Genomic DNA, 57,671 nt, shown 5'->3' with positions numbered 1-57,671 from the left:
ATGGCCGAGACGCGACCACGCAAGGTGATCTCGCCAGTCATCGCCACATCGGCGCGGATCGGCACCTTGGTCAACACCGACACCAGCGAGGTCACCATCGCGATACCGGCGCTCGGGCCATCCTTCGGCGTCGCACCATCGGGCACGTGCACATGCACGTCCTGTTTCTGCAGGAAATCCACATCGATGCCCAGTCGCTCGGCGCGCGAACGCACCACCGACAATGCCGCCGATGCCGATTCCTTCATGACGTTGCCGAGCTGACCGGTGAGGATCAGATTGCCCTTGCCCGGCACCAGCGTGGACTCGACCTGCAGCAACTCGCCACCGACCTCGGTCCAGGCCAGACCGGTGACCAGACCGATTTCGTTTTCTTCCTCGGCGCGACCGAAGTCGAAGCGACGCACGCCCAGGTACTTGTCCAGATTCTTCGAACCGACGGTCACCAATGCCTTGGGCTTGACCTTCCTGGCGACCACCTTCTTTGCAACCGGCTGCGGGCCGGCAAGCGCGATTTCCTTGACCACCTTGCGGCAGATCTTGGCGATCTCGCGCTCGAGGTTACGCACGCCCGATTCACGCGTGTAGTAACGCACGATGTCCTGGATGGCATCGCTGCCGATCTCGATTTCCTCCGGCTTCAAACCGTTGGCCTTGATCTGCTTGGGCACCAGGTAACGCATGGCGATGTTGAGCTTCTCGTCCTCGGTGTAACCGGGGATGCGGATGACTTCCATGCGGTCCAGCAACGGGCCCGGGATGTTGAGCGAGTTGGAGGTGGCGACGAACATCACCTCCGACAGGTCCAGGTCCACTTCCAGGTAATGGTCGTTGAAGGAGTTGTTCTGCTCGGGATCGAGCACTTCCAGCAATGCCGACGACGGGTCGCCGCGGAAGTCCATCGACATCTTGTCGATCTCGTCCAGCAGGAACAGCGGATTCTTGCTGCCGACCTTATTGAGGTTCTGCACCAGACGACCCGGCATCGACCCGACGTAGGTCCGGCGATGGCCGCGGATCTCGGCCTCGTCGCGGATGCCGCCCAGGCTCATGCGCACGAACTTGCGGTTGGTCGCCTTGGCGATCGACTGACCGAGCGAGGTCTTGCCCACGCCGGGCGGGCCGACCAGGCACAGGATCGGCCCCTTCATCTGCTTCACGCGCGACTGCACTGCCAAGTACTCAAGGATGCGCTCCTTGACCTTGTCCAGGCCGTAGTGATCGGCATCCAGCGTGTCCTCTGCGGCCTTGAGATCCTTGCGGACCTTGGTGCGCTTCTTCCACGGCACGCCCAACAGCCAGTCCAGATAGTTACGCACCACTGCGGCTTCGGCAGACATCGGCGACATCTGCTTGAGCTTGTTGAGCTCGGCCTTGGCCTTGGTCTCGACTGGCTTGGGCATGCCGGCCTCGGCGATCTTGCGCGCCAGTTCTTCCAGCTCGCCCGGCGCGTCGTCCAGATCGCCCAGCTCCTTCTGGATCGCCTTCATCTGTTCGTTGAGGTAGTACTCGCGCTGGCTCTTCTCCATCTGCGACTTGACGCGGCCGCGGATGCGCTTTTCCAGCTGCTGCACGTCGATCTCGCCGTCCACCAGACCCACCAGCAGTTCCAGCCGCTCGCCGATCTCGGTGATTTCCAACAGGCGCTGCTTGTCGGCCAGACGCACGCCGATGTGCGCGGCGATGGTATCGGCCAGACGGCCTGGCTCGTCGATGCCGGCCAGGGTCTGCAACAACTCCGGCGGCAGCTTGCGATTGGTCTTGACGTACTGCTCGAACAGCGACATCAGCGAGCGGGCGATCGCTTCCACCTCGCGCGGCTCGCGCGCGTCGCTGGCTTCGACCTCGACACCCTGGCCCTGCAGCGCGCCATCGAGCTCGACGACCTTGTCCACGGTGACCCGCGACAACCCTTCGACCAGCACCTTGATGGTGCCATCGGGCAGTTTGAGCAGCTGCAGCACCTGCGCCAGCGTACCGACGGTATACAGATCATTGGCGGCCGGGTCGTCGGTCTCGGCCGACTTCTGCGCCACCAGCAGGATGCGCTTGTCCGCCTCCATGGCCTTTTCCAGCGCACGCATCGACTTGTCACGGCCGACGAACAGCGGAATCACCATGTGCGGAAACACCACCACGTCGCGCAGCGGCAACACCGGCAGATCAAGAACTTCTGGTTGGGACTGGGCCATGGGGCGCTCCGCAGGAATGGGGATTTTGAGGCGTAAAAAAAGCCGATGGCCCCGTTATGGGGCCATCGGCGAGGTGTTGCAAGTAGCGCTTGGATCCCCTTTAACCGCGAGCCGGGCCGGGGCCTGGCTCCACGGCGACAGGGCTCAGTCGCCGGACGCGGCCTTGGCCGGGGCCGGTTGCGCCTGGTAGATCAGATACGGCTCGGATTTGTGCTCGATGACCGACTCGTCCACCACCACCTTGCTGACGTTTTCCTGCGAGGGCAGCTCATACATCGTATCCAGCAGCACCGATTCGACGATGGTGCGCAGACCACGCGCGCCGGTCTTGCGCTTGAGCGCCTTCTTGGCGATCGCAGACAAGGCGTCCGGGCGGAACTCCAGTTCCACGCCTTCCATATCGAACAGCTTCTTGAACTGCTTGGTGATGGCGTTCTTGGGCTCGGTCAGGATCTTGATCAGCGCCGGCTCGTCGAGTTCCTCAAGCGTGGCGACCACCGGCAGGCGGCCGACGAACTCGGGAATCAGGCCGAACTTGATCAGATCTTCCGGCTCGACCTCGGCCAGGATCTTGCCGACTTCCTGCTTGCGCTCGCTGCTCTTGACCTTCGCACCGAAGCCGATGCCGCCGGCGTCGTTGGAACGCGCCTGGATCACCTTGTCCAGCCCGGCGAACGCGCCGCCACAGATGAACAGGATGTTCTTGGTATCGACCTGCAGGAATTCCTGCTGCGGATGCTTGCGACCGCCCTGCGGCGGCACCGACGCCACCGTGCCTTCGATCAGCTTCAGCAGCGCCTGCTGCACGCCTTCGCCGGACACGTCGCGGGTGATCGACGGGTTCTCGCTCTTGCGCGAGATCTTGTCGATTTCGTCGATATAGACGATGCCCTGCTGGGCCTTTTCGACGTCGTAATCGCACTTCTGCAGCAACTTCTGGATGATGTTTTCCACGTCCTCGCCGACATAGCCGGCTTCGGTCAGCGTGGTGGCATCGGCGATCGTGAACGGCACGTTGAGCAGGCGCGCCAGCGTTTCGGCCAGCAGCGTCTTGCCCGAGCCGGTCGGGCCGACCAGCAGGATATTGGACTTCGCCAGCTCGACTTCGTCGTTCTTGCTACGGCTCTCGATCCGCTTGTAGTGGTTGTACACCGCCACGGCGAGCGTGCGCTTGGCGCGCAACTGCCCGATCACGTATTGATCCAGCACCTCAAGAATCTCGCGCGGCTTGGGCAGGCTGGACCGTGCCGACTGCGCCTTTTCTTCGAGTTCTTCGCGGATGATGTCGTTGCACAGCTCAACGCACTCATCGCAGATGAATACGCTGGGACCGGCAATCAGCTTGCGGACTTCATGCTGACTCTTACCGCAGAACGAGCAGTAGAGAATCTTGTTGCTGTCGCCGGAACGACCTTGGCGGTCTTCGCTCATGCTTCTGTTACCCAGTTACCCCACCCGATGCACGGGGGTTCGATTTCGAGAATAGCACAGGGTCGGGAGGACATTCGCCCAGCCCGACCCTGCCGGTTTTTCCTGCAATTTCAGCGATCTGGCGATCAAGACGGCTGAATCGACTCTTCCGGACGGCGTTCCAGCACCTGATCGACCAGGCCATAGGCCTGCGCGTCGACCGCGCTCTTGAAATTGTCGCGCTCGGTGTCGCGCGCGATCGTCTCCAGCGACTGGCCGGTGTGCTTGGCCAGGATCTCGTTCAGGCGCGAGCGCAGGGTCAGGATCTCGCGCGCGTGGATGTCGATATCGGTCGCCTGGCCCTGGAAGCCGCCCAGCGGCTGATGGATCATCACGCGCGAATTCGGCAGCGCATAACGCTTGCCCGCCGCACCCGAGGCCAGCAGCAGCGCGCCCATCGAGGCGGCTTGGCCGACACAGATGGTGCTCACGTCTGGCTTGATGTACTGCATGGTGTCGTAGATCGCCATGCCGGCCGTGACCACGCCGCCGGGCGAGTTGATGTAGATGCTGATGTCCTTTTCCGGGTTGTCCGCTTCCAGGAACAGCAACTGGGCCACGATGACGTTGGCCATGTGGTCGTCGATCGGACCGACCAGGAAGATCAGACGCTCCTTCAGCAGACGCGAGTAGATGTCATACGCACGCTCGCCGCGGCTGGTCTGTTCGACCACCATCGGCACCAGGTTCAGGGCTTTGGTCACAATGCTCATCAGTCTTCCCGTTGTGGCAGCGGCCTGTGCCGCTGCCCGTGTTCGACATCCACGCCCTCGATCCTGCAGGGCGCAGTCCTTCTCTTGCTACCGCATCAGACGCGAATGGCGTCCTGGAACGACAGCGGCTGCTCGGTGTGCTGGGCGCGCTCGGCGATCCAGTCGATCACCTGCTCTTCCATCACACGGCTCTGCAGTCCATTCATCAGTTGGGGGTCGTTGCGGTACATCTCAATGACCTGTTCCGGCTCTTCGTAGGTCGAGGCGATCAGACGCAGCGTTTCGCTGACGCGCTTGGATTCCAGGCGCAGCTCGTTGCGACGGGCCACTTCGCCGACCAGCAGACCGACCAGCACGCGCTTGGCGGCGGCTTCCATGAAGCCCTGGTGTGCGTCGTCCGGCACCTGGCCAGGGTCGCGACCGCTGCGGCGCATCTGTTCGACCTGCTGGGCCAGCATCGAGCGGGCTTCGTTCTCGACCAGACGCGGCGGCATTTCGACGTGCGCATAGGCGGCGATCAGCTGTTCGCCCACTTCGCGACGCAGGCGATTCATCAGCGCACCCTTGAGCTCGCGCTCCAGGTTGGTGCGGATGTCGGCGCGGAACTGCTCGGCATCGCCACTCTTCACGCCAAAGCTCTTGATGAACTCCTTGTCCACCACCGGCAACACCGGCTCGGACACCTCGACCGCCTTGACGTGCACCTGCACGGTCTTGCCGGCCAGCTGCGGCACGCGCCATTCGGCCGGGAAGTCGACGGTCAGGGTCTTCTCTTGCCCCTTGGTCAGACCTTCCAGACCCTTTTCGATCTGGTCGAACATCACGCCCGAGCCCAGCACGCTGCTGCCGGTTTCCACACCTTCGGCGGGCAGGCGCTCGTCGCCGGCCTGCGACCAGGTCTCCAACGCCACCAGGTCGCCGACCTGCGCGCCGCGCTCGACCGGGTTCCAGGTGCGGCGCTGCAGGCGCAGGTTTTCGATCATCTGGTCGATGTCGGCGTCGGTCACCTCGGCGGTATGACGCACCACCGACAGCTTGGCCACGTCGATATCGCCGAAATCCGGCACCACTTCGAAGGTGGCGACGAAGTCGAAATCGCTTTCGCCCTGATCGATGCGCGGGTTGCCGGCCAGGCGCAGCGAATGCTCGCGCACCGCCGAGTCGAAGGTTTCACGCAGCAAGCCTTCCATCGCCTCGGCCCGCACCTGCTGACCGAAGCGCTGCTCGATGACCTTGGTCGGCACCTTGCCTGGACGGAAGCCCTTGATGCGCGTGGTCCGCGCAAGCTCGCGCAGGCGGCCACCGACGTGGGTCTCCAGGCGCTCCTGCGGCAGGGTGAAGGTCAGGCGGCGTTCCAGATTGCCGGTGGATTCGATCGATGCTTGCATGTTGACTCCTGCCACCGACTGCACAAGCGTCGGCACGAGATGGAAGATGCGGGTTGACGGATGGCGAGAAAGCCGCCGAGCCTTGTAGTTTCGCCGATAACGGCGGCCGCTGCCAGCGAAACGCGCACAGTCGGTGCCGCTTGCCTGGAGATGACCTGGTTTATGAACGTCGCAGCGGCCGGAATATGCACGACCGCAGGGCATTGGTGCGAAAGGGGGGACTCGAACCCCCACGCCTTGCGGCGTCAGAACCTAAATCTGGTGCGTCTACCAATTCCGCCACTTTCGCAATGCCGCGCGTACCGGGGCATTGTTGCAGGGATGCCGGGAAAGAAAAAGCATTGCGAGACAGAGCCAGGCCACCAACGCACATCCACTCCGTCCTGCGCCCGAAACAGCCCGGTGGGATTTTGCGACCGCCAAAGCGCTGCCTTTTCGAGGTGAACCTGTTCACCATCCGATAGATGCGCGCCCCTGCATGGTGCCCCACCAGCGTCAGGCAACTCTTGTATTCGCTAAAATTACGTTAAACCCGACTGCGCGTGGCGCTGCCGCGATGAGGGATCGGCAGATCGCCGCTGTCCCGCGAAAGTTTCAAGAAGATCGACCTCGACGGGCGAATCATGGCGATCAACGCCAACGGCGTAGCGGATCGGGCGCCAGTCATACGGAAGATAGAGAGGTTGCCTTGCACGTACGTGATGCGTCCCTCGTCGCGCCGCTCAACCGGCATCGGCCACTGGAGAAAGCTGCGACCATCCAAGCCAGGCAAGCACCGCGCAGACACCACCTGCCCACAGCCCGAATGGCAACAGGCCCAGAATAAAAGCGCGATCGGACACCATCGACCAGCCACCGATGATCGCCAGCAACAGCACCACCATCCCGCCCGACAACAGCCCACTCAGCGCACCGATGCCGGTGTGGACCAATACGGGGGGCCGACGCCCGCGATACAGCCAAGCGCAGGCTCGCGCGCATATCCATCCGGCAACCGCGCACGCAATCATCGGCAACACCAGTCCATAGGACCAGACGATGATCGACAGCGCAGCCGAGACATCGAGGCGAACCCAGCGCGCCGCGCTCAGCAAGCCGCCGACCGCAGGACCGGCCAGTGCAAAGATGGCCACATGGCCCACGATCGAACGCCGCATTGACTCAGACACATCGCGCCTCATTTGCGCTCACCAGCCGTGGCTGGAGCAGCCAGCCGCAATCACGCTCCCGATGCACAACCCGATGTGCAGGGCTGCCGAAGCATTGAGCGTATCCCCGATGTCGGGCGCAGCGACAGAAGCGTAAATCGCCCCGACGCCCCATCTTTCCAGGCGACAAAAAGAAAAGCACCTAGGCATCGCCTAAGTGCTTTTATTTGGTGGGCCGTCAAGGATTCGAACCTTGGACCTATTGATTAAGAGTCAACTGCTCTACCAACTGAGCTAACGGCCCTGAAACTGGTCGCACATTGTATGTGCATTTTTGCTTCGTTGCAACACCCCGCGATGCATCGGGTCCAACGTTCCAGCAATCAGTGGGGTGGCTGAGGGGACTCGAACCCCCGACATCTGGAATCACAATCCAGTACTCTAACCAGCTGAGCTACAGCCACCACTGAAAACCTACTTCCTACCGTACCGCCGATGGCGCGCCCGACAGGACTCGAACCTGTAACCGCCGGCTTAGAAGGCCGGTGCTCTATCCGGTTGAGCTACGGGCGCCCGGACCGAACTTCGCATTCCCACGCCGTCAAGAGCATCGGAATGGTCGGGGTAGAGGGATTCGAACCCCCGACATCCTGCTCCCAAAGCAGGCGCGCTACCAGACTGCGCTATACCCCGGCGGGACCTTCCGATCCCGAAGGCTCGAAAGGTCGGCTATTTTGGGAACGATTGGCCCTGCTGTCAATCACTGCGTGTCAATTCGCCAATCCGGTATCCTCGCAACACTGCTCGCCAAGTCGGCAGGCATCTATATTTCATGGAGAACACGCATGCGTAGCGGCAATCCTGCCCTTCGGGAATCCACGTTCCTCGACCTTGGCTCCGGCGCGGTGGTCACCCGCGACGGTCAAGCGATGACGCTCAACGGCACTGTCAACAAGACCGGCGCGCTGTTGCTGATGGCGCTTGTCACCGCCGCTTTCGCCTGGAACCAGTCGATCGGCATCGATGGCAAGCCGCTGCCGGTTGCCAGCGTGTACATGATCGGCGGCGCCATCGGCGGCCTGGTGCTGGCGTTTGCCACCATCTTCAAGCCGACCTGGGCACCGGTCAGCGCACCGCTGTACGCGCTGGTGGAGGGGTTTTTCCTCGGTGCGATTTCGGCGGTGTACGAAGCACGTTTCAACGGCATCGTCTTCCAGGCGGTGCTGCTGACGTTCGGCACGCTGTTTGCGTTGCTGTTCGCCTACCGCAGTGGATTGATCAAGGCGACCGAGAACTTCAAGCTCGGCGTGGTTGCCGCCACCGGCGGTATCGCCCTGGTCTATCTGGCCTCGTTCGTGCTGAGCTTCTTCGGCATCAGGGTGCCGATGATCCACGACTCCGGCTGGCTGGGTATCGCCTTCAGCCTGTTCGTGGTGGTGGTCGCTGCATTGAATCTGGTGCTGGACTTCGACTTCATCGAAAGCGGCGTGGAGCACGGCGCGCCCAAGCACATGGAGTGGTACGGCGCGTTTGGCCTGATGGTCACGCTGGTGTGGCTGTATCTGGAGTTCCTGCGTTTGCTGTCCAAGTTGCAGTCGCGCAACTGAGCCGGGAATTGGGGAATCGGGATTGGGGAATCGTAAGAGCCGATTCCCTGCGCATCCTGCGTTTCGAGCAAAAAGAAAGGGCGCCGTTGGGCGCCCTTTCTTTCTTGAGTCGCCGCGTCGCTTAGAGGCGGCTGGCGATGGCTTTCGCAAAGCCCATGGTGTTGCCGGTGCCGCCCAGGTCGGGGGTCAGCGAATCCTTGGCTTCCAAGGTGGCGACGATCGCCTCGCGCAGGCGCTCGGCGTTCTGCGGCTGACCGATGTGGTCCAGCATCTGCGCGGCGCCCAGCAGCAGTGCGCACGGGTTGGCCTTGCCCTGCCCCGCGATGTCCGGCGCCGAGCCGTGCACGGCTTCGAAGATCGCCGCATCGACGCCGATGTTGGCGCCCGGAGCCAGGCCCAGGCCGCCGACCAGACCGGCGCACAGGTCGGAGATGATGTCGCCGAACAGGTTGGTGGTCACGATGATGTCGAACTGTTCCGGACGCATCACCAGCTGCATGCAGGTGTTGTCGACGATCATTTCCTGGAATTCGATTTCCGGGTATTGCGCGGCCACGTCGCGGGCCACCTTCAGGAACAGGCCCGAGGTCGACTTGATGATGTTGGCCTTGTGCACGGCGGTGACCTTCTTGCGGCCGGTGGCGCGCGCCAGGTCGAAGGCATAGCGCACGATGCGCTCGGAGCCCTTGCGGGTGACGCGGGCGCCGGAGATGGCGACTTCGCCATCGGCCGAGACTTCCTGGCCTTCGCTCAGGTAGGCGCCTTCGGTGTTTTCACGCACCGTGATCAGGTCCACGCCATCGGCAAAACGCGACTTGGTGTTGGGGAACGACTTGGCCGGACGCACGTTGGCGTACAGGTCGAACTTGCGACGCATGGCGACATTGATCGAGCTGAAACCCTCGCCCACCGGCGTGGTCAGCGGGCTTTTCAGCGCGACCTTGTTTTTGGTGATCGAGGCCAGGGTGGACTCGGGCAGCAGGTCGCCGTGCTTTTCCAGTGCGACCAGGCCGGCATCGGCGTACTCGTAGGTCAGGCCAGCTTGCAGCGCGTCGAGCACGAACAGCGTGGCATCCATGATCTCCGGGCCAATACCGTCGCCGCGGATGACCGTGATTGTCTGCGTCATAACGTTGGGTTTCCGAACTTGAAGGGGGGAGCGCCAGCCGGAACCCCGGCAGATCGGCGCAAGGAGGTTTCACCGGCAATTATGCCCGATGCCGGTGAAGGCGCCCAAACCGACCTTGGTCTAAGAGCGAGCGCGATGCCCGCTGCGGGAGCCGGTGAAGCGCGATGGCGCAGGATGCCGACGTGCGGCCATCGCACGTCGGCAGACCGAACGCCAACGCAGGCAGATACCGTAGGGACGTATCTGCCCATGCCTGGCCGTCAGAAAACCAGACCACCCAAACGCAACGTGCCGCCTCGAATGGCGGCACGCGCTGTCATGCCTCTAAAGAATCCCGAATCACCAATCCCGACGCGCGCGCGCAGACGTTCCGGCTGTCATCCATCAGCCGCGCGTCAGCCGTGCGCGTGCTGCGCCGGCGCCGGCGCGCCGCCTTCGAGCTGGTCGAGGAAATCCACCGCGCGGCGCAGGTGCGGAATGACGATGGAACCGCCGACCACCAGGCCGACCGAGAAGGTTTCGAAGAATTCCTCGCGGGTCACGCCGGCCTCCTTGCATTGGGCGACGTGATAGCTGATGCAGTCGTCGCAGCGCAGCACCATCGAGGCGACCAGGCCGAGCAGCTCCTTGGTTTTGGCGTCCAGCGCGCCGGCCTGGTAGGTCTGGGTGTCCAGTGCGAAGAAGCGGCGGACCACCCGGTTCGGCTCGGCCAGGATGCGCTGGTTCATGCGCTGGCGGAATTCGGTGAACTCGCGCAGACGATCGTCGGTGTCGTGATCGCCCCCACTCATGCCTGACCGCCCGTGGCGCCGGCCAGCAACGGTTCGAGTTTGCCGGCGCGGTGCATGGCCATCATGTCGTCGTAGCCGCCGACATGCACGTCGCCGACGAAGATCTGCGGCACGCTGGTGCGCTTGGCCAGGGCGACCATCCTGTCGCGCTCGGCCGGGTCCAGGTCGATGCGCACCTCGGTCCAGGTTTGGCCCTTGCTTTTGAGGAAATTCTTGGCCGCCACGCAATACGGGCAGATCGCGGAGGAATACAGGGTGATCTGCGGGCCAGTAGCTGCCTGCACGGTATCGTCTTGGCTCACGGGAAACTCCGTGGTTGGTCTGAAGGTCTGACACATGGTACCGGGCGACTGGAATTTCCATGTCGTCACCGCAACACTGTGGATCATGCCAACTGTCGGACCGTGGCAACCGGGCGTCAGGGTGCGCGGATGGAGGACAGGCGCAGCAGCAAGGGTGGCACCTGGTGCGCGCCCGCCAACTGTAGCGCCCGTCTGGTCAACGCCGCAGCCGTGCTTGATAGTCGCCCTTAATTGCCGATTCACGCCATTGCGCCGCGCTGCCTGCATGCTCCGCGCACCACCTGGGAGTTTCACTTGCGCCTGCTACCGCTCGCCACCGCCCTCACGTTGGCCATTGCCGTGGGTGTGGCACCTGCGCAGGAAAGCCGCCTGCCCGACATCGGCTCGTCTGCCGGCGAGTTGCTGACCCCGGCGCGCCAGGCCGAATACGGCAAGATGATGCTGGCCGAGTTGCGCAACTACGACTATGTGCTGGACGATCCGCTGATCACCGATTGGCTGCAGACCATGGGCACCCGGTTGGGTGCCAACAGCGACCAGCCGCAGCAGCCGTTTACGTTCTTCATGCTGCGCGACCGCCAGATCAATGCCTTCGCCACCCTGGGCGGCTATATCGCGGTCAATGCGGGACTGGTGCTGACCGCCGAGCGCGAGGACGAGGTGGCCGCGGTGCTGTCGCACGAAATCGCCCATGTCACCCAGCAGCATGTGCTGCGTGGAGTGGAGCGCGCGCAACGCGATCAGATCCCGATCCTGCTCGGCATGCTGGCGGCGGTGGTCGCCGCGCAGCAGGCCGGCGGCAACTCCAAGGGCGATGCCACCATGGCCGGCATCACCAGCGCGATGGGGCTGATGCAGCAGCGCCAGATCGACTTCACCCGCTCCAACGAATCCGAAGCCGACCGCCTGGGCATCCGCACGCTGGTCCGCAGCGGCTACGACGCCGATGCGATGGCCGGCTTCTTTGAACGCATGTCGGTGGCGATGCGCGCCAACGAAGGCGGCTACAGCGCGCCGGATTTCCTGCAGACCCACCCGGTCACCGTCACCCGCATCAGCGAGGCCAAGGCGCGCGCCGAGCAGATGAAGAAGAACACCGTGGTGCTGACCACCTCGGTACCGGGCGGGACGCGCCAGGAGCGGGTGAACCCCTCCGATCCGTCGCTGTCCGAACCGCTGAGCCGCAACGGCAACGCGCTGCTTCCATATGCGCTGCGGCTGCCGGTGGACGCACTGAGCCGGGGTGGCGACCAACAGGGCTTCGACTGGGCAAAGGAGCGCCTGCGGGTGCTCAGCGCCGCCACGCCGAGTGCCGCCATCCGCGAATACGACACCCTGCGTCGCGGCACCAAGCACGGCCTGACCGACGCCCAGCGTTACGGGCTGGCGCTGGCGCAGTTACGCAACAGCGGCGGTCGCCCAAGCGAACCGATCGCCGAGTTGAGCAGCCTGCTGGAAGCGCATCCGGACAATCTTTGGCTCACCCTGGGCCTGAGCGAGGCGCAGGCACGGGTGGGCCAGCGCGAGGCGGCCAACGCGCGCTTCGATGCACTAATCAAACAATTGCCGAACAACCGCGCAGTGGTGCTGACCTATGCCGGCGCGCTCAACGAGCAGTCCAGCAAGGACTCCGGCCAGCGCGCGCGTCAGGTGCTGGAACCGCTGCTGCATCGCAGTGGCGACGACGCGTTGCTGCAGCAGACCTACGCCCGCGCCTGCGAATTGGCCGGCGACCACCTGCGTGCCAGCGAGGCGTATGCCGAGTCGGCATATTTGAACGGCCGCCCAGAGCAGGCCCTGATCCAGCTGGAAGCACTGAAAAAGAAGGACCTCGACTATGTGACACGGGCGCGTGTGGATGCGCGCATCGCGGCGATCACCCCGACCGTGCTCGAATTGCGCCGCCAGGGGATTCGCGACCCGGATCTCTCCAGGGATTGATGCGCCACCCGGCCGCGTCCCGCACACCGAGCGACGACAGCACATCGCCATAGCCGTCAGCTTCCAGGAACAGTTCGCTTCGGAATGTGTCAGCGCGCTGAGGATTCGCCAGCCATGTCACATTAGAGTCACAAAACCGTAGTCTACTGGCGACCAACCAAAGCCAGACGGTACGCCCCGCGTGCAAAAACGCATTCTGATCGTCGATGACGAACCCGCGATCCGCGACATGGTGGCGTTCGCGCTGCGCAAAGGCGAGTTCGAGCCCATCCATGCTGGCGACGCACGCGAGGCGCAGACCGCCATTGCCGACCGTGTGCCCGACCTGATCCTGCTGGACTGGATGTTGCCAGGCACCAGCGGGCTGGATCTTGCACGGCGTTGGCGCAAGGAATCGCTGACCCGCGAGATCCCGATCATCATGCTGACCGCGCGCGGCGAGGAAAACGACCGAGTCGGCGGCCTGGAGGCCGGGGTCGACGACTACGTGGTCAAGCCGTTCTCGGCGCGCGAGTTGCTGGCACGCATCCGTGCGGTGATGCGCCGCACCCGCGACGACGACGAGGACGGCAGCGTGGCGGTGGGTCGCCTGCGCATCGACGGCGCCGCGCACCGGGTATTCGCCGGCGACGCGCCGGTGCCGATCGGCCCGACCGAGTACCGCCTGCTGCATTTCTTCATGACCCATCCGGAGCGGGTGTACACCCGTACCCAGTTGCTGGACCATGTCTGGGGCGGCAGCGTCTACGTGGAAGAGCGCACCATCGACGTGCATATCCGCCGCCTGCGCAAGACGCTGGAGCCCTTCGGCCTGGAAAACATGGTGCAGACCGTGCGGGGCTCGGGCTACCGTTTCTCTTCGGCAACGTAGTGGTTGTCGCAAAGGCCGCGCAAACTGGCCGGGTCGCACGCCTACCTGACGCTTTGTGGTAACGCCTTCCATGCCCCGACATATCCGTTCCGCCTGGCTCAAGACGCTCGGCACCCTTGCCCTGCTGCTGGGCGCTGCCGTGCTGGTCGGCATCCTGATCGAGCATATCTGGATGGCGCTGACGTTGACCGCGCTGGGCGTGCTGGCGTGGCACTACTGGCGACTGCGCCAGGTGCTGCGCCGCCTGACCGCGCGCCAGCGCGCCGAGCCGGCCGCCGGTGTCGGTGCGTGGAACGAACTGGATCGGCTGCTCTACCGCAGCCAGGCCGAAATGCGCGCGCGCAAGCGCCGTTTGATCGACATGCTGCGGACCTACCGCGCCGCGGCGCAGGCATTGCCCGACGCGGTGGTGGTGGTGGATCGCAACAGCCAGCGCGTGCAGTGGTTCAACAAGGCCGCCGGCGGACTGCTGGGCCTGCATCATCCTGGCGACATGGGCGTGTCGGTGGTGGAGCGGCTGCAGCCGCTGCCGCTGGCGCATTGGCTGGCGGCCGGCCGCAATGCCGAACCCATGCTCGATGCGGCCTCGCCGGTGGACCCGGACCTGCGTTTGAATCTGCGCCTGATCCCCTACTCGGACGATTACTGGCTGCTGGTGGCCCGCGATGTCAGCAAGCTGCTGCGGCTGGAGCAGGTACGCCGCGACTTCGTGGCCAACGTCTCGCACGAACTGCGCACACCACTGACGGTGGTGCACGGCTATCTGGACATGCTCGACCCAGAGGACTTTCCCGACTCCGGCCCGATGCTGGCCGAGATGCGCAAGCAGTCGCAGCGCATGGCGCAACTGGTCGAAGACCTGCTGACCCTGTCGCGGCTGGAATCGCAGGAAGAGCTCGGCGAAGAACACGTGGCGATGGCGCCGATGCTTTCGACCCTGCGCCGCGAGGCCGAAGCGCACAGCCAGGGCCGGCACACGGTGGAAGTGATCGATGAAGCCGGCGTGGACCTGCTCGGTTCCAACAAGGAATTGCACAGCGCGTTTTCCAACCTGGTGACCAATGCGGTGCGCTATACCCCCGGCGGCGGCATGGTGACGATCCGCTTCGTGCGCGAAGGCGATGGCGCCGCACTGGCCGTGCGCGACACCGGCTACGGCATTCCCGCCTCGCATCTGCCGCGCATTACCGAACGCTTTTACCGCGTGTCCAGTAGCCGCTCGCGCGAAAGCGGCGGCACCGGGCTGGGGCTGTCGATCGTCAAGCACATCCTGGGGCTGCACCAGGCGCGGCTGGAAATCGAAAGCGAAGTCGGACGCGGCAGCGAATTTTCATGCCATTTCGGTGCGGCACGCGTCGCGCAACGCGAACAGTCGGTGCCACTGTCACGCTTGGCGTGATATGTAGAGAGCACGTGCCGCAGCGCGGCGCGATGCAGCCGCGCAACGCGCGCTGCATTGCCTGCGCCGCAGCTTGCGCGCTGTAACACCGCACACCATCTCCGTCTTGATGACCGACTCCATGGGCCACGCCAAAAACTTGCACGACACCACACCTTCCGAAGACATCGCCACCGATCCGTTACGCGATCCGGCGCTGTACATCAACCGGGAACTGTCGCAGCTGGATTTCAATTTCCGGGTGCTGGCGCAGGCGCTGGACGAGCAGGTGCCGCTACTGGAACGGCTGCGCTTTCTGTGTATCTCCTGCACCAATCTGGATGAGTTCTTCGAGATCCGTGCCGCCACCGTGCGGCATGCGCAGGAGTTCGGACTGCCGCCTTCGCCGGACGGCCTGAGTCCGACCGCCATCCTCAATGCCGTGCACGATCGTGCCGCCAAGCTGGTCGAGCAGCAGTACCACGCGTGGAATGAAGTGCTGCGCCCGGCGATGGAGTCGGCCGGCGTTGCCGTGCTCGGCCGCGCGACGTGGACCTCGCGCCAGAAACGCTGGCTGCGCGCCTACTTCCGCAACGAGATCATGCCGGTGCTGTCGCCGTTGGGCCTGGACCCGGCGCATCCGTTCCCGAAGATTCTCAACAAGACCTTGAACATCGTGGTGGTGCTGGAAGGCCAGGACGCATTCGGCCGCGCCGGCCACCTGGCCATCGTGCGTGCGCCGCGTTCGTTGCCGCGCATCATCCAGTTGCCGGCCAGCCTGTCGCCGGAGGGGACGCAGAGCTTCGTGTTCCTGTCCTCGGTGTTGTCGGAATTCGTGGACGAACTGTTCCCGGGCATGCAGGTCCAGGGCTCCTATCAGTTCCGCGTCACCCGCAATTCCGAGCTGGTGGTGGACGAGGAAGAAGTCGAGAACCTGGCGTTGGCCTTGCGCGACGAACTGGTCACGCGCGGCTACCGGCCGGCGGTGCGCCTGGAGATCGCACACGACTGCCCGGCGCCGATCATGCGCACCCTGCTGCAGAATTTCGGTTTGAACGAAAACGCGGTGTATCGCATCGTCGGGCCGGTCAATCTGAGCCGCGTCACCCAGGTCTACGACCTGGTGCAGCGCCCGGAGCTCAAGTATCCGCAGTTCAATCCGCGCACCTTGCGCGACAACGACGGTATTTTCCAGATCGTCAGCAAGGGCGATGTGTTGCTGCATCATCCCTTCGATGCGTTCACTGCGGTGCTGGATGTGATCCGCCAGGCCGCCGTCGACCCGAACGTGCTGGCGATCAAGCAGACGCTGTACCGCACCGGCAAGGATTCGCTGATCGTCGATGCATTGATCCTGGCCGCACGCAACGGCAAGGACGTCACCGTGGTGGTGGAATTGCGCGCGCGCTTCGACGAAGAAGCCAACCTGGGCCTGGCCGACAAGCTGCAGGAAGCCGGCGTGCAGGTGGTCTACGGCGTGGTCGGTTTCAAGACCCACGCCAAGATGCTGCTGATCGTGCGGCGCGAAGGACGCAAGCTCAAACGCTACGTGCATCTGGGTACCGGCAACTACCACAGCGGCACCGCACGTGCGTACACCGACATCAGCCTGATCACCGCCGATGTGGATATCGGCAACGACGTGCACATGCTGTTCCAGCAATTGTCCGGGCTTGCACCGCGCCTGAAACTGGATCAGTTGCTGCAATCGCCATTTACGCTGCATGCCGGCGTGTTGAAGCGGATCGAGCGCGAAACACGGCTGGCCCGCAATGGCCGGCCAGGCCGCATCATCGCCAAGATGAACGCGCTCAACGAGCCGCAGGTGGTGCGTGCGTTGTATACCGCCTCGCAAGCCGGCGTGCAGATCGATCTGATCGTGCGTGGCGCCTGCACGCTGCGCCCCGGCGTACCAGGCGTGTCGGACAACATCCGGGTACGTTCGATCGTGGGGCGCTTCCTGGAACACAGCCGCGTGTACTGGTTCGGCAACGATGGAGCAGCGGAGCTGTATTGCGCCAGCGCCGACTGGCTGGAGCGCAACTTGCTGCGGCGTGTGGAAACCTGCTTCCCGATCCTGGACCCGGACCTGGCCAAGCGCGTCTATCGCGAAGGGCTGCAGAACTATCTGGACGACAACGTCAGCGCGTGGGAACTGGATGCCGAAGGTGTCTACCACAAGCGCACGCCGGGCCCCGGCGAGCCGCCACATTCGGCGCAAATGACCTTGCTCGATCGGGTCTGAGCACGGCTGACCCCACCTGGCGAGCGCACGTCGGGTGGCTGCGGCGACGCAGTGGCCGCGTGATCCCGGCCGCACCGAGCATCCGCACCGAGCATCGATCGCGCCTGCCGGGCAACGCGCGCAGGCGTTTAGCGAGTTGCTCTCACGGGGCCAACGGCCCATCGGCTACCATTCGGCCATGCCAATGCCCTCCCCCACGATACCGCCCCTGCGCGATGGCGATTATCTTGCCGCCATCGACCTAGGGTCCAACAGCTTCCATATGGTCATTGCGCGCTACCTGATGGGTCAGCTGCGCGTGGTCGATCGCCTACGCGAAACCGTGCGCATGGCCGACGGCCTCGATGGCAAGGGCGGTTTGTCCAACGACGCGCGCCAGCGCGCGCTCGAATGCCTGGCGCGGTTTGGCCAACGCATTCGCGACGTGCCCTCGCTGCGCGTGCGCGCGCTGGCCACCAACACGGTGCGTCAACTACGCTCTCCGCAGACGTTCCTGATGCCGGCAGAGACCGCGCTCGGGCATGCAATCGAAGTGGTCAGCGGGCGCGAGGAAGCGCGCCTGATCTATCTGGGCGTTGCGCATGCACAGCCCCCCAAGCACGATCAACGCCGGTTGGTGATCGACATCGGTGGCGGCTCGACCGAGTTCATCATCGGCCGCGGTTTCCAGACGCTGGAACGCGAAAGCCTGCAGGCCGGCTGCATTGCCAGCACGCGGCGCTTCTTTCCCGGCGGCAAGCTGTCGAAGAAGAAATGGAAGGATGCGCTGACCGAGATCGGCGCCGAGTTCCAGCAGTTCGCCAATCAGTACAAGGCGCTGGGCTGGCATGAGGCGATCGGCTCGTCCGGCACGCACAAGGCCATTGGCGAGATCTGTGCGGCGATGAAGCTGACCAAGGGCGCGATCACCGCCGAGGCGCTGCCCGCGCTGCGCGACGAATTGCTCAAGGCCAAGCGCATCGAAGACATCCAACTGCCCGGCCTGGCCGCCGAACGGCGACCGATCATCGCCGGCGGCATCCTGGTGCTGGAAGCGGCATTCCAGGCCCTGGGACTGGAGAAGCTGATGGTCAGCAAGGCGGCGATGCGCGAAGGCATCCTGTACGACATGCTCGGCCGTGGCGGCGAAAACGACCCGCGCGACAGTTCGGTGGCTTCGCTGGTGCAGCGCTACGGCATCGACGAAGTACAGGCCCAGCGCGTGGAAGCCACTGCGTGCCGCCTGTTCGATCAGATCTGCGAATCCTGGCAACTGGACGGCGACGATGCGCAGGTGTTGCGCCGCGCCGCACGCCTGCACGAGCTGGGGCTGATCATTGCCCACAGCCAGTATCACGTGCACGGCAGCTACATCCTGGAGCATTCGGATATCGCCGGTTTTTCGCGGCAGGAACAGCAGGTACTGGCGTCGCTGGTGCGCACGCATCGACGCAATGTGCCCAAGACCGCATTCGACGCATTGCCCGATCGCCTGCTGCTGCCGACCCGTCGCAAGGCCGCACTGTTGCGGTTGGCGGTATTGCTGCATCGCGCGCACGAGTCCGACCCTATTCCGACGCTGGAACTCAGCGCCGACGACACGCGGCTGTCATTGATCCTGTCGCAAAGCTGGATCGACTCGCGCCCGCTGCTGCGCGCCGACCTGATCGGCGAAGTCGAAAGCATGGCCGGGCTGGGGATCGAGTTCAAACCGTTTGTGACCTGAGGCCGCAGCGGAAATCGGGAATAGGGATTCGGGAATAGTCGATTACTGGGCTCTGAGACGTTTCTGACTGGTGGCGATTGCGTTGAACGAATGCAGCACGCTGCTTTTGCGATTCCCCATTCCCCATTCCCCATTCCCGGCTCCACTGTCACCGCTGCGTCTTGTCGGCGCAACATCAATGCCATGGCCTTCCCTGAAGCTAGCGAAAACGGGAGTCCGGGCATGCGCTACGCGATCGTTACCGAAACCTATCCCCCCGAAGTCAACGGCGTCGCACTGACCGTGCACGGGCTGGAAACCGGCCTGCGCGCGCGCGGGCACCAGGTGGACGTGGTCCGCCCACGGCAAACCGACGAGAGCGAGCCAACCACGGCGCTGCTGGTACGCGGCGCATCGCTACCGCGCTATCCGGGACTGAAATTCGGCCTGCCTGCCACCCAACGCCTCATCCGCCATTGGCGCGCCACGCAACCGGATGCGATCTACGTGGCCACCGAAGGCCCCCTGGGTTGGTCGGCCATGCGTGCCGCACGCCGGCTCGGCATCCCGGTCGCCACCGGCTTCCATACGCGCTTTGACGAATACCTGCCCGACTACGGTGCGGCCTGGCTGCAAGGCACCGCATTACGCTGGATGCGGCGTTTCCACAACCAGGCCGAGGCCACGCTGGTGCCCACGCGCGAGCTGCAGCAGTTTCTGCGCGAGGGCGGCTTCGAGCGCGTGCAGTTGCTGGCCCGCGCGGTGGACAGCCAGCAGTTCGACCCGGTGCGCCGCGATCCCGCCTTGCGCGCCGAATGGGGCATCGAAGGCGAAGGCTTCGCCGCAATCTATGTGGGACGCATCGCCAACGAAAAGAATCTGCCGCTGGCCGTGCGCGCGTTTCGCAAGCTGCAGCAGATCCGCCCGAAGGCGCGCTTCGTCTGGGTCGGCGATGGACCGGCGCGCGAAAAGATCGCGCACGAAAATCCCGACTTCATTTTCTGCGGCGTGCAGCGCGGCGAGGCGCTGGCGCGTCACTTCGCCAGCGGCGATCTATTCCTGTTCCCCAGCCGCAGCGAGACCTTCGGCAACGTGACCCTGGAGGCGATGGCCAGCGGCGTGACCACCATCGCCTTCGACTACGGCGCGGCCCGCGAGTACCTGCGCAGCGGCCAGAGCGGCGAGGCCGTCGAGACCGACGAGGCCTTCATCCAGGCCGCCGTCGCCCTGACCGAAGACGATGCACTGCGCCAGCGCATGGGCGCGGCAGCGGCGCAGGCGATGAAGAAATTGCATCCGGACAATGTGGTGTCCGATTTCGAAGCCCTGCTGTTGGGCATCACCGCTGCACGGGGGCGTTATGTCGACAACGCGGCTTGAGGTTCTACGCGGTCACGAAGCACGCTGGTGCCGGCGCGCCAATCACTGGTGCCGGCGTCATGCGGTACGCCGCGTCTTCGCCACCATCAGCCGCCTGGGCGATGGGATGTTCTGGTACGGGCTGATGGCGTTGCTGGTGGTGCTGGACGGCATGGACGGCGTACGCGCATCGGCGCATATGGCCGCCACCGGCGTGCTCGCGCTGACGCTGTACAAGTCGCTCAAGCGCTGGACGCGTCGGCCGCGCCCGTACGCGGCCGACGTGCGCATCCGCGCCTGGGTCGCCCCCCTGGACGAGTTCAGTTTCCCGTCCGGCCACACCTTGCATGCGGTCTCCTTCAGCATCGTGGCACTGGCCTACTACCCGTGGCTGGCGCCCTTGCTGGTGCCGTTTTCGGCCGGCGTGGCGCTGTCGCGGGTGGTGCTGGGCCTGCATTATCCCAGCGATGTGCTGGCTGCCACGGCGATCGGCGTGGTGCTGGCCAGTCTCTCGCTGTGGGGGCTGCCGCTGTTGTTGGGGTGACAGGTGAGGCAACTGCCGGGCTGACGGTCTGACCTTCAAGCAACAGCCCCGCGCCTTTCTCCCGTCGGGAAAAGGTGCCACGTAGGGGCGGATGAACGTACCAACAAAGCCGTGCGCATTCGGCAGAGAAGATCTTCTACGGAGTTTGAAAAAACGCCGGCGCGAATCGATTGCGGCTACCGCTTCCTTACCCTCACCCCAACCCCTCTCCCGCACGCGGGAGAGGGGCTATGCGCATCGATCTACGTCCCCTCTGCCGCACGCGGGAGTGGGGCTTTGCGCATCGGTCTACGTCCCTTCTGCCGCACGCGCGAGTGGGGCTCTGCGCGTCGGCCTACGTCCCCTCTGCCGCACGCGGGAGAGGGGCTATGCGCATCGGTCTACGTCCCTTCTGCCGCACGCGGGAGCGGGCCACTGCGCATCGAATCCAGAGGCCTTCGCCCGCAAGCGGGAGCGGGCCACTGCGCAGTCGATCCATGTCCCTTCTCCCGCATGCGGGGGAAGGTGCCCGCAGGGCGGATGGGGGAGGGGTCGCCGGCAGCCACTCACGCCGGTTGCTCTTCCGCCACAGGCGAGGCGACGTCCGCCCCGACGGTTGTGCTGGCAACGGACAGCATCTGCAGACTGCTAACGCCTGTGCCGCCAGACATCGCGTGACCGCCCGGGTGTGCACCTTGGCTGTTTATCACTGCTCGTCGCCGTAGAGAGCACGACCACCCGCACGGCAGTTGCCATGCCGATGCGACGCTTCGCCGAATCCCCGAGCCCCGGTTCCCGTCCCGCGCTGCCGCCGTACAATGGCGTAATGACGACACTGTTCATTTCCGACCTGCATCTGGATCCGGCCCGGCCGGCAATCACCGAGTTGTTTCTGGACTTCCTGCGCACGCAGGTCCCCGGTAGCGACGCGCTCTACATCCTCGGCGATCTGTTCGAAGCCTGGATCGGCGATGACACCCCATCGACCGCCGCCGACACCGTCGCGGTGGCGCTACACGCGGTGGCCGATGCCGGCGTGCCGGTATTCTTCATGCCGGGCAATCGCGATTTTCTGGTCGGCGACGACTACGCGCAGCGCGCCGGTTTTCGCATCCTGCCCGACCCTACCGTCATCGATCTGTACGCACACCCGACGTTGCTGATGCACGGCGATCTGCTGTGCACCGACGACACCGCGTACCAGGCGTTCCGTGCGCAAACCCGCGACCCGGTGTTTCAGGCGCAGTTTCTGGCACAGCCACTGGAAGCACGGGTGGCATTCGCGCAACAGGCGCGTGCGGCCAGCCAGGCGCGCCATACCGAACTCAAGCAAGGCGACCAGTCGCGTTTTGAAACGGTCACCGACGTCACGCCAGCCGAAGTGGAAGCGACCTTCGTGCGTTACGGACTGGATCGCCTGATCCACGGGCATACCCATCGCCCGGCCATCCACACCCTGCAAGCCGGTGGCCAGACCTGCACACGCATCGTGTTGGGCGACTGGTACGAACAAGGCTCGGTGTTGCGCGTGGATGCCGATGGCGTCGTGCTGGAGCAATTGACTCCATAGGCATTGCCAGCTGTCGCATGTCGCCGCCCAACGCGGCGACAGCTGCATGCAGAAGTGGCTGCCACATCCACCACATGCACCGCCGGGCGACATCGAGCTGGTGCCGCGCTTATGGCGTGGACCAGCGGCCCGATGGGCCTGGGCGAGCCGCCGACCTCACCCGACAAACAGTGCTCCACGCTTGTGCCAGCCATACCAGGGCATGTAGCCGACCAACGCAGCACCGTCGGCGTGGACGACAGCCGGACGCGATGGGGCTTCATCGATCAAGCCCCATCGCACGCACGCGCCCGAACGACTGCACCGGGCTCTGCGATCGCAGTCCATCACTGCGGCGCGCGCGCATGCTCGGCGTAGTCGACGAAATCGGCATTGACCACGTCGTACCACAGCACCTTGCCATCGGCCTGCACGCGGAAACGATCGCGCACCGGGCTGGTCTGCGGGTCGCCGGGGCAGCCGTTGCCATGGCGCTCGTGTACCGCAAAATCCAAGGCACCGGGACTGCCGGCGTCAGCCTCCTCGGACAGGATGCTGATGCAGTTGTCCGGATAGAACTGGTCGCCCTGCAACCTGGCTTCCAGCAGATGCAGCGCGCGTGCCCTGGCATCGCGTTCGGTGACCGGCGCGGGAGTCGCAATCGCCGGCTTGGGCTGCGACGCAGTGGGTTCGGCAGGTTGCTGCTTGCATCCGGCAACCGTCAGCGCGGCGAGGCACAGGGCCGCATAACGCAGGGACGTGGACATGAGGGCTCCGCTCGACAAGACATGGCCGGCCACTGCCGGCGGTGGGTCTAGTCTGCGCGATGATCGCGCGCGGGTGTAGCGTCACTTCCCGGCACACGCGGTGCCGGGAAGTGAGCAGGTCATCCTCACACCATCAACGGAACCCCGCAATGGTGGCCTTGGTGTTGACCAGCACGCGCTGATTGTCGGCGGTGCTGGCATTGCCCATCGGCACACCGTTGTAGTTGATGTTGGGGTTGGACCAGTAGTTCAACCGCGGGCAACCGCCGGTGCAGTCGTAGGCCATGATGGTGCGCCAGCTGTTGCCGTAGCGATAGCCGTGCCCGTAGGCGTACGGCGAGGTGCTCGGATCGTTGGCACTGTCGTGGCGGGCGCTCTGCAAATGCCCGATTTCATGCGCGAAACTGTAGTAACCGGTGGCGCAATCCCAGTACACCGATGCGAATGCGCTCGCTGCGGTGGAGCCGATGCCCGAGGCCAGGCCGCAGTAACTGTTGTTGTTCAACACGATCACGCCCACGTCGGCGGTGTAGGTGTTGCGGCTGCTGTGGATGCTGTCCATGTAACCGTCGTTGGTGACGCGGAAGCGCTGCAGGTCAGTGGTGTAGTTGCCGCTCTCGCTGTAACTGGTGGTTTCGTAGCGGGCCAGCTGCAAGGTGATGCCGACATTGCTGTTGATGTAGCCCTGGTTGGCCTCGGCCACGGCCAGCTGCACCAGCGACTGCATGTTGCCGCCGTACGCGGCGACCGCCTGATTGGTGGCCACGACCAGCACCCGGATGGTGGCCGGGCTGCCAGACGATGCGGCAGCGGCGGTGACGCGGCCGTCGCTGGGCATGTCGATGGTCGGCAACAGGGAGTAGTCGGCCGGATGCTCCTGCGGCATGCGGCTTTCTTCCACCTGCACCAGCACATGACGGCCATCGGCGAGCGGGCGCAGGCGATACAGCTTGCCGGCATAGCGGATGGTGCCGGTGACGGTGTCGCCGCTGCGCACCAGGATGGCCGAATTCAGCGGATCCACGCCCGACAGCGTGCGTGCACGGGTGCCCGCGCGCGGGCCCAGGTTTCCGTACCACACGCTATCGCCGCCCTCCAGGGCATCGACCTTGGCCTGGGTGGCGGTGACGGTCTGCCCATCGAGCTGCAGTTCCAGCAGTTTTTCCGACGCGGCAACCGCGTCGGCATCGAGCTGGACCACCTGCGCGTTGGCCGTGGACGGTGCACTCAGCAAGCGCTGCAATGAGGGTTCGGCATTGGCCGTGGCGGTCGCACTGCGACTCAGCGCAGGGCCGGATTGATACAGCGGTTTGCCGGCAGCAGCGGCCGACCCGGCCAGACACATGGCGATCAGACCCACCGTGGTGCACATCGACTTCGACTTCGACTTCATCGTCTCTCTCTCCTTAAGACATGGAAGTAACGGATGTGAAACGCCGGGCCCCTGCCCCCGGGACGCCATTAGGGCGCGCCGGACTGCATCCAATGCAAGGTGTTACACCAGGAAAGTACGGTTCTGTGATGTTTATCTGTGAATGGATGCGATTCCGGCGGCCATGCGATCGGAACCAGCGCACAGTCGGGCGGCGGGAGGCACTCAAGACGGGGCGGATATCGAGTGCAACGCCCGCCGACCGCGCAGAAGCAAGCAATCGCTGCCGCCATTTGGAGACGCGACCGGAATCGGAGCTGCATCGGCACACGGTGCATGAGCGACCCGCGTTGGACGCAGCGCTGCATCGGCGCATGCCGGCCGCAGCAGATCGGCGGCGCAGTCCTTGCGCGCGATGATGCGTCACAGCGCCCACGCGCCCTTGCCGCTCTCAGCCGGCCTGCTCCACCAGGCTGGCGAGTTCGTCTTCATCGAAGCCGGCGAGCAGCCGCGCCTGGATATTGAATGGCCCGTGCAGATAGCCGCCCGCGTATTCGCGCAGCAACTGCTTGAAACGCGCGCGCGGCTCGATGCCGGCCTGCGCGCAATACCAGCGATACCAGCGCGAACCAGCGGCCACATGCGCCACCTCTTCGCGCAGGATGGTGTCCAGCACGTCGGCGGTGGCGCTATCGCCGAGCGAGCGTAGTTTGACGATCATTCCCGGTGTCACATCCAGGCCGCGCGCTTCGAGCACGCGCGGCACCAGCGCCATGCGCGCCAGTCCGTCGTGCGCGGTTTTCTCGCACATTTCCCACAGGCCGTTGTGCGCAGGGAAGTCGCCATAGGCGTGATCGTGTGCGTGCAATCGCGCGCGCAGCAGCATGAAGTGACGCGATTCGTCGTCGGCCACCGCCACCCAGTCGGCATAAAACGCCTCGGGCAGGCCACGGAACCGGTAGACCGCATCCCAGGCCAGATCGATGGCGTTGAGTTCGATATGCGCGATGGCATGGATGAAGGCCGCACGCCCTTCCGGCGTGCCCAGGCCGCGTCGTGGCAGCTCGCGCGGATGCACCAATACCGGCGTTGCGGGCCGGCCCGGCATGCGGATCGGGCACGGCGCCGGCGCATCGGCATCGCGCCTCAGCGCGCCATCGCGCCAGGCGGCGGCGTAGCGCTGGGTCAGCGCCACCTTGTGCAGCGGGTCGGCCTCGTCCAGGCAAGCGCGCGCGGCCTGGTACAGGTCGCCGTTCACGACACTGCCGGCGCGCGCGGCGGCGCCTGGCGCATGTCCAGCCAGGCGCGCGCGGCCTGCTCGCAACGGTTGCCAGCCACCTTGAGCTCGCAATCCACGCGATGCGCGCAGGCCAGGGCGAACGCGCGGCGGCGGTCGGTGATGGTCGGTTCGGCAATGTCCGCCACGGGTGCGCGCGAGGGCCAGCCGGCATCGACGCCGATGCCGGCGGCGAGCAGACGATCCGTGCCGTCCCGGCAGTCAACCGCATAGCCCCACTGCAGCGCATCGGCGCGTACGTCATCGGAGGAGCGCTGCGCGCGCAGTCGCAACATGAGTAGATCCTGGCCGATCCGGTAGCCGCCGACAATCGCCAGCGGTGCGCTGTAGCCGGGCTGCAGCACCGCCAACTGGTCCGGGGCCATGGACAGTTGCAGCGCGGTCAACTGCGCGCTTGGCACGCTGCCATCGCGCAGACGCGGGTCGTCCACGCTGTGGACCGCTACCGGATCGCGGCCGATGCAGCCGACCAGCATCAACGCGGCAAGCACGGCAGCCGCACTGGCCCGCCGGCTACGTCGCACCAGCGACTCAGGCGCGACGACGCTTCTTGGCATCGTCCGAGCGCAACTGCTGGATGCGTTCGAAATAGCCCGGCTCGATGCCGGTGATGTACTCGCCGTTGAAGCACGAGGAATCGAACTGCTGGATGTCCGGATTGCCTTCGCGCACCGCCACTTCCAGGTCTTCCAGATCCTGGTAGATCAGCCAGTCGCAGCCCAGGAACTCCTGGATTTCCAGCTCGCTGCGGCCATGCGCGATCAGCTCTTCGGCCGCCGGCATGTCGATGCCGTAGATGTTGGGGTAACGCACCGGCGGCGCGGCCGAGGCCAGATACACCTTGCGCGCGCCGGCGTCGCGCGCCATCTGCACGATCTGCCGGCTGGTGGTGCCGCGCACGATCGAATCGTCCACCAGCAGCACCACGCGATTACGGAATTCCAGGTGGATCGGGTTGAGCTTGCGACGCACCGATTTCTGCCGCTCGCCCTGCCCCGGCATGATGAAGGTGCGGCCCACGTAGCGATTCTTGACGAAGCCCTCGCGGTACTTCACCCCGAGCACGTTGGACATCTCCAGCGCCACGTCGCGCGAGGTGTCGGGGATCGGAATGATGGTGTCGATATCGTGATCCGGGCGCAGGCGCAGGATCTTCTCGCCCAGCTTCAGGCCCATGCGCATGCGCGCCTTGTGCACCGAGATGTTGTCGATCATCGAATCGGGACGCGCGAAGTACACATATTCGAAGATGCACGGCGCATTGGTGGTCGGCGCGGCGCAAACCTCCGAAAACAACTCGCCACGTGCGGTGATCACCAAGGCTTCGCCCGGGCGCACATCGCGCACGCGCTGATAGCCCAGGATGTCCAGCGCCGCCGATTCGGAGGACACGATGTATTCGATGCCTTCGGCGTGCTCGCGCTTGCCCAGCACCAGCGGACGGATGCCGTGCGGGTCGCGGAATGCCACCAGGCCCAAACCCAGCACCACGCTGACCACCGCGTAGCCGCCCTTGCAGCGGCGGTGCACGCCGGCCACCGCGCGGATCGCCGCCTCGGGGGTGAGCATGCGCTGTGCGTCCAGCTCGTAGGCGAACACGTTCAGCAGCACTTCGCTGTCCGAATCGGTATTGATGTTGCGGCGGTCGGCCTCGAACACCTGCTGGCGCAAGGCCTCGGTGTTGATCAGGTTGCCGTTGTGCGCCAGCGCGATGCCGTAGGGCGAGTTGACGTAGAACGGCTGCGCCTCGTCCATGCCTTCCGAGCCTGCGGTCGGATAGCGGCAATGCGCGATGCCGACACGGCCTTCCAGCACCGCCATCTTCTTTTCGTCGAAGACATCGCGCACCAGCCCGTTGGCCTTTTGCACGCGCAGGCGCGTGCCGTCTGCGGTGGCGATGCCTGCGGCGTCCTGCCCTCGATGCTGCAGGACGGTCAGGCCGTCATACAGCTGCCCGGCAACGTTCTGGTTGCCGACAATACCGACGATGCCACACATGGTGCGCGTTCTCCGCTACGGCTTGCGCCGTTACTGTGAAGGGGGCCGTGCCTGGCCTTGGGACTCGACCCGAGCCGGGTCACTTTCTCCGCCGCGAACCTGCGCCGGATCGATATTGGCCGGCATCGCCTGCGTCGGACCGCGTCCGTCGCTGGCGGCTTTACCGGGTTGCCCAAGCGCACGCGTGAAGGTGTCGCTCAGACCGGACCCGGACAGCGCCTTGCCCAGGTCGGTATTATCGCCTGTTGAGGGCAACTTCCCCAACTCCGTTTGCAGGTTGCCCAGTTCCATCGATGGCATGTCCATCGACGGCATCCGCCAGGCCGGCAGTTGCGCGCGCATCCAGCCCGCCCCTGGCGACAGCACCGGCAGCAACACCGACTGGCGCCACGACGGCTCGCGCGGCAGCGGCGTAAAGCCCATCAGCAGCACCAGCACGCTGGCCAGAAACCCGCCGCGCACCACGCCCAGGCCAAACCCGAGCATGCGGTCCATGCCGCCCAGCCGCACCGCATCGACGCCTGCGCGGATCACCATGCCGATCACCGCCACGGTGATCAGCACGCCGACGAATACCATTGCGTAGCCGCCGAACGACTCGGTCGCCGACGGATGCTTGCCATCGGCAAGCCAGCGCGCGGCCGAGCCGCCGAACTGAAAGGTGGCCCAGCCGGCCAGCAGCCACGACAGCGTGCCGACCACGATCGCGACAAAGCCGCGCAGCAAACCCAACAGGGCCGAGACCAGAATGATGACGCCCAACACCATGTCGATCATCGCCAACCTCTCCGCGCGGCGCGCGCGCCGTTGCTGCAACGTGACTCGGTGTTCATTGCCCTCCCCTCCGTGGGTGTGAGGCGATCCAAGCGCTGACCGCAGCCGATCGCATGGCATCGGCGGCAATCCGATAGCGGCCGACGGCGTGCGACACCCACAGTGTACGAGGGGTCATGCCGATGACCAGGTGCTGCATCGACTGCGCTCACCCGACGGTGGCGCGATCGACTTACGGATGCGGACGCACCATGCCGGAAATACCGACCTTGGCCGCCACTTGTGCACGCAATTGCTCGGCATCGCCACGATTGGCCACCGGACCGACGCGCACGCGGTTGAGCGCGCCCTTATCGGTGCGCACCTGCTCGACAAATGCACTGAAACCGGCGGCGCGCACACGATCGCGCAATGCGTTGGCGTCTTCTGTGCGACCGAAGGCGCCCAATTGCACGGCAAAGCCGACCGAACTGGCGGCCGGTGCAGCCGGCGCAGTTGCTGCCGGCTTGGAAGGTTCGGGCTTGGCCGGCTCAGCCTTGGCCACGTCCGGTTTGGCCGGCGCAGGCTTGGGGGCTTCGGCCGGCTTGGGCGCGGCGGCGACCGGCTTGGCCGGCTCAGGCGGCGGGCTTTCGGTCTTGGTCGCAGCGGCACTGCTGGCGGCGGCCACGCTGCTGCTCGGCTTTGCCACCGGTGCAGGCGTCGAGGCCACAGCGGCGGCCGGCGCGGCGGCGGCGTTGGCATCCAGCGTCACCACCTGGGCGTTGACGTCGCTGCGCACCTTCACCGCCTGCAGGCGGGCCGACTCGGCTTGCGCCCGATCGACATACGGCCCTACGCGCACGCGCCAGGCCGGGCGGCCGTTGATCTGGGTCTTTTCGCTGAAGCCGGGCAGCTGCGCCTGCTTGAGTCGCGCCAATACCGCGTCGGCATCGGCGCTGGTGGCATAGGCGCCGAAGTTGACTGCGTAGTTGCCGGCCGCCACCTCAGGCGCGGATGGCGCACTGGCTGGGTTGGCCAGATCGGCCGCATCGGGGTTGTCCTGCACCGCTGCCGGCGCGCTCGCGGCACCGCGCATGCCCAGCGCGCCACCGGCCGGCGCATCACCCGGGGTGACCAGCGGCAGCTCGCGGGTTTCGAACTCGCCATTGGCCGGTGCGGCAGGTGCCTCCAGCGGCACATCGGCCACGCCGCTCGAAGGCGCGGGGCCCTTGACCAGCATCGGCAGGAAGATCACGGCAAGCGCCACCAGAACGATGGCGCCAATCAGTCGCTGTTTCAGAGCAGTATCCACGTGATAGAGACAGGAGGCGGCGTGGCGGGGTGCCGCAGCGATTATAAGGCCGCCGCCCGGCTACCGACCCGGATGGGCTGAATGAAGTACCTGCACTGCGTCGGCCACGGTGTGAAACGAACCGAACACCAGCACGCGATCGCCGGGCTTGGCCTGCGCCAGCACCGCGCGCAGGGCGCTCGCCACATCGACGTGACAGGCCGCCTGCGCGGCGGCACTGCCATGCAGACGGGCCAGCAAGGCCTGCGCCGACTGCCCGCGCGCGCCTTCCAGCCCGGCCAGCGCCCAGTGGTCGACCTGCGCGGCCACCGCCTCCACCACGCCCAGCACATCCTTGTCCGCCAATGCGGCATAGATCGCGTGCGTGCTGCCGGCGTGCGCGTGCGCGCCGAGCGCGTCGGCCAGCGCGCGCGCGGCCTGCGGGTTGTGGCCGACATCCAGCAACACCTGCACGCCATCGGCATCGATACGCTGCAGGCGCCCGGCCACCTGCGCGTTGGCGATGCCCTGCGCCCAGGCGGCATGGGGTACCTCGACCGGCAATGCCTGCACCGCGGCGATCGCGGCGGCGGCGTTGGCCAGTTGCACGGGTGCGTGCAGGGCCGGCATCGGTAGTTCCAGGGTCACTGCAACATCGCGCCAGCGCCAATGCTGCACGTCCGCGTGCGGTGCGTCGATCCGCTCGAAGAAATAATCGCTGCCGGCGCGGATCGCATTGGCGCCCAGCTGATAGGCGCGCCGCAACACGCTCGATGGCGGATCGATCTCGCCCAGCACCACCGGTTTCCAGGCGCGGATGATGCCGGCCTTCTCGGTACCGATCGCCTCGCGGTCTTCGCCCAGCCAATCGGTGTGGTCGATATCCACGGTGGTGATCACAGCAACATCGGAATCGATGATGTTCACCGCATCCAGCCGCCCGCCCAGGCCGATTTCCAGCACCGCCAGGTCCAGCCCGGAGTGCTGCAACAGCCATAGCGCGGCCAGCGTGCCGTACTCGAAATAGGTCAGTGCGGTCTGGCCGCGCGCCGCTTCGACGGCTGCGAATGCGTCCACCAGTTGCGCATCGCTCGCTTCGCTGCCATCGAGACGCACGCGCTCGTTGTAGCGCAGCAGATGCGGCGAGGTATAAGCACCCACCTTCCAGCCGGCCGCGCGCCCGATCGCCTCGATAAAGGCCACGGTGGAGCCTTTGCCATTGGTGCCGCCAACCACGACGACGTGTTTGGCCGGCGCCACCAATTGCAACTGCGTAGCGACCTCGCGCACGCGCTCCAGGCCCATGGCGATGTTCTGCGGATGCTGCTGCTCGATATAGGCGAGCCAGTCGGAGAGTGTGTTGGGGGTGGTCACTGTGCTACCTGACGTCTTGCGGGCAGCGCGCATTATCGCGGTTGCCCGGGTCCTGGACTACCAGCAGTAGCAGTTTTCCACCGTTGAATCGCAGACGCTCGGTGCCTGCCATCCGTGAGCACTTGGCAACGCGCTGAATGTGGGACGACATCTATTCGGCCAACACGACAATAATCGAGTGGTGCGTCATTGCGGACCGTAGATTTCGACGATGTGTGTCCCCAATCGTGAGCGCTGCCCTCTCAATATCACTGCGACCTGCTGCTGTGGATAGCGGTGATACAGCTCCTCGTGGATGCAGAGGTAATCTGGAAACCCATGTTCCATTGGCCCACCCCGCAGCCGATATTCACAGGTGCTTCGACTCGATTGATGGTCCGTCTGCATGACATACGCTTCTTCGAATGACCCGCCAATGGCCCAGGTCAGCAACCAGGGTACCGTTTTTGCCAGCAACAACCACGACACAAAGGCCAGCATTACGGGTGTTGCGAAGAACATGAAGACACTGAAAATACGCCCGTGTCCGTCCAGGTCCGTTGGGCGACCTAGACGCCGGTTGTGCTTGCGTAGCCACACTGTCAGCACGATACCAACCGCTAAACATGGCCATTTTAAATTGCGTCCCTGCAGGAAATCTGCAGGAACAAAATCGGCAAACAGACCTAAGACAAGCAGTCCCATCAAGACAAAAAATGTTCCGATCTTCATCCATGCGAACAACTTTAACTTCACTGGACCGCCCTTGTAATCGCTCGTTACACCACACACTCATGAGCAGTGCGACGAGGGCTAAAACATCGTCTTATACAACCAAAAAAAAGCAAAGCATTCATTGCACTCACTCCTGGCTCATACAGCACATCAGCATGGCTAGGGCGACGTTACCTGCGGTGCGGTGGGATAGTAATCATGCACAGTGGAGCCCAGTGATGAACGCTTGCCTTGGATGACCGCACTAACCGCAACTTTCGGGAAGCTCATTACCTCGTGCTCGCGAACGCAAAGCCGCATAGGTGCGCCATGAGGCAATGGGTAGATCAGGAGTGCGTTAGGGCACATCAGGCTTTTAGGCCCTGGGTGTATGAGCACTTGCTCTGAATACATGCTGCCGAACGCCTCGGTCCATGCCCAGGGCACAATTCTGACAACAAGCGCCCACGCAACCAGCCCGATCACCATCGTCGACATCAGCCACCGAAAGACACAGCGTTCGATACCTATCCGCTGCGACTGACGTTGGAGCCTGCCAGTCGCATTGGCCCAGAAAAGCGTACCGAACAGGGCCATCGCAGCGAGACTGAAGACCACAAGGGTGAGGTCGATTGAAGCGTTGACAGGCGGAAGAAATTTGAAAGAATTAGCAAAGAAAAGCAACGCCGTCGGCGTTAAAAACAAAATAGCTAAACGTATATGACGCGGCCTATGCATTCGTTGGACACCCGACAAAAGTAGACACAGTCCTTCCTTGTGCGCCTCACCTACCCGTGACTGCTACAGCGCCCGATGCTTGGCTTCGCCGAAGAACGGCGTGTGATGCGCGCAGTCGTTCAGACGCACCACGTCCAGGTGATCCACATCCTCGCCCTCGAGCAGGTTGAGCGTGGTCGGTGCCTGGCGGAAGCTCCATAGCCTGGACAGCGGCAGGCCCAGGATCTTGCACAGGATCACGCGGTTGACCGCATCGTGCGCCACCACCAGCAAGATATCGTCAGCGCCCAGCCCATCGGCGGCGCGAACCAAGCCGCGCCAGCTGCGGTCCAGCACCTGGCGCAAGGATTCGCCGCCGGGCATCAGCACGGTGTCTGGTTCTTCGCGCCAGGCACGCAGACGTGCAGGATCCTTGTCGTTGATCTCGCTGGCCAGCAGGCCTTCCCATTCGCCGTGCGCGATTTCCTGCAGGTCCACATCGGTCTGCAACAAACTCTCACGAGCGCTGCCCAGTGCCAGCTTGGCAGTGGCCTGCGCACGCGACAGCGGCGATGCCACCGCGCGGGTGATCTCCAGCGACTGCAGACGCGCGCCAAGGGCGGCCGCCTGGCCTTCGCCGACCGGCGACAGCGGGATATCGATCTGGCCCTGGTAGCGGCCTTCGGCGTTCCACGGCGTCTCGCCGTGACGAGCAAGCAGGATGCGCATGCGCGAGAGATTCCTTGGGGAAGAGGCCGGCTCGCCGCAGCGAAACGGGAGCGCATCATAACCCCTCCTGCCCCCCGTGCCGGCCGCCTGCGTCAGCGCACGCCGAGTTCCTTCAACAGCTGCGGCGCCGGTGCCACTTCGGACATGATCCAGCGCAGATAGCGGCTGTCTACGGCGATCATGCGGGTCATCGCCGGATCGAAGATCCAGTTGCTGCTCACCGACTCCCAGTTGCCGTCGAAGGCCAGGCCGACCAGCCTGCCCTGCGCGTCCATCACCGGCGAGCCGGAGTTGCCGCCGGTGATGTCCAGGTCAGACAGGAAGTTGACCGGCACCGAGCCCAGGCGCTTGTCGTCGAGGCCAGCATAGCGCTTGGCCTTGACCGCATCCAACAGGGCCTTTGGCGAATCGAACGGATCGGCGCCGGTTTCTTTCGCTGCCACGCCTTCCAGCGTGGTGAACGGGGTGTACGCCACGCCATCCTTGGGGGTGTAGCCCTTGACGTTGCCGAAGGTGATGCGCAGCGACAGGTTGGCGTCCGGATACACCGCCTCGCCCTTGCTCTTCTTGTAGTCGGCCAGGGCCTGCAGATACACCGGCCGCGCCTTGAGCTGCTCGCCGGTCTGCTGCTTGTCGTCGCGTTCGATCTGCAACAGCGACGGGGTCACCGCCACGGCGTACTGGATCGCCGGATCGGTGCTGGCCTCGAACGCGGCGCGATCGGCCGTGAGCCATTTCAAACGTGCGTCGGTGCTGCCCAGCGTGGTGGCATCGAGCTTGCCCAACGCCGCCTGCACGGCGGCCGCGTCGTTGCCGCCCAGCCATTGGTCCAGCGCTGCAACGCGCTGGTTGGCCGGCAGCTTCAGATACTGACCGAGCCAGTACTGCTGAAGTTGACGATCCATCGCCGGCACATAGCGACGTTCCATCTGCTTCATCGCCCCCTCGATGGCCGGCAGGTCGCGGTCCTGGTACCCGGATTCGCGTTGCGCATTGGGCTTGGCGCGTTCCAGCGCCAACCGGTACAGCGTCACCGCCGCACCCACCGTGCCGGTGTTGTCGAACTGACGCAGCACCATATCGCGCTGCTGGGTGGCCTGGGCGCGCTTGACCAGCGTGACCAGCGTGTCATGCGCCTTGAGCGCTTCGCGCCCGGACGCGCCCTGGCGTTTGAGCCAGGCCAGCACCGCGGCTTCGTCGGCCTGCTTGGTGGCCTGCGCATCGATGCGCTTGAAGCCTTCCAGTTGCCCGTCGAAGTTCTTTGCGGAGTTATTGAGACCGGCAACGGTGCTTGCGTACTTCACCTGGATGTCGGGGTTCTGCTTGCCGGCCTGTTCGATCAGGCCGATCACGTCCTTGTAGTACTGGCCGACCACCGGATAGGTCCAGGTGGCGGTGTTGTTGAATTCGGCTACCAGCGCATAGCGGTTGGTGCGGCCCGGATAGCCGGCCACCATCACAAAGTCGCCCGCGTCCAGCGGTTGGTCGGCAACCTTCAGGAAGTGCTTGGGCTGATAAGGCACGTTGTCCTTGGCATAGGCGGCCGGCTTGCCGTCCTTGCCCACGTAGGCACGGTAGAAGGAAAAATCGCCGGTATGGCGCGGCCACATCCAGTTGTCGATATCGCCACCGAACTTGCCCACGCTGCCTGGCGGCGCATAGGCCAGGCGCACGTCCTTGATTTCCAGGTTCTTGAACAAGCGGTAGGTGTTGCCGCCGGCAAAGCTGAAGAACTGGCAGCGATAGCCTGGTTGCGCCTCGCAGGCGGCGATCTGCTGCTTGCTGAAATCCTCCAGGGCCAGGGTGCGCTTGAGCGGATCCTCACCGGCCGTCGCCATCGCCGCCTTGGCCGGCGCGGTCACGTCGGTGATGGCATCGAGCACGTAGATACGCGCGTTGGGCCCGGCGCTGAGTTCGTCGGCAGGTCTGGCGGCGGTGAAGCCGTCCTTGATCAGATTCTTCTGCGCGGTGGAATTGAGCTGGATCGCACCGTAGGCGCAATGGTGATTGGTCACCACCAGGCCTTGCGGCGAAACGAAGCTGGCGGTGCAGCCGCCCAGCGCGACCACCGCACCCATCGGATCGCCGGTCAGGTCGGCCAGTTGTTGCGGCGACAGGCGCAGGCCGGCCTGCTTCAATGGCCCGGCAATATCGGGCAATTGCTGCGGCACCCACATCCCTTCGGCTGCCTGCGCGGAAGAGGCGACTGCCAAGGAGGACAGCAGGGAAATGACAAGCAGGTTCGGACGCATCGCACAGCCCCGGATTCGTGAGCGTTACAGTGTAACCCTCGCACCTGCGACTGCTCCCATGACTAACGGCAGGGTCGACGCCTCACTCCAGGACGCTTGCCGATGCGTTCGCCCCCCGTATTTCCGGGTAGCGAGGGTGGCATCCGCAAGGCGGGTGATCGGACGATCCGCTCAGGCGCGCCCGAACGCCGGGTCGCTACGGCTGGGCTTGCCGGTTTCCAGATGCCCGGCCAGACGTCGGCGGAATGCCGCACCCGGCTGCTCGACGACAAGGTCGTACCAATGGTCGCTTGCCGCAAGCGACAGCCGGATGGTCTCGCGCTGACCCGCGCCCACCTGCAGCGTTCGCGCCACCGGGCTCGCATAGTCCAGCGCGCGCAGTTGCAGCGTGCAGGCCTGCTGGCCGGCATTGCCGATCTCCAGCACCAGCATGTCGCCGTCCTGCCGCGCTTCCAACCACGGCGCTGCCGATGGCGTACCGGCGACAGCAAGTGCGCCAGCGAATTCGCGCAGAAAGCCATTCGGTCCATGCACGCTCAGCGCATACGCACCGTTGTGCGCAGCGCCGAGCGGCACATCGTCGAGCTGGGTGCCTGGCAACACGGTGTAGTACCACGGGCCACCGCTTGCAGCGCTGGTGTAGACGTTGAACGCAGCCGCAGCGGCGCCACTGTTGACGAACTGCAACTGCACGCCGCGCTCGTCCTGTACGCGTGCGTGCACCTGCAAGGCATAGGGCAGCGCACGCGCGGGCCGTTGCCCGGGTTCCTGCCGCGGCATGACGGCCTTCGTCGGCGGCACCGGGATCGGTTTGTCGCGCACGGCTGCGGTGCGCGCGCGATAGTCGTCGATCGTCGGCAACGCGCTCACTGCGGAATCGTCCGGGTTGCGGAAATCGAACACGCTGGTCAGATCGCCACTCACCGCGCGACGCCATGGGCTGATGTTCGGTTCGGCCACACCGAAACGACGCTCCAGCAAGCGCAGTACCGAGGTGTGATCGAACACCTGCGAATTGACCCAGCCACCGCGCGTCCACGGCGAGATCACCAGCATCGGCACGCGAATGCCCAGGCCCATCGGAACGCCTTCATAGACTTCGCCACGCGTATCGACGTTGCTACGCCCCATCCGCGCGTCCAGCGCCGGCAAGGGCGCCGGCACGTGATCGAAGAAGCCATCGTTCTCGTCGTAGTTGATGATCAGCGCGGTCTTCGCCCACACCTGCGGATTGGCGGTGAGCACATCGATCAAACGCGCCACCAGCGATTCGCCGTATGCCGGCGGCGCTTCCGGGTGTTCGCAATACGCGGTCGGCGGAATGATCCACGACACCTGCGGCAAGCGATTGGCCTGCACATCGGCGGCGATGGCGGCGACCAGATGATCGGCCTGCGTGGTGGCGGCATTGTCCGCAGTGGAACCGGGCACGCATGCACGGGCGCGCCGATAGCGTTCGTCGCCGGGTTGCAGATCACGATAGTGCGAAAAATAGGCCAGCGAGTTGCAGCCGAAGTTGTCGTATTCCTGATAGACGCGCCAATCCACGCCTGCAGCCTGCAGGCGCTGTGCGTAGGTGGTCCAGTCCATTGCCGCATAACCGGGCTTGTCGCGCGCCATGTCGGCGGTCCAGTTGCCGTCGTCGGCATTGGTCACCGCTTGCGCGCCGACATTGCCCACGCTCGGGCCGCTGGTGCCGGTGAACAGATACATGCGATTGGGATTGGTCGGCCCGTGCAACGAACAGAAATAGCCGTCGCAAATGGTGAACGCATCGGCGAGTGCGTGGTAGTACGGAATGTCGTTGCGCTGGAAATACCCCATCGTCAACTCGCCCTTGTACGGCACCCAGGCGTCGTATTCGCCCCACCGGGCAGGATCCTGCCCGTGACCGGCTTTCCAGGAATGATCCAGGCTCTTGATCAACGGCGCGCAGGTGTTTTGCGAATCGAAGGCGAACGGCAGCAGGCGACGACCATCCGCCGCCGGCTGGCTCCACACCGGATGGCCGTCGCGCAGCTGCAACGGACGCGGATCGCCAAACCCACGCACGCCACGCAGCGCACCGAAGTAGTGATCGAAGGAGCGGTTTTCCTGCATCAGGATCACCACGTGTTCGATGTCGCGCAGCGTGCCGGTGCGCGAATTGGCAGGTAGCGCGAGTGCGCGGCCGATCGAGGACGGCAAGGCGCCTGCAGCGGTGAGCGCGGCGACGCGCTTGAGAAAGTCACGGCGCGAGGAGGAAGACGTCATAAATGCAGGTCCTGCCAATACGGATACGACGCCGCACGTGGCGGCTGGACACGACACGTATAGCGGGCAAGCACGACAGTTTTGCGACAGCCGTGGTCATCAATGTTTCATACGTCGTTGACACCCTGCGTCGCGAAACGCCGGTGTTTCACCGTGCGTCCGATCTCAGCCGTGCCCGCACAGGACTCCCCCATGACTTCCGCTCGTCGCTTTCATGTCACACCGCTGGCGCTCGCCCTGGCAGCGCTGCTTCCGGGCGTTGCGTACGCCATCACACCGGTTGCCGACCCAGTCGCAGACACACCGGCAGCCGATACATCCGCAGCCGTGGCCGGTGCCGCCAACAACGCCACCCAGCTGGATGCGATCAACGTGGTGTCGCAAGGCAGCACGCGGCAGGTGCAGCGCATCAGCCGGCAGGACATCGAGCAGCTGGCACCGGGCAGCAGCGCCTTCAAGGCGGTGGAAAAACTGCCGGGCGTGCAGTTCCAATCGGCCGACCCGTTCGGCACCTACGAATGGTCCGCACAGGTGACCCTGCACGGCTTCGATCAGAGCCGCCTGGGTTACACGCTCGACGGGATCCCGCTCGGCAACATGAGCTACGGCGTCACCAACGGCCTGCATATCACCCGCGCCATCATTTCGGAAAACCTCGGTTCGGTGGAGATCGCGCAAGGCGCCGGTGCGCTCGGTACTGCGTCCAACACCAACCTCGGCGGCACGATGCAGTTCTATTCGGCCGATCCGCAATCCACGCCGGGCCTGCGGCTGGTGCAGACGGTCGGCAGCGATGCGACGCGTCGCACCTTCGTGCGTGGCGACACCGGCGATCGCAATGGCTTGTCGGCGTATCTGTCCTATGCCAACGCCAGTACCGACAAGTGGAAAGGCTTCGGCGACCAGCAGTCCGAGCAGGCCAACCTCAAGACCGTGTACCAGTGGGGCGACGGCAATCGCCTGAGCCTGTTCGTGGATACCTCGCGGCGCAAGGAATACGACTATATGGATCTGTCGTTGACCAGCCAGCGCGTGCTGGGCTGGGACTACGACTATCTGCAGCCGGATTGGGCCACCGCCGTGCAGATGGCGCGCGCCTACCAGACCACCGGCGCGACCAGTGGCGTGGCCAACGGCTATCCGCAATCGCTGGCCGGGCTGCCCAGCGATTACAGCTGGCTCGATGCCAGCTACTACGCCGGCGGCGGTCTGCGCCGCGACAATCTGGCCGGTTTGTCGGGCACGTTCGTGTTCGGCGATGCAACGCTCGACGCCACCGGCTATTACCATGGCAATCGTGGCGAAGGTCAGTGGGTGACGCCGTATGTGCCGACGTCTGCGCAGGTGCCGGTGTCGATGCGCACCACCGACTACGGCCTGGATCGTTTCGGCGGCACCAGCGCGCTGAAATGGTCGTGGGGCAACCATGATCTGGAAGCCGGTGTCTGGGGAGAAAACGCACGTACCACGCAGGAGCGCAACTATTTCGCACTCGGTGCCGACGGGTACACCTCGTTGTACAACGTGTACGCAGCGCAGACCCCGTTCCGTCGCGATTTCCTGCAGCGCTACACCACCCAGACCCGCATGCTGTATCTGCAGGACACCGTGCGTCTGCTCGACGACCGCCTGACGCTGAACTACGGCGCAAAGGCGCTCAGCACCACCACACGCGCACAGTCGCTGGTGCCGACCAACTCGCTGGCGCAGGGCCGCATCCGCGCCGAAGACAACTTCCTGCCGCAGGTCGGCGTGAACTACAAGCTGGACGAGCGCCAGGACCTCTATGCGTCCTACAGCAAGAACATCGCCGCGTTCGGCTTCACCCCGTTCGGCACCTCGCAGGCCGCCTTCGACCGTAGCCGCTCCACGCTGGAGCCGGAAGAATCGCAGACCGTGCAGGTGGGCTATCGCGTGCAGGACGCGCAATTCCAGCTCTCGGCCGACGCCTACTTCACCAAGTTCTCCAACCGCCTGCTGACCACCTCGCCGTGCAGCGCGGTGCAGACCTGTGCGGCAATCCTGAGCAACGTCGGCGCCGTCCACAGCGCCGGTGCCGACCTGGCCCTGATGTGGCGCCCGACCGAAGGTCTGAGCTGGTTGAACTCGCTGTCGTGGAACCGCTCGCGCTATCAGGACGATTACCTCAACAACGGCGTGGTCGCGACATCCGGTAAGGACGTTGTGGGCATCCCGGCGTTGATGTTCTCCTCCAGCGCCAGCTACCAGATCGGCAACCTGCGCCTGGATCTGGACGGCAAATACGTCGACAAGCGCTACATCAGCTTCCTCAACGATTCGCAGGTACCCTCGTACTGGCTGTTCAATGCAGGTGCGCGCTACGACTTCGGCCGTGTCGGCGGCGTGGCCGATGTGGCGTTGGCCCTCAACATCACCAACCTCACCGACAAGCGCTATTTCGCCAGCACCGGCACCAACGGTTATGTCGCCTCCGACCCGGATGGCTACAACCAGACGATGGTGGTCGGCGCACCGCGCCAGTACTTCATGAGTCTGGACGTGAAGTTTTAAGCAGCTCTGCACCACTTGAAGCGCCCTCATCCGGCGCTACGCGCCACCTTCTCCCGCGTGCGGGAGAAGGTGCATGCCGACGGTGCCCCGACGCCTCAAGCCGGTCCGCCGATTCCCTTCCCAGCCTTCATGCTTGCTCGGCGCATCCGCATCCCGGCTTTACCTGCTTCCTGTCTCCCTGCCTTCCTGCGTTTCCTTTCTGCCTTCCCTGCGTGGTGGCCTCCTTGCGTGGTGGCCTCCTTACGTGGTGGCCTCCTTGCGTAGTTGCTTCCCTAGCTTGTTGGCTTGCCTGTTTCTCGACGTCCCTGCCCTTCCCCCGCCTGCGGGGGAAGGTGCCCGAAGGGCGGATGGGGGCACCCGCCCGGCAACAGACGCATGCTGTCTGCCAAGCAACCCAGCGCCACCGTCGCCCCCACCCGGACTGCAAGCACCAGCGCAGACCATGGTTCTTGCACCGCCACGTGGCAGCCACCTCGCCCCGCATATAATTGGCGCCTTACTTTCCACTCAGCAGGCCCGCCAGATGGCGCAGACAATGAAGGCGCTGGTCAAGCGCGAAGCGAACAAAGGCATCTGGCTGGAACAGGTTCCCGTGCCCGCGCCCGGCCCCAACGAGGTATTGATCAAGCTGGAAAAGACCGCAATTTGCGGTACCGACCTGCACATCTACCTGTGGGACGAGTGGAGCCAGCGCACCATCAAGCCCGGCCTGACCATCGGCCATGAGTTCGTCGGCCGCGTGGCCGAGCTCGGTTCTGCGGTGACTGGCTACCAGGTCGGTCAACGCGTCTCTGCCGAAGGCCACATCGTCTGCGGGCATTGCCGCAACTGCCGCGGTGGCCGCCCGCACCTGTGCCCCAACACGGTCGGCATCGGCGTCAACGTCAACGGCGCATTCGCCGAGTACATGGTGATGCCGGCATCCAACCTGTGGCCGATCCCCGACCAGATCCCGTCCGAGCTGGCCGCGTTCTTCGACCCATACGGCAACGCCGCGCATTGCGCGCTGGAATTCGATGTGATCGGCGAAGACGTGCTGATCACCGGCGCCGGCCCGATCGGCATCATTGCCGCCGGCATCTGCAAGCACATCGGTGCGCGCAACGTGGTGGTCACCGACGTCAACGATTTCCGCCTCAAGCTGGCCGCCGACATGGGCGCAACCCGTGTGGTCAACGTCTCCAAGACCTCGCTCAAGGACGTCATGGCCGACCTGCACATGGAAGGCTTCGACGTCGGCCTGGAAATGAGCGGCAACCCGCGCGCCTTCAACGACATGCTCGATTGCATGTATCACGGCGGCAAGATCGCCATGCTCGGCATCATGCCGCGCGGTGCCGGCTGCGACTGGGACAAGATCATCTTCAAGGGCCTCACCGTGCAGGGCATCTACGGCCGCAAGATGTACGAGACCTGGTACAAGATGACGCAACTGGTGTTGTCAGGCTTTCCGTTGCACAAGGTGCTGACCCATCAGATGCCGATCGACGATTTCCAGAAAGGCTTCGACCTGATGGAAGAAGGCAAGGCCGGCAAGGTCGTGTTGAGCTGGAACTGATCGGCGCATACGCTTCAACGCAAAAGGCGCCGCTCGGCGCCTTTTGCATGTCCATCTTCAGAAATGCCGACAAACGCGGCAAGCACTCCTGGTGCGGACGGAGCACTTCAGGAAACGCATGGTCTGCGAGGATGCAGAAAGGCTCTCAATGGGTCGAGGGCGCGATGCCCTCAGCGCTCGCGGGACACGCCGCAAGTACGTCCTTGCAGGCTAGATGGCGGTATCCATGCCGCCAACGTTCCCGCAAGCGGCGAGGACATCAGATAGGTTTGGTGACCGCGTAAGAAAGCGCTTCTGGCTCGACCTATAGTGGATGTTGAGCCTGTGCATCATGGTCGAACAGCCCGCATCGCGCACTGCTTGCACCATGCCCACCGACCATCTCCGATGGCCCTTGTCCGCCCACCGTCGCGGGACCTTATGCGGCATGGATGCCGCATAAGAGCCTAAAAGGACGTACTTGCGGCGTGTCCTGCGATGGTGGGCGGGCAAGGGCCCTGCAGCCAAGCAGCAGATCAACCGCTCGACAAGCGATCCATCCGCACGATGCAATCATTCAAAGACAAACCAATCGAGATTTAGAGCCCTAACGTCGTCCAGATATAAGGCGAACAATCCGAGCATCGATTCTTCCCGCCCCACCACTACACAACCAGGGCGTCAGAACCACTGCTCAGGCGCTGCACTCACGGCCAAGTGACCGTGGCAGTGGCCACCAGATGGTTCTGCGAATTCTGCCGCCCGAAACCGAATTCGGCCGCCTTGCTGGTGTCGTAATAGCCCACGCTCAAGCCCAGCGGGCCGAACGCCTTGCCAACGTTCACGCCGAAATCGTTGTAGTCGTGATCCACCTGGCTGAGCGACGAGGTGTAGATGCTGTGCCCCGCATGCGCGCCGAACGTGAAGTCGTACGGCAACGACCAGTTGGCATCCACTGCGTAGTAGTAGCCGTCGGTATCGGAGCCGTACAAGTCGTTGGTGTAGGCGATGGTGACGCTATAGGTCTTCAGAAACGTGGTCTTGGTGATCAGTTCTGCGTAATTGGAGGCGCCCGCTCCCAGGTATTGGTAGCGATTGAGCAGCACATCGACATTCCAGTTGCTGCCCAGGTCGGTGTTGTAGCCGACAAAGCCGTCCACTTCCCAATCCGGGTCGCCGGCGCCGTAGTCCACATTGGAGGTCCAGGTGCCGAAATACAGGCCCAACGGCGTCTTATAGGTCAGCCCGGCCTGGAAGGCAGGCGCTTCATTGGTCTGCGAGATGCCGCGAAACAGATAGTCGCTGGTGACCGCGAAGGTGCCACTGAACGGCGACGCGGGCACGTCTTCATCCTGCGCCTGTGCCAACGGCACCACACTGAGCATCAGCAACGACAGGCAACACGCGAGCGAGGACGGCTTCATGGACATCTCCTGAAACAAGGGACGATTGGATATGCGATGCAGTACCGCACTGACGTTATTAGTCCAACCGTCATTGCAGTGCAACATAAAAGTCGGGTTCGCTTGACCCAGCGCACAACCTGGAGCGCCGATGGCGTTGATCTGGGTGCTATCTCATCGACCGATAACACAGCATCTTGATGCATCCCCCCCGGAATTGGCGGGGGATTAGGGACTGGTGACAGCCAAGGCGCACGGCGCATGCAGTGCGATTCGCTGTTCCTGTTTCCTCACCCCGCGCGCAAGACCAGACGCAGCCGGCGCTGCATCACGCCGGAAACACCCCGTACTGCCGCGCGGCCAGGCGCAATTGCTGCCCTGGCTGAAAGCTGCCCGCCGAGGCCGGCAGCTCCACTTCCACTTCGTTGCCTGCAGGCTCCAAGGTTGCGCGCAGGCGCAGGCGCGCACCGCTGCGCTGCGACCATGCCACCGTGGCCGGCCAGCCGGCATCGTCCGGCACCAGATCTTCCGGTCGCACATAGACCTCGACCGGGCCGGCCGCCAGCGCGGAGTCCGACGCTGGCAACGCATGCCCGGCGACCTGGATCTGCCCCTGCGCCAGCACGCCGGGAAGACGGTTTACCGCACCCACGAACGAATACACGAAGGGCGAGGCCGGCTTGTCGTAGATCATTGCCGGCGTATCGAGCTGCTCGATGCGCCCACGATTGAGGATCGCCACGCGGTCGGCCAGTTCCAGCGCCTCTTCCTGATCGTGGGTCACGAACACCGTGGTCAGACCAGTGCGTTCGTGCAACTCGCGCAACCAGCGGCGCAGGTCACGGCGCACCTGCGCGTCCAGCGCGCCGAAGGGTTCGTCCAGCAGCAGCACGCGCGGCTCGATCGCCAGCGCACGCGCCAGCGCCACACGTTGCCGTTGGCCACCGGACAACTGGGTCGGATAGCGCTGTTCCAGGCCCTGCAACTGCACCAGCGACAGCAATTCTTCCACCCGCGCGCGAATACGCGCTTCGGCCCAGCGCTGCTTGCCACGCCGCACCCGCAAGCCGAAGGCGATGTTCTCGAACACGTCCATATGCTTGAACAGCGCGTAGTGCTGAAACACGAAGCCGACCCGGCGCGATTGCACGCTCATGCGGGTGGCATCTTCGTCGCCGAACAGCACCTGCCCGCCATCGGCGTGCTCCAGACCGGCCATGATCCGCAGCAGGGTGGTCTTGCCCGAGCCGGACGGCCCCAGCAACGCCAGCAACTCGCCCTGGCGCACGTCCAGGGTGATGTCGTCCAGCGCGGTGAACGTCTCGAACTGCTTGCGCAGGCGGTGGATGCGGATGCCCATGTTCACCTCAGTGTCGGTGGTTGGCGGCGAGCGAATCGCCGTGCCGCCATTCCAGATACGTCTTCAGCGCCAGCGTCAGCAGCGCGGTCAATGCCAGCAGCGACGCGCACGCGAATGCGGCGCTGTAGGCGTATTCGTTGTAGAGAATTTCCACATGCAGCGGCAGCGTATTGGTGCGCCCACGGATATGCCCGGACACCACCGACACCGCACCGAACTCGCCCATCGCGCGGGCCGCGCACAGCAACACGCCGTACATCAGCCCCCAACGGATATTGGGCAGGGTCACCCGCCAGAACATCTGCCACCCGCTCGCACCCAGACTCAATGCGGCCAGTTCCTCGTCGCTGCCTTGCTGCTCCATCAGCGGCATCAGCTCGCGCGCGATGAACGGGAAAGTGACGAAGGTCGTCGCCAGCACGATGCCGGGCAACGCAAACACGATGCGCGGCAGCTGGATCAGCATGTCGCCAAAAAACGGCAACTGCACGCGCCAACCGTCGTCGATCAACGGCCACGCCCAACCGCCGCGACCGAAGATCAGCACGAAGATCAAACCCGCCACCACCGGCGACACCGAGAACGGCAGGTCGATCAGACTGACCAGCAACCGCTTGCCGGGAAACCGATGTTTGCTCACCGCCCACGCCGCCGCCACGCCGAACACCAGATTCAACGGCAGCACGATGGCGGTCACGATCAGGGTCAGCTTGATCGCCGACAACGCATCCGGGTCGACGATCGCGCGCAGGAAGGTGTCCCAACCGCCGCGCAGCGCTTCGGCAAACACCAGCACCAGCGGCAACAGCAGGAACGCCAGCAGGAATACCAGGGCGCCCAGGATCATCAACCATTGCACCCAACGCGGCTCGTTGGTGGCCGACTCGGTGATGCGGCGGGCCCGATCTGACACGACGCGCGAGGGCAGCACCGAAGGCGATGACGAACCGGCATCGTTCATGCGGGTTTCCGTTGATAGCGCAGCAGGCGCGCCTGCAATGTGTTGACCACCAGCAGGATCACGAACGACAGCAGCAGCATGGCCGCGGCAATTGCAGTGGCGCCGGCATAGTCGAATTCTTCCAGCCGGATGGTGATCAGCAGCGGCGCGATCTCGGTGGCATTGGGCAGGTTGCCGGCGATGAAGATCACCGAGCCGTACTCACCCACGCCGCGCGCAAACGCCAGCGCGAACCCGGTCAGCACCGCAGGCCAGAGCGCCGGCAATACCACCCGCGTGACCGACTGCCAACGCGATGCACCCAGCGTGGCGGCCGCCTCTTCCAGCTCGCGTTCGCTCTCGGCCAACACCGGCTGCACCACCCGCACCACGAACGGCAGACCCACGAACACCAGCGCCAGCACGATACCCAATTGGGTGTAGGCCACCTTGATGCCGATCGCCTCCAGCCAGCGGCCGATCCAGCCATTGCCACCGTACAACGCGGTCAATGCGATGCCGGCCACCGCAGTCGGCAACGCGAACGGCAGGTCGATCACCGCATCGAACAATCGCTTGCCGGGAAAGCTGTAGCGCACGAACACCCAGGCCACCCAGGTGCCCATCACTGCATTGAACGCACCGGCCACGAACGCGGTGCCAAAGCTCACCCGCAGCGCCGACAGCACCCGCGGCTCGCTCCAGACCCGCCACAATCCGTCCCAACCCAGGCCGCTGGTCTTGACGAAGACGCCCAGCAACGGGATCAGCACGATCAATCCGAGCCAGGCCAGGGTAATGCCAAGACTCAAGCCCAGCCCTGGCATCACGCGTCGGCGCACTGGCCGCGCGGGATGAGGTGCAACCGACATCCGCATTGCCTACTTTTTTGCCTGGATCTGATCGAACATGCCGCCGTCGGCGAAGTGTTCCTGCTGCGCCTTGTCCCACGATCCGAACGCCTGTTCGATGGTCACCAGCTTGATCTGCGGAAAACGCGCCAGATCGGCGGGGTCGGCAAATTCCGGGTGACGCGGGCGATAGAAATGCTTGGCTGCCAGCTTCTGGCCTTCCGGTGCATACAGGTAGCGCAGGTAGTCTTCAGCCACCGCGCGCGTGCCGCGCTTGTCGACGTTCTTGTCGACCAGCGCCACCGACGGCTCGGCCAGGATCGACAATTTCGGCACCACGATTTCGAACTTGTCCTTGCCCAGCTCTTCGCGCGCCAGCAGCGCTTCGTTTTCCCAGGCCAGCAACACATCGCCAATCCCCCGCTGCACGAAGGTGGTGGTGGCGCCGCGCGCGCCGGTATCCAGCACCGGTACGTTGCGGAACAGGGCCTGCATATAGCGCACGATGCGCTCGTGGTCGCCCTTGAAGATATGGTCGGCATACGCCCACGCAGCCAGGTAGTTCCAGCGCGCGCCACCGGAGGTCTTGGGGTTGGGCGTCACCACTGCCACGCCCGAGCGCAGCAGGTCAGGCCAGTCGTGGATGTTCTTCGGGTTGCCCTTGCGCACCAGAAACACAATGGTCGAGGTGTACGGCGCGCTGTTGTCGGGCAGGCGCTTTTCCCAACCGCTGTCGATCAGTTTGGCCTTCTGCGCGATCGCATCCACGTCGTAGGCCAGCGCCAGGGTGACCACATCGGCTTCGATGCCGTCGATCACCGCGCGCGCCTGCTTGCCGGAACCGCCATGCGAGGTTTCCACCGTGACGGTGTCCTGCGGATGCTGCTGTTTCCAGTGCGCAGCGAAGGCGGCGTTGTAGTCGCGGTAGAACTCGCGGGTAGGGTCGTAACTCACGTTGAGCAGGCCGATGTCGCGTGCACCAGCCGGGCCGGCGAGCGCCAGCATTGCAGACAACAAGAGCGACACAAGACAGAAACGGGGGTGGGTCACAGCAATCTCCAGGCCGGTGGGGCGCAGCTGGTGGGGGGCCCAGCCGAACAGCAAGCATGCCATGCTGCGCAGCGGCACGCAGGCGGTGAAATGACATCAGGGCCAAGGCTTATGCTCATTTTGCATGACGTAGTGGTATGTCACCGTGATCGTTAACATTGTGCCTCTCCTTGCCACTGCGATCGCCATGACCAACGCACCTGCCGCGCTGACTGCCCACTACGCCGCCGAACTGGAGACCATCCAGGCCCAGGGCCTGTTCAAGTCCGAGCGCATCATCACCGGCCCGCAGTCGGCCCGGATCACCTTGGCCGACGGCCGCAGCGTGCTCAACTTCTGTGCCAACAACTACCTGGGCCTGGCCGACCATCCGGACATCATCCAGGCCGCCAAGGACGCGCTGGACACGCATGGTTTCGGCATGGCCTCGGTGCGCTTCATCTGCGGCACCCAGGATTTGCACAAGCAACTCGAGCGCACCATTGCCGAATTTTTCGGCACCGAAGACACCATCCTCTACGCTGCCTGCTTCGATGCCAACGGCGGTCTGTTCGAACCGCTGCTGGGCGAGCACGACGCGATCATTTCCGATGCGCTCAACCACGCATCGATCATCGACGGCGTGCGCCTGTGCAAGGCCAAGCGCTTCCGCTACGCCAACTGCGACATGGCCGACCTGGAGGCGCAGTTGCAGGCCGCCGATGCCGCCGGGTGCAAGACCAAGCTGATCACCAGCGACGGCGTGTTCTCGATGGACGGCTTCATCGCGCCGCTGGACGAGATCACCGCGCTGGCGCGCAAGTACAACGCGCTGGTGCATATCGACGAATGCCATGCCACCGGCTTTCTGGGCGCCACCGGCCGCGGCTCGGCCGAGGTCAAGGGCGTGCTGGACCAGATCGACATCATCACCGGCACCCTGGGCAAGGCAATGGGCGGCGCACTGGGCGGCTTCACCACCGCCAGGCGCGAGATCATCGAACTGCTGCGGCAGCGCTCGCGCCCGTACCTGTTTTCCAACTCGCTGCCGCCGCACGTGGTGGCTGCAGGCATCAAAGCGTTCGAGATGCTGGAAGCGGCCGGCGAGCTGCGCACGCAATTGGTCGAAAACACCCACTATTTCCGCGAGCGCATGACCGCCGCCGGCTTCGACCTCAAGCCCGGCGTGCATCCGATCAGCCCGGTGATGCTCTACGACGCGCCGCTGGCGCAGAAGTTCGCCGAGCGCTTGCTGGAAGAAGGTATCTACGCCATCGGCTTCTTCTTCCCGGTGGTGCCCAAGGGCCAGGCGCGCATTCGCACCCAGATCAGCGCCGCGCACACGCGCGAACATCTGGATCAGGCCATCGACGCCTTCATCAAGATCGGCCGCGAGCTCAAGGTCATTGACGCCTGAGCATGCGCACGGTGCTGCGCCAACGGCTGTTGCTGGCGGCGCACACCGATGCCCAAGCGCACTTGGTCGGCGGCCACTGGGAAACCCGTTGCCTGCATTGCCGTCGGCGTCTGCAGGTGCGCGCCGATGGCGAACCACTCGGGCACACCACGCTGGAACACGTGGTGCCGCAGGCTTGGTTCGGCCGCCGCGCTGCGACCGCGCTGTGTGCGCTGGTCGGCGACGACCCGAATGCGGCGCGCAACCTCGCCCTGGCCTGTGCCAGCTGCAATCACACCAAAGGCCGCCACCACGATGCCAACGGTGCCGGCAACACGCGTGCCGTTGAGGTCGTGAGCGCCCTGCTCAGCGCGCGTCTGGCACGGTGGCGGGAGCCGCAGTCAGCGCCTTGACTTCGGCCGGGCCTAGCATCCGCCACGCTCCCTTGCCCAACTCGCCCATCGCCAGCGCACCGATCGCCACCCGCACCAGGCGCAGCACACCGATGTCCAACCCCGCCAGCAGGCGACGGATCTGCCGATTGCGCCCCTCGTCCAGCACGATCTCCAGCCACGCATTGCGCTCGCCCTCGCGCAGCACGCTCACCCGCTTGGCGCGCAACAGCGCACCGGTGGTGCCATCCGGGTCGGGATCGATCACACCGGCCTGCAACTGTGCCAGCTGCGCAGCGCTCGGGCGGCAATCGATCTGCACGTGATAGGTCTTGTCCGGCCCGGTCGCGGGGTCGGTCACCGCCGCTGCCCATTGCGGATCGTTACTGAAAAGCAGCAGCCCCTCGCTGGCCTTGTCCAGCCGCCCGATCGGCGCGATCCACGGCAGGCCGGCGCCGTCGAAGCAGCGATACACCGTGTCCCTGCCCTGCTCGTCGCGCACCGTGGTGACCACGCCACGTGGCTTGTTGAGCATCAAATAGACCCGCGCAGGCCCGGCCAATGGCTGACCATCGACTGCGATCGCTTCGTGTTGATCGGCACGGATCGGAAATTCGGGGTCGCGCACCACCCGCGCCGCCACGCTGACCCGCCCATCGGCGATCCAGCGCGCCGCTTCGGTGCGCGAACACACGCCGAGCTTGGACAACACCCGCGCCAGGCCATGCCGTGGCGCGGCGGTTGCAGCCGGTCCTGCGGCGGACGCGCGGGACGCGCCTGCCGATGCCGGACCACGACTGCGCTGCCGGGACGTTGCCGGCGCAGGTCGCCGGGTCATCCCGTCCCGACCTGGCCGCTTACTTTTTTTCGACCGACTTGGCGTCGGCCGGCGGCGTTGCCGTTGCAGCCGGCGCCGGTGCGGCAGCGGCAGGCACCGGACGTGCCTTGACCACACGCACGCCGCGCGCCTTCATCCAGGCATCAAATTCTTCGGCGGTCATGCGCTTGCCGTTCTGGCTCATGTCAAAGCGCCACGGCGTGTTGTCGAACGCGGTGGTGGCCTTGTAGGCGGCCGGATCGTTCGGATTGACGGTGCCACCGGGCGGAATGACCTTGGCCAGGTCCTGGCAACCTTCAACGCGCAGACGCAGCAGCACGCGGTCCACCGATTGCTCGCTGGTGTAAGGCTGGGCGAGCACGCCGGTGGGCATGCCCAATTGCACGCTGCGGGTATAGAACTCGGCAGCCGCCGGTGCGATGGCGGTGGCGGGCAACGGCAGCGGCTGGGACACCGTGCTGCCGGCACAGTTCGGAGCGGCGTAGGCGGCGGGAATCAAGACGAGACAGAGCAATCCTGCCGTGGCGGTACGCAGCATCGGGTTCTTCCAGTATGAGGATGGTGTTGACGCGGCGAGTGTAGGCAGCGATGAACGCTGTTTCAACCGGAACCGTGTCCGGATGGCAACACAGACAGCATTGACGGCTGATCAGCCCGCTTGCCCTGGCCCTACAAAGACAAAACCCGGCACAAGGCCGGGTTTTGTATGAAGCAAGCTAGCGGCCCAATTAGTTCTGGACGTTCAGCTCGGTACGACGGTTCTTCGCACGGCCTTCCGGATTGTCGGAACCATCCGGGTTGGCGTTCGGAGCAATCGGACGGCTCTCGCCGTAGCCGATCGGGCCGACCAGGCGCGACGCGTCAACGCCGTTCTTGGTCAGGTAGTCGTACACGGTGGTCGCACGACGCTCGGACAGCTTCTGGTTGTACGCGTCGGTACCCTTCGAGTCGGTGTGACCGGCAACCTCGACCTTCAGGTCGGGGTAACGCTTCAGGATCTCGGTCGCTTCGCTCAGGATCGACACAGCGTCCGGACGCAGGGTCGACTTGTTGAAGTCGAAGTTCACGCCCTTCAGGTCGATCGAGACAGGAACCGGGCAGCCGTCCGGGCCGATGGTCTGGCCAGGCTGCGAAGCCGGGCACTTGTCGTCGCAGTTGTTGACGCCGTCACCGTCGTCATCCAGGTCTGCGCAGCTCGGGGCAACCGGAGCCGGAGCCGGCGGCGGAGCGGTCGACGGAGCCGGTCCCAACGGGATCACGACGCCGACCGAAGCCAGCACGTCGCCGAACCAGTCTTCCTGCGGAGCAGCAACGCTCTGGTCGTTGAAGTCAGCGCGGTAGGCCAACTCGGCACGCACGGCGACGCGCTTGTCGAAGGTGGTCTGCAGACCGACACCAGCCTTGGCGGCAAAGTTGCCGTCTTTCTGCTGGCCCGGCGAAACCGGGTTCGGGGTGGCGTCGAACTCTTCTTCCGAACGCTGATAGCCCAGACCGAACAGCAGGTAGGGGTTCCAGCCGCGGCCTTCCTGGATGAAGTGGCGACGCAGGTCGAACGAGATGCCGTACTGGCTCCAGTTCTGGTCCTGGTTGGCATCGAAGTTCGGGTTCTGATAGTTCAGCTCGCCGTCGATCGACCAGTTCGGGCTGACGAACTTGCCCAGACCCAAGGTGACGAACGGAGCATCATTGGTCAGACGATCGCTGTCCTGGAAGTTGAAGCCAGCGCTACCGGTCAGGTACCAACGGTCATCGAACTCCTGCGCGGAAGCAGCCTGGGCAACTGCCAGACCGCCGAGCAACGCGGCAGTGAGAATTTTCTTGTTCATTTATACAGCTCCTTCTTTGGGAGATAAAAACCGATAGAGGCGGTGTTCTTGGTAAAGATGCTCATCACATCCAGAGCCATCGGGGCGCAGATTAAGCCCGCTTCAGTGAAGATCGCGTTAACGGTCATATAACATGTGAAAGCAATCACCAGATCCGCCAAGCCCACACAATCCTACGTATACAGTTTTATGAAGGAAAGCGCTCATCGTTTGCATCGCGGTATCAGCACGGATGAACGGCAGCCCAATTGACCCAGGTGAATACGGTTCCGGATCGTCGGCAACGGGCGGCGGTTGTGTTGCGTGGCGACCACATTGGTGAACGCAGGAGCCTGTCCGAGCTGAATTGCACTGCCAGTGGTTGCGGGTGACGGCGCCACAACGCACCCTGAACTCCCCCACCCGGAGCGCTCAGATGAAAGCCGTCGCCATCACCCGCCACCTTCCCATCGACGATCCGGACGCCCTGTGCGACATGGAGCTCCCGGCGCCGGCAGCGCCATCGGGGTATGACTTATTGGTACGCGTCGAAGCGATTTCGGTGAATCCAGTGGACACGAAGGTCCGCGCGCCCAAGCCGCAGACGCTGGACGCGCCCAAGATCCTGGGCTACGACGCGGCCGGCGTGGTCGAAGCCATCGGCCCGGACGTCACCGCGTTCGTGGTCGGCGACGAGGTCTATTACGCCGGCGACATCGGACGACCGGGCAGCAACGCGCAGTATCAGTTGGTGGACGCGCGCATCGCCGGCTGCAAGCCGACTTCGCTGAGCTTCGCCCAGGCCGCAGCCCTGCCCTTGACCACGCTGACGGCATGGGAGCTGTTGTTCCAGCGCATGCCGTTTGCGTTCGACGGCGACCGCAATCGCGGCAGGCACCTGTTGATCATCGGCGGTGCCGGCGGCGTGGGGTCGATTGCGATCCAGCTGGCGCGGCATGCTGGTTTCACCGTGATCGCGACTGCCTCGCGGCCGGAAACCGTCGAGTGGGTGCGGCAGATGGGCGCACAGCATGTCATCGACCATCACCAGCCGCTGCACCCGCAGCTGCAGGCGCTGGGCATGCAGACGGTGGATGCGGCGCTCAACCTGGCCGACACCGATCGCTATTGGCAGCAGCTGGGCGAGATCCTGGCACCGCAAGGGCACGTGGGCCTGATCGTGGAACCGCGTGGCCCGCTGCCGATTGGCGACCCGTACAAGTCCAAGTGCATCGGCATCCATTGGGAGCTGATGTTCACGCGGTCTCGCTATGCGACCGACGACATGATCGAACAGCACCGCATCCTCAACCGCGCCGCCAGCCTGATCGATGCCGGCGAACTGCGCACCACACACACCGAGACGCTGTCGCCGATCAATGCGCAGCAACTGCGCGAGGCGCATCGGCGACTGGAAAGCGGCGGCACGATCGGCAAACTGGTCCTGGCTGGCTGGTAAGCCAACCGCGCTGGCTGGCTCCTTCAACGCAGTGGCGTGGGATAGGACCTACCAGGCCTGCGAAACAGTGCCCGACCTCGCCTGCCGGTGCCGCCGACACCGGCAGCATGTGTCAAGACTTGCCGACGAGCGCGTTTGCCTGCATCGTGCGCACTCCGTACGCCAGCGTATCCATGCTATGTCGCCCGCCACCGGCACGCCCGTCCCGCCCTACCCGCACCTGTTCGCCCCACTGGATCTCGGTTTCACGCAATTGCGCAATCGCGTCCTGATGGGGTCGATGCATACCGGTCTGGAAGACCGGGCGCGCGACTTCCCCAAACTGGCCGCGTATTTCGCCGAGCGCGCGGCCGGCGGTGTCGGCCTGATCGTCACCGGTGGTTTTTCCCCGAACGTGGTGGGCTGGCTCAAGCCCTTCGGCGGCAAGTTGTCGTGGCCGTGGGAAGTGCGCCCGCATCGCCAGGTCACGCAGGCAGTGCACGCGCACGGCGCCAAGATCTGCATGCAATTGCTGCATGCCGGGCGCTATGCCTATCACCCGCTGTCGGTGGCGCCTTCCAGGATCAAGGCACCGATCAACCCGTTCACCCCGCGTGCGTTGTCCACACGTGGCGTCGATCGGCAGATCGCCGCCTATGCACGCGCCGCACGGCTGGCGCGCGAGGCCGGCTACGACGGCGTGGAAGTGATGGGGTCGGAAGGCTATCTGATCAACGAATTCACCGCCGCACGCACCAACCGGCGCAACGATGCCTGGGGCGGCGATGCCGCAAAGCGCATGCGCTTTGCGGTGGAGATCGTGCAGCGGATCCGTGAAGCCTGCGGACCGGACTTCATCATCATCTACCGGCTGTCGCTGGTGGACCTGGTCGAAGGCGGCAACCAGTGGCAGGAGATCCTGGCGCAGGCGCAGGCGATCGAAGCGGCCGGGGCGACCATCATCAATTCCGGCATCGGCTGGCACGAGGCGCGCATCCCGACCATCGCCACCTCGGTGCCGCGCGCGGCGTTTGCCGGCGTCACCGCCAAACTCAAGCCGCACCTGCGCATCCCGGTGGTTGCGACCAACCGCATCAACATGCCGGACGTGGCCGAGCGCATCCTGGCCGATGGTGCGGCCGACATGGTGTCGCTGGCGCGCCCGTTGCTGGCCGACCCGCAGTGGACCAACAAGGCCCGCGCCGGCCAGTCGCAGGCCATCAATACGTGCATCGCCTGCAACCAGGCCTGCCTGGATCACGTGTTCGACAACAAGCTGGCCAGTTGCCTGGTCAATCCACGCGCAGCGCACGAAACCGAACTGATCTATGCACCGACCACCAATCCCAAGCGCATTGCGGTGGTCGGTGCCGGCCCCGCCGGCCTGGCCTGCGCGACGGTGGCGGCCGAGCGCGGCCACCGGGTCACCTTGTTCGATGCAAGCGATGCGATCGGCGGGCAATTCAATGTCGCCAAGCGCATCCCGGGCAAGGAAGAATTCAACGAGACCTTGCGCTATTACGGTCACCGTATCGAGGCCACCGGCGTGCAGTTGCGCTTGAACACACGCGTGCAGGCGGCGGATCTGAACGATTTCGACGAGATCGTGCTGGCCACCGGTATCGAGCCGCGCAAGGTCAACTTCCCGGGCGCCGATCACCCAATGGTCGTCAGCTACCTCGACGTGGTACTGGGCCGCCATGTGGCCGCAGACAAGGTGGCGATCATCGGCGCCGGCGGGATCGGCTTCGATGTCGGCGAATTTCTGGTGCACACCGGCGAGTCGCCATCGCTGGACCCTGCACGCTGGATGGCCGAATGGGGCGTGGACCCCAGCTTCGAAACCCGCGGCGCGCTGACCAAACCGCAGCCCGAGCACCCAGCCCGCCAGGTCTGGCTGCTGCAGCGCAGCCCCGGGAAACCCGGCGCGCGTCTAGGCAAGACCACTGGCTGGATCCATCGCGCCACGCTCAAGGCCAAGGGCGTCAAGATGCTCGGCGGCGTGGAATATCTGGGCGTGGACGATGCTGGCCTGCGCATCCGCGTGGAGGGCACCGAACAGTTGCTCGATGTCGGCACGGTGGTGATCTGCGCCGGGCAGGAACCACGCCGCGAGCTGCTTGCCGCGCTTCAGGCCACTGGCCAGCAGCCGCATCTGATCGGTGGTGCGGACGTCGCCGCCGAACTGGATGCCAAGCGCGCGATCGATCAGGCGTGTCGGTTGGCGGCGAGGTTGTAACGCGCCGCTGCGACGCCCTGATGGCGGCACCCGCCAGCGCTCACCGAGCGCGCATGCGCGCGCGAGGCGCCGGCAACCGTACGGTGACAAGCAGGCCGGCACAGCAGCGCGGCATCTCGATGCCTTGCTGGACACGCGCTGGTCTGGAGCGAGCAGTGCCCGCTAATGGGTCTGACCACACCATGCAGAGTCGCATCCGGGTCATGGCACAGGTTGCGCTCCACGACGGCATGCCCTGCGTTTTTACCTGCGCGCTGCAGCAGATTTGATTAAGCAGGGCGCAGATAGTCGATCCAGGCTTGTAATGCGCATGACCGCATTGCCGACATGGCCAGATACGTAGAGATTACGCACGAGCTCAACCCTGATTGCGCGGACACGCATCAATGCTCTCAGGGGAACGCTGCAACTTCATTGAACGCGAAAGCTTCCATCGCATCGACCCAAGACGTGCACTCCATCCGCACCTTTGATCCACACACGTACAAACTCAAACAGCTGAAAAACGTGCTGACGCACTTCGCAGCGAATGCTCGATGGCAACCGTCGAACATTGCGGACATTCCAACGATCGCGTTGAAATTTTACGATGCGGATGAGTGACGGCACCTACAACGTCGCATCTTCGATGGCGCCAACAGTCACCACGATCCACGCTGCAGCGAATATCCGATCCACTGATGCGCAATGGCCAACCAGCGCCGTTATGCAGCTCGAATGGCGACACCAATGCCTTGCACTCAACCGGATGCCACATCAATGCACGCCGAGCAAGCGTCGCACATCACTGCTAGAGCGCGATACGCCGTGGTGTAGGCCGCACAATAACTAGCCTGGGGCGCCGTGTGTATCACACGAGGTGGTGAGCAGTGCAGGAAAGACACCGCCGAACATCTGCGCTACCGCTGCTTTCAACGCATAGCGACCAGTGACGACGGCGTGTAATACGAATTGGCGTTGCATGCGCTAGCACTACACCTGACATCGACGCGGACATCACGCCTACGCTAGGCATTGCCCGCGATTTCTCGACACTGGAGTGCGTTACTGCAGTCGCCAAGGGCATGCGACGCATTCGAGACGATATTTACATCGTCGTCACCCGACGAAATACCAGACACCACTAGCAATCCCAGGCGAAACCGCACCTATTCAGCCGGGATTATGTGATGGCCGCCTACCTTGCGCCAACTTTTTGACCCACCTCATCCGGTGGGCGCCCCCGGTTAGAGCTTTCTTTCGCCGGAGCCCGGGCGACCCGTGACAGGTCGCCTCCCCATGACGCCAAGCCCTCTGCACTGGTACATCCACGTTGGATGCTCTGCGGATCGGCCCATACGGAGCAAGGAGTTTTATGAAATTGGCTTGGATACTTTGGCTGTCGCAATTATTGCCGCAGCCGGCTGCAGATTCGCTGTGCTTGAGTACCACCGTGTACCTGGAAGCACGCGACCAGACCTTGCGTGGCCAACAGGCGGTTGCGGAAGTTGCATTGCGTCGACTCGACAGTGGTTTGTGGGGCGACTCGATGTGTCAGGTCGTTACCGCACGCAAGCAGTTTGCCCCGACCATCGTATCGCCGGGGACCCAATTGAAGAACGACCAGGCCTGGAACAAGGCGTTGGATGTGGCACTGGCCGCAGAGCGCAACTGGGCGCTGCCGGTGGGTCAACGCAAGGAAATCGTGCCCGGCGCGAGTCACTTCGCCGCAAGCGCAATCGCAAGTCCGAGCTGGCGCAATGCCTACCAAGTGGCCACCATCGGCGACCACACGTTCTATCGCGTGCAGAAGCTGCGTCCGCGCACCGCATCGTAAGCGAGCGACGTGCGCGCCAGGCGCGCAACGTCCCTGCGCTTCTGCCGCATCGCCACTGCAACCAGCGCCCGCCTTCGACGATGAACGCATGATGCGTCGTGGATGCGGAGATCCTGCACCCACGCGCTGCGTGGGATCGCGCAGGCAATGCGAGGTGGCTGCCTCCAGGCATCTTGCTGCGGCGCGCTTGCACGTGGCTGCGCCCGCCGGGCTAAGAGCGGCTAACAAAACGACTTCGCGTCAGCCTACTGCAGGCCGGCTATCTGCGGCCTGGCTGCAGGGCCCTTGCCCGCCCAGCGTCGCGGGACA

General features: G+C 64.5%; 47 protein-coding genes and 5 tRNA genes (1 of these 52 running past the window's edge). 17 read left to right on the top strand and 35 right to left on the bottom strand.

The genetic code is table 11. The features are described from left to right. The 10 genes from lon to GGR61_RS17860 all read right to left on the bottom strand — a co-directional run. A protein-coding gene (lon, locus tag GGR61_RS17905) for an endopeptidase La (RefSeq protein ID WP_184406906.1) crosses the window boundary here: on the bottom strand, positions 1 to 2,192 show its 5' portion. 280 nt of this gene lie to the left of the window's left edge; the window shows 2,192 of its 2,472 coding nt (coding positions 1-2,192); the start codon lies at positions 2,190 to 2,192; its stop codon lies off the left edge, out of view. A gap of 144 nt (positions 2,193 to 2,336) precedes the next feature. Beyond that, positions 2,337 to 3,623 (bottom strand): ATP-dependent Clp protease ATP-binding subunit ClpX, encoded by a 1,287-nt coding sequence (clpX, locus tag GGR61_RS17900; protein WP_055845975.1) that lies wholly within the window; start codon positions 3,621 to 3,623, stop codon positions 2,337 to 2,339. A gap of 125 nt (positions 3,624 to 3,748) precedes the next feature. Further along, on the bottom strand, positions 3,749 to 4,375 hold the full coding sequence (gene clpP / locus GGR61_RS17895) for an ATP-dependent Clp endopeptidase proteolytic subunit ClpP (RefSeq protein WP_002806026.1): 627 nt from the start codon (positions 4,373 to 4,375) through the stop codon (positions 3,749 to 3,751). Between the two features lie 95 nt (positions 4,376 to 4,470). Next, positions 4,471 to 5,763, bottom strand: a complete 1,293-nt coding sequence (gene tig / locus GGR61_RS17890) for a trigger factor (RefSeq protein WP_184623051.1) — start codon at positions 5,761 to 5,763, stop codon at positions 4,471 to 4,473. 204 nt (positions 5,764 to 5,967) lie between these two features. Continuing rightward, a tRNA-Leu gene (locus tag GGR61_RS17885) sits at positions 5,968 to 6,052 on the bottom strand. A gap of 433 nt (positions 6,053 to 6,485) precedes the next feature. Next, positions 6,486 to 6,932: a hypothetical protein gene (locus GGR61_RS17880; RefSeq protein WP_326520641.1), complete on the bottom strand. Its 447-nt coding sequence runs from the start codon at positions 6,930 to 6,932 to the stop codon at positions 6,486 to 6,488. Between the two features lie 207 nt (positions 6,933 to 7,139). Further along, positions 7,140 to 7,215 (bottom strand) — tRNA-Lys (locus tag GGR61_RS17875). An 83-nt stretch (positions 7,216 to 7,298) separates the two neighbouring features. Then, positions 7,299 to 7,375 (bottom strand) — tRNA-His (locus GGR61_RS17870). A 32-nt stretch (positions 7,376 to 7,407) separates the two neighbouring features. Beyond that, positions 7,408 to 7,484: transfer RNA gene (locus GGR61_RS17865), tRNA-Arg, on the bottom strand. A gap of 43 nt (positions 7,485 to 7,527) precedes the next feature. Beyond that, positions 7,528 to 7,604, bottom strand: a tRNA-Pro gene (locus GGR61_RS17860). Between the two features lie 152 nt (positions 7,605 to 7,756). Here GGR61_RS17860 and GGR61_RS17855 point away from each other — a divergent pair. Continuing rightward, entirely contained in the window at positions 7,757 to 8,518 is a 762-nt protein-coding gene (locus GGR61_RS17855; protein WP_184623049.1) for a Bax inhibitor-1/YccA family protein, read from the top strand. Positions 8,519 to 8,639: 121 nt separating this feature from the next. Here GGR61_RS17855 and GGR61_RS17850 read toward each other — a convergent pair whose 3' ends face one another. The 3 genes from GGR61_RS17850 to grxC all read right to left on the bottom strand — a co-directional run bounded on the left by GGR61_RS17850 (position 8,640) and on the right by grxC (position 10,740). Further along, positions 8,640 to 9,647, bottom strand: coding sequence for an isocitrate dehydrogenase (locus tag GGR61_RS17850; RefSeq protein WP_184406903.1), 1,008 nt, complete (start codon positions 9,645 to 9,647; stop codon positions 8,640 to 8,642). A 395-nt stretch (positions 9,648 to 10,042) separates the two neighbouring features. After that, entirely contained in the window at positions 10,043 to 10,438 is a 396-nt protein-coding gene (locus GGR61_RS17845) for a carboxymuconolactone decarboxylase family protein (RefSeq protein WP_184623047.1), read from the bottom strand. Further along, on the bottom strand, positions 10,435 to 10,740 hold the full coding sequence (gene grxC / locus GGR61_RS17840; protein ID WP_184406901.1) for a glutaredoxin 3: 306 nt from the start codon (positions 10,738 to 10,740) through the stop codon (positions 10,435 to 10,437). Before grxC ends, GGR61_RS17845 begins: the two co-directional genes overlap by 4 nt. A gap of 294 nt (positions 10,741 to 11,034) precedes the next feature. Here grxC and GGR61_RS17835 point away from each other — a divergent pair, with 294 nt between their 5' ends. The 8 genes from GGR61_RS17835 (at position 11,035) to lpxH (ending at position 22,311) form a co-directional block, all read left to right on the top strand. Further along, positions 11,035 to 12,681: a M48 family metalloprotease gene (locus GGR61_RS17835; protein WP_184623045.1), complete on the top strand. Its 1,647-nt coding sequence runs from the start codon at positions 11,035 to 11,037 to the stop codon at positions 12,679 to 12,681. A 181-nt stretch (positions 12,682 to 12,862) separates the two neighbouring features. After that, complete coding sequence (gene phoB / locus GGR61_RS17830) at positions 12,863 to 13,552, top strand: phosphate regulon transcriptional regulator PhoB (protein ID WP_184406899.1); 690 nt, start codon at positions 12,863 to 12,865, stop codon at positions 13,550 to 13,552. A gap of 70 nt (positions 13,553 to 13,622) precedes the next feature. Beyond that, positions 13,623 to 14,951, top strand: coding sequence for a phosphate regulon sensor histidine kinase PhoR (gene phoR, locus GGR61_RS17825; protein WP_184406898.1), 1,329 nt, complete (start codon positions 13,623 to 13,625; stop codon positions 14,949 to 14,951). A 121-nt stretch (positions 14,952 to 15,072) separates the two neighbouring features. Beyond that, the gene (gene ppk1 / locus GGR61_RS17820; protein WP_184407030.1) at positions 15,073 to 17,175 is read left to right on the top strand and encodes a polyphosphate kinase 1; all 2,103 of its coding nucleotides are present in this window, start codon (positions 15,073 to 15,075) and stop codon (positions 17,173 to 17,175) included. Positions 17,176 to 17,359: 184 nt separating this feature from the next. After that, positions 17,360 to 18,880, top strand: coding sequence for an exopolyphosphatase (ppx, locus tag GGR61_RS17815; RefSeq protein ID WP_184407029.1), 1,521 nt, complete (start codon positions 17,360 to 17,362; stop codon positions 18,878 to 18,880). A 222-nt stretch (positions 18,881 to 19,102) separates the two neighbouring features. Beyond that, entirely contained in the window at positions 19,103 to 20,239 is a 1,137-nt protein-coding gene (locus GGR61_RS17810; protein ID WP_184623043.1) for a glycosyltransferase family 1 protein, read from the top strand. Further along, the gene (locus tag GGR61_RS17805; protein WP_184406896.1) at positions 20,220 to 20,762 is read left to right on the top strand and encodes a phosphatase PAP2 family protein; all 543 of its coding nucleotides are present in this window, start codon (positions 20,220 to 20,222) and stop codon (positions 20,760 to 20,762) included. Before GGR61_RS17810 ends, GGR61_RS17805 begins: the two co-directional genes overlap by 20 nt. An 805-nt stretch (positions 20,763 to 21,567) precedes the next feature. Further along, complete coding sequence (gene lpxH / locus GGR61_RS17800; RefSeq protein WP_184623041.1) at positions 21,568 to 22,311, top strand: UDP-2,3-diacylglucosamine diphosphatase; 744 nt, start codon at positions 21,568 to 21,570, stop codon at positions 22,309 to 22,311. 326 nt (positions 22,312 to 22,637) lie between these two features. Here lpxH and GGR61_RS17795 read toward each other — a convergent pair whose 3' ends face one another. The 13 genes from GGR61_RS17795 to GGR61_RS17735 all read right to left on the bottom strand — a co-directional run bounded on the left by GGR61_RS17795 (position 22,638) and on the right by GGR61_RS17735 (position 37,786). Next, positions 22,638 to 23,057, bottom strand: a complete 420-nt coding sequence (locus GGR61_RS17795; RefSeq protein ID WP_184406894.1) for a hypothetical protein — start codon at positions 23,055 to 23,057, stop codon at positions 22,638 to 22,640. Between the two features lie 133 nt (positions 23,058 to 23,190). Beyond that, a complete protein-coding gene (locus GGR61_RS17790) occupies positions 23,191 to 24,450 on the bottom strand; it encodes a zinc-dependent metalloprotease (RefSeq protein WP_184623039.1) in 1,260 nt (419 codons plus the stop codon). A gap of 430 nt (positions 24,451 to 24,880) precedes the next feature. Continuing rightward, complete coding sequence (locus tag GGR61_RS17785) at positions 24,881 to 25,687, bottom strand: ferritin-like domain-containing protein (protein ID WP_184406892.1); 807 nt, start codon at positions 25,685 to 25,687, stop codon at positions 24,881 to 24,883. Further along, on the bottom strand, positions 25,684 to 26,250 hold the full coding sequence (locus GGR61_RS17780; protein WP_326520640.1) for a hypothetical protein: 567 nt from the start codon (positions 26,248 to 26,250) through the stop codon (positions 25,684 to 25,686). Before GGR61_RS17780 ends, GGR61_RS17785 begins: the two co-directional genes overlap by 4 nt. A 7-nt stretch (positions 26,251 to 26,257) precedes the next feature. Next, on the bottom strand, positions 26,258 to 27,724 hold the full coding sequence (purF, locus tag GGR61_RS17775) for an amidophosphoribosyltransferase (RefSeq protein WP_184623035.1): 1,467 nt from the start codon (positions 27,722 to 27,724) through the stop codon (positions 26,258 to 26,260). 30 nt (positions 27,725 to 27,754) lie between these two features. Continuing rightward, the gene (locus tag GGR61_RS17770) at positions 27,755 to 28,501 is read right to left on the bottom strand and encodes a CvpA family protein (RefSeq protein WP_184406889.1); all 747 of its coding nucleotides are present in this window, start codon (positions 28,499 to 28,501) and stop codon (positions 27,755 to 27,757) included. A gap of 229 nt (positions 28,502 to 28,730) precedes the next feature. Beyond that, the gene (locus GGR61_RS17765; protein ID WP_184623033.1) at positions 28,731 to 29,789 is read right to left on the bottom strand and encodes an SPOR domain-containing protein; all 1,059 of its coding nucleotides are present in this window, start codon (positions 29,787 to 29,789) and stop codon (positions 28,731 to 28,733) included. A 60-nt stretch (positions 29,790 to 29,849) separates the two neighbouring features. Beyond that, positions 29,850 to 31,142 carry a bifunctional tetrahydrofolate synthase/dihydrofolate synthase gene (folC, locus tag GGR61_RS17760; RefSeq protein ID WP_184623031.1) on the bottom strand — a complete coding sequence of 431 codons (1,293 nt, stop codon included), beginning with the start codon at positions 31,140 to 31,142 and terminating at the stop codon, positions 29,850 to 29,852. A gap of 186 nt (positions 31,143 to 31,328) precedes the next feature. Further along, entirely contained in the window at positions 31,329 to 31,877 is a 549-nt protein-coding gene (locus GGR61_RS17755) for a hypothetical protein (protein WP_184406886.1), read from the bottom strand. Between the two features lie 138 nt (positions 31,878 to 32,015). Then, complete coding sequence (locus tag GGR61_RS17750) at positions 32,016 to 32,573, bottom strand: hypothetical protein (RefSeq protein WP_184406885.1); 558 nt, start codon at positions 32,571 to 32,573, stop codon at positions 32,016 to 32,018. A gap of 63 nt (positions 32,574 to 32,636) precedes the next feature. Next, complete coding sequence (locus GGR61_RS17745) at positions 32,637 to 33,281, bottom strand: histidine phosphatase family protein (protein WP_184623029.1); 645 nt, start codon at positions 33,279 to 33,281, stop codon at positions 32,637 to 32,639. 92 nt (positions 33,282 to 33,373) lie between these two features. After that, complete coding sequence (locus GGR61_RS17740) at positions 33,374 to 35,458, bottom strand: S46 family peptidase (RefSeq protein ID WP_184623067.1); 2,085 nt, start codon at positions 35,456 to 35,458, stop codon at positions 33,374 to 33,376. 246 nt (positions 35,459 to 35,704) lie between these two features. Further along, entirely contained in the window at positions 35,705 to 37,786 is a 2,082-nt protein-coding gene (locus GGR61_RS17735; RefSeq protein ID WP_184623027.1) for a phospholipase C, phosphocholine-specific, read from the bottom strand. A gap of 102 nt (positions 37,787 to 37,888) precedes the next feature. On the opposite strand from GGR61_RS17735, the gene GGR61_RS17730 reads away from it, so the two are divergent. Both GGR61_RS17730 and tdh read left to right on the top strand, forming a co-directional pair. Beyond that, the gene (locus GGR61_RS17730; protein WP_184623025.1) at positions 37,889 to 40,318 is read left to right on the top strand and encodes a TonB-dependent receptor; all 2,430 of its coding nucleotides are present in this window, start codon (positions 37,889 to 37,891) and stop codon (positions 40,316 to 40,318) included. Positions 40,319 to 40,841: 523 nt separating this feature from the next. Continuing rightward, on the top strand, positions 40,842 to 41,876 hold the full coding sequence (gene tdh, locus GGR61_RS17725; RefSeq protein ID WP_184406881.1) for an L-threonine 3-dehydrogenase: 1,035 nt from the start codon (positions 40,842 to 40,844) through the stop codon (positions 41,874 to 41,876). Positions 41,877 to 42,562: 686 nt separating this feature from the next. Here the strand turns inward: tdh and GGR61_RS17720 are convergent. From GGR61_RS17720 to GGR61_RS17700, 5 genes are all read right to left on the bottom strand, one after another. Further along, complete coding sequence (locus GGR61_RS17720; protein ID WP_184406880.1) at positions 42,563 to 43,279, bottom strand: TorF family putative porin; 717 nt, start codon at positions 43,277 to 43,279, stop codon at positions 42,563 to 42,565. A 307-nt stretch (positions 43,280 to 43,586) separates the two neighbouring features. After that, entirely contained in the window at positions 43,587 to 44,618 is a 1,032-nt protein-coding gene (locus GGR61_RS17715; protein WP_184623024.1) for a sulfate/molybdate ABC transporter ATP-binding protein, read from the bottom strand. A gap of 7 nt (positions 44,619 to 44,625) precedes the next feature. Continuing rightward, complete coding sequence (gene cysW / locus GGR61_RS17710; RefSeq protein ID WP_184623022.1) at positions 44,626 to 45,579, bottom strand: sulfate ABC transporter permease subunit CysW; 954 nt, start codon at positions 45,577 to 45,579, stop codon at positions 44,626 to 44,628. After that, positions 45,576 to 46,436, bottom strand: coding sequence for a sulfate ABC transporter permease subunit CysT (cysT, locus tag GGR61_RS17705; RefSeq protein ID WP_184623020.1), 861 nt, complete (start codon positions 46,434 to 46,436; stop codon positions 45,576 to 45,578). The genes cysW and cysT overlap by 4 nt, the downstream gene beginning before the upstream one ends. Positions 46,437 to 46,439: 3 nt before the next feature. Beyond that, on the bottom strand, positions 46,440 to 47,414 hold the full coding sequence (locus tag GGR61_RS17700; protein WP_184407027.1) for a sulfate ABC transporter substrate-binding protein: 975 nt from the start codon (positions 47,412 to 47,414) through the stop codon (positions 46,440 to 46,442). Between the two features lie 232 nt (positions 47,415 to 47,646). Between GGR61_RS17700 and kbl the strand changes: the two genes are divergently transcribed. Then, positions 47,647 to 48,855: a glycine C-acetyltransferase gene (gene kbl, locus GGR61_RS17695; RefSeq protein ID WP_184623018.1), complete on the top strand. Its 1,209-nt coding sequence runs from the start codon at positions 47,647 to 47,649 to the stop codon at positions 48,853 to 48,855. 2 nt (positions 48,856 to 48,857) lie between these two features. Beyond that, the gene (locus GGR61_RS17690) at positions 48,858 to 49,247 is read left to right on the top strand and encodes an HNH endonuclease (RefSeq protein ID WP_184623017.1); all 390 of its coding nucleotides are present in this window, start codon (positions 48,858 to 48,860) and stop codon (positions 49,245 to 49,247) included. Here GGR61_RS17690 and GGR61_RS17685 read toward each other — a convergent pair. The 4 genes from GGR61_RS17685 to GGR61_RS17670 all read right to left on the bottom strand — a co-directional run bounded on the left by GGR61_RS17685 (position 49,201) and on the right by GGR61_RS17670 (position 52,051). After that, a complete protein-coding gene (locus GGR61_RS17685; RefSeq protein ID WP_184623015.1) occupies positions 49,201 to 50,064 on the bottom strand; it encodes a pseudouridine synthase in 864 nt (287 codons plus the stop codon). The genes GGR61_RS17690 and GGR61_RS17685 overlap by 47 nt on opposite strands. A 19-nt stretch (positions 50,065 to 50,083) precedes the next feature. Beyond that, complete coding sequence (locus GGR61_RS17680) at positions 50,084 to 50,602, bottom strand: hypothetical protein (protein ID WP_184406873.1); 519 nt, start codon at positions 50,600 to 50,602, stop codon at positions 50,084 to 50,086. Positions 50,603 to 50,792: 190 nt separating this feature from the next. Continuing rightward, the gene (locus GGR61_RS17675) at positions 50,793 to 51,890 is read right to left on the bottom strand and encodes an OmpA family protein (protein WP_104532906.1); all 1,098 of its coding nucleotides are present in this window, start codon (positions 51,888 to 51,890) and stop codon (positions 50,793 to 50,795) included. Beyond that, complete coding sequence (locus GGR61_RS17670) at positions 51,887 to 52,051, bottom strand: hypothetical protein (RefSeq protein WP_184406872.1); 165 nt, start codon at positions 52,049 to 52,051, stop codon at positions 51,887 to 51,889. Before GGR61_RS17670 ends, GGR61_RS17675 begins: the two co-directional genes overlap by 4 nt. A 254-nt stretch (positions 52,052 to 52,305) precedes the next feature. On the opposite strand from GGR61_RS17670, the gene GGR61_RS17665 reads away from it, so the two are divergent. The 4 genes from GGR61_RS17665 to GGR61_RS17650 all read left to right on the top strand — a co-directional run bounded on the left by GGR61_RS17665 (position 52,306) and on the right by GGR61_RS17650 (position 57,362). Beyond that, positions 52,306 to 53,328 (top strand): zinc-binding alcohol dehydrogenase family protein, encoded by a 1,023-nt coding sequence (locus GGR61_RS17665; protein WP_184406871.1) that lies wholly within the window; start codon positions 52,306 to 52,308, stop codon positions 53,326 to 53,328. Positions 53,329 to 53,506: 178 nt separating this feature from the next. Then, a complete protein-coding gene (locus GGR61_RS17660) occupies positions 53,507 to 55,546 on the top strand; it encodes an NADPH-dependent 2,4-dienoyl-CoA reductase (RefSeq protein WP_184623013.1) in 2,040 nt (679 codons plus the stop codon). A 327-nt stretch (positions 55,547 to 55,873) separates the two neighbouring features. After that, complete coding sequence (locus GGR61_RS17655) at positions 55,874 to 56,149, top strand: hypothetical protein (RefSeq protein ID WP_184623011.1); 276 nt, start codon at positions 55,874 to 55,876, stop codon at positions 56,147 to 56,149. Between the two features lie 751 nt (positions 56,150 to 56,900). Beyond that, the gene (locus tag GGR61_RS17650) at positions 56,901 to 57,362 is read left to right on the top strand and encodes a cell wall hydrolase (protein ID WP_184406869.1); all 462 of its coding nucleotides are present in this window, start codon (positions 56,901 to 56,903) and stop codon (positions 57,360 to 57,362) included. Positions 57,363 to 57,671 lie beyond the last annotated feature (309 nt).

The sequence above is a fragment of the Xanthomonas sp. 3058 genome, from assembly GCF_014199765.1.
GTDB lineage: Bacteria > Pseudomonadota > Gammaproteobacteria > Xanthomonadales > Xanthomonadaceae > Xanthomonas > Xanthomonas campestris_B.
The sequence above is the reverse complement of the archived record's forward strand: the minus strand, read 5'-3'. Positions and strand labels throughout refer to the sequence as shown.

Coding starts and splice junctions, on each gene's coding strand:
- GGR61_RS17810 (WP_184623043.1), top strand. CDS start 19,103: ATGCGCTACGCGATCGTTACCGAAACCTATCCCCCCGAAGTCAACGGC.
- GGR61_RS17855 (WP_184623049.1), top strand. CDS start 7,757: ATGCGTAGCGGCAATCCTGCCCTTCGGGAATCCACGTTCCTCGACCTT.
- GGR61_RS17770 (WP_184406889.1), bottom strand. CDS start 28,501: ATGATCGACATGGTGTTGGGCGTCATCATTCTGGTCTCGGCCCTGTTG.
- purF (WP_184623035.1), bottom strand. CDS start 27,724: ATGTGTGGCATCGTCGGTATTGTCGGCAACCAGAACGTTGCCGGGCAG.
- GGR61_RS17805 (WP_184406896.1), top strand. CDS start 20,220: ATGTCGACAACGCGGCTTGAGGTTCTACGCGGTCACGAAGCACGCTGG.
- ppx (WP_184407029.1), top strand. CDS start 17,360: ATGCCCTCCCCCACGATACCGCCCCTGCGCGATGGCGATTATCTTGCC.
- GGR61_RS17665 (WP_184406871.1), top strand. CDS start 52,306: ATGAAAGCCGTCGCCATCACCCGCCACCTTCCCATCGACGATCCGGAC.
- kbl (WP_184623018.1), top strand. CDS start 47,647: ATGACCAACGCACCTGCCGCGCTGACTGCCCACTACGCCGCCGAACTG.
- GGR61_RS17650 (WP_184406869.1), top strand. CDS start 56,901: ATGAAATTGGCTTGGATACTTTGGCTGTCGCAATTATTGCCGCAGCCG.
- phoR (WP_184406898.1), top strand. CDS start 13,623: ATGCCCCGACATATCCGTTCCGCCTGGCTCAAGACGCTCGGCACCCTT.
- tdh (WP_184406881.1), top strand. CDS start 40,842: ATGGCGCAGACAATGAAGGCGCTGGTCAAGCGCGAAGCGAACAAAGGC.
- GGR61_RS17675 (WP_104532906.1), bottom strand. CDS start 51,890: ATGAACAAGAAAATTCTCACTGCCGCGTTGCTCGGCGGTCTGGCAGTT.
- cysW (WP_184623022.1), bottom strand. CDS start 45,579: ATGAACGATGCCGGTTCGTCATCGCCTTCGGTGCTGCCCTCGCGCGTC.
- GGR61_RS17730 (WP_184623025.1), top strand. CDS start 37,889: ATGTTTCATACGTCGTTGACACCCTGCGTCGCGAAACGCCGGTGTTTC.
- GGR61_RS17685 (WP_184623015.1), bottom strand. CDS start 50,064: ATGACCCGGCGACCTGCGCCGGCAACGTCCCGGCAGCGCAGTCGTGGT.
- tig (WP_184623051.1), bottom strand. CDS start 5,763: ATGCAAGCATCGATCGAATCCACCGGCAATCTGGAACGCCGCCTGACC.
- GGR61_RS17680 (WP_184406873.1), bottom strand. CDS start 50,602: ATGCTGCGTACCGCCACGGCAGGATTGCTCTGTCTCGTCTTGATTCCC.
- GGR61_RS17745 (WP_184623029.1), bottom strand. CDS start 33,281: ATGCGCATCCTGCTTGCTCGTCACGGCGAGACGCCGTGGAACGCCGAA.
- GGR61_RS17655 (WP_184623011.1), top strand. CDS start 55,874: ATGGCCAGATACGTAGAGATTACGCACGAGCTCAACCCTGATTGCGCG.
- GGR61_RS17660 (WP_184623013.1), top strand. CDS start 53,507: ATGTCGCCCGCCACCGGCACGCCCGTCCCGCCCTACCCGCACCTGTTC.
- clpX (WP_055845975.1), bottom strand. CDS start 3,623: ATGAGCGAAGACCGCCAAGGTCGTTCCGGCGACAGCAACAAGATTCTC.
- GGR61_RS17690 (WP_184623017.1), top strand. CDS start 48,858: ATGCGCACGGTGCTGCGCCAACGGCTGTTGCTGGCGGCGCACACCGAT.
- ppk1 (WP_184407030.1), top strand. CDS start 15,073: ATGGGCCACGCCAAAAACTTGCACGACACCACACCTTCCGAAGACATC.
- GGR61_RS17740 (WP_184623067.1), bottom strand. CDS start 35,458: ATGTGGGTGCCGCAGCAATTGCCCGATATTGCCGGGCCATTGAAGCAG.
- GGR61_RS17750 (WP_184406885.1), bottom strand. CDS start 32,573: ATGCATAGGCCGCGTCATATACGTTTAGCTATTTTGTTTTTAACGCCG.
- GGR61_RS17700 (WP_184407027.1), bottom strand. CDS start 47,414: ATGCTGGCGCTCGCCGGCCCGGCTGGTGCACGCGACATCGGCCTGCTC.
- GGR61_RS17845 (WP_184623047.1), bottom strand. CDS start 10,438: ATGAGTGGGGGCGATCACGACACCGACGATCGTCTGCGCGAGTTCACC.
- GGR61_RS17795 (WP_184406894.1), bottom strand. CDS start 23,057: ATGTCCACGTCCCTGCGTTATGCGGCCCTGTGCCTCGCCGCGCTGACG.
- GGR61_RS17735 (WP_184623027.1), bottom strand. CDS start 37,786: ATGACGTCTTCCTCCTCGCGCCGTGACTTTCTCAAGCGCGTCGCCGCG.
- cysT (WP_184623020.1), bottom strand. CDS start 46,436: ATGCGGATGTCGGTTGCACCTCATCCCGCGCGGCCAGTGCGCCGACGC.
- GGR61_RS17715 (WP_184623024.1), bottom strand. CDS start 44,618: ATGGGCATCCGCATCCACCGCCTGCGCAAGCAGTTCGAGACGTTCACC.
- GGR61_RS17850 (WP_184406903.1), bottom strand. CDS start 9,647: ATGACGCAGACAATCACGGTCATCCGCGGCGACGGTATTGGCCCGGAG.
- lpxH (WP_184623041.1), top strand. CDS start 21,568: ATGACGACACTGTTCATTTCCGACCTGCATCTGGATCCGGCCCGGCCG.
- clpP (WP_002806026.1), bottom strand. CDS start 4,375: ATGAGCATTGTGACCAAAGCCCTGAACCTGGTGCCGATGGTGGTCGAA.
- GGR61_RS17720 (WP_184406880.1), bottom strand. CDS start 43,279: ATGAAGCCGTCCTCGCTCGCGTGTTGCCTGTCGTTGCTGATGCTCAGT.
- GGR61_RS17790 (WP_184623039.1), bottom strand. CDS start 24,450: ATGAAGTCGAAGTCGAAGTCGATGTGCACCACGGTGGGTCTGATCGCC.